Origin of the sequence: Marinobacter maroccanus, assembly GCF_002933275.1 — a bacterium.
Taxonomy (GTDB): Bacteria; Pseudomonadota; Gammaproteobacteria; order Pseudomonadales; family Oleiphilaceae; genus Marinobacter; species Marinobacter maroccanus.
The window spans coordinates 229,957-270,895 of record NZ_PSSX01000005.1 but is presented as its reverse complement, the minus strand read 5'-3'; the positions used below and the strand labels follow the sequence as shown (position 1 = coordinate 270,895).

The window sequence follows — 40,939 nt, the reverse complement described above, 5'->3', positions numbered from 1 at the left end:
GACCATCTCGAGTTCGTGTTGTTGCGGGGACGGCTCTTTGAGCATGGGGCAGCCTCTGAAAAGTCGATGCCCCAATTACAACAAACCCCCGCCTTAATGGCGAGGGTTTGTCAGCAGTCTGAACGCCCCGCAGAGCGGGGCGTTTCACCAACTTTGGTGTTAGGTTACATTAATCGTGACCGTACACAGCCAGTTTGGTATCGGTAACTGCCAAGTTGTCGATGGCAATGGTACCGATGTTCTTTCCACCGATGATGGTCTCACCGATAGCAACGTCCATGTAGACGTTGTTAACGTCAATACGCAGCACGTCAGACGCTGTAGAAGCGCCAAGGCCCGCACCTTTGTAGACATCAAGGTTCACATTGGCAAAACCGGCTAGAACCTGAGCTTCTTGGGAAGCGGGATCAAGACCAAATTCACCATCTGCGTCGGCGCTCATTACAGAACCGTCACCATCGTAATCGAAGTTGGCGCCGGCACCTGAGATAGTCAGGTCACGGATACCAATACCGAGAAATTCTACATCGAAGTCCATATCCTGGACATCAAACGCAGCGACCACATTCAAATGATCCGATGCCGTGTCAACAGAGATATCCAGCTGAGCCAAGTTACCCCAGCCACTCAGGTTGGAGATCAGAGTTGTGCTGTCAGAGCCAGTGCTTCCAGCAAGCAGCTCCATTGAGCCAACAGTCATACCCCAGTCAATCGGATTGCTATCGAGTGTGCCAACATGAATGATCGCATCACCATCGTCGGCTACGTCGATATCGATCTTCAATTGGTCCAGCAGGTCGTTGTAGCCAGCAGTTGAGCCTGCAGCGGTTACGCCCGCACCACCGAGAACGATATCGTTTACTGCGAAGGAACCTTCATCAGTGTACTTGAACTGACCGATACTGACTTTAGTTTCCAGCTCAATGGTCACACCGGCCTGACCGGTGACGTTACCCATCGCACTGTCGTCGAGTGCTTTGAGGTCTGCATTGGCTGCAAACGGAACAGCGGCAACCGCAGTTGCCAGAGCAATTTTTTTCAGGCCTTTCATTCTTATCTCCTTATAAACTCTCTTGTTCTTATCTGAGTTTTTAATTTGGTCGTGGAATCACTGACTCCACAATTCCATTTAAGATTGTTTTACAGTCCTAGTCCGTGACTATTGTCACAGTTCTTAACCCTTTGCTTACACGTTGAAACAAACCGCGAATACTTCTCACCCTAGCTTTGGCCATTAGATTCTGCTTCTTCGTCGTAAAATATTTGGTAAGGCTTTTTACGCGTAACCGGGTCACTGTATTTAACTTTTCCATCCTCCACCTCAAACGGAATCACTTTATTACCAGAAATCCCCAGCCTATGCTCATGCTCAATGACCAGCGCCTCTGAGGAGCCGGTATCATCCAACTTACCCGTGTATAGAATGGCAGCCGCATTGATCTTGCCCCGGCGAGCAATGGACTTCAGCGCTGCGCGATAAACAAGAATTCTCACTTGTGCGGGAGAACCTTCTATCTGACCGTCCAGGTTTACGCGCTTCACTGTGTCACCATCGTCCATCAACATCCACGCAGCAGGCAGGTTAGGTGTCGTACCTTCTATCAACGCAGAATACTGATCCGTTGCTTTCTTAATCAGGTGCACCAGTTGACGCTGGCCGACCACAGCGTACTTTGCCAACTCTTTCTTTGTTAGCTTTCCGTCAGCAATTGCGCTGTCCTCGGGTATCTCAACAGCTACCTGTTCCTGAGAGTGGACAGTTGAAGCGAAAACCAGCGCTCCAACCAGCAATGCATTTGAGAAAGTCTTTTTGAGATCTGACATCTGGCCATTCCTTTTATTTTTGATTGATTTACCCGACGAAATGCAGCTGGTTCAGTTAAAATAGTTACCGCTAAACCACAAAGACTGCTCAGAATCGCCAAGCTTTTATTAGAGCAGCGAGACTCACGAGCCAACAACGCCCGTTTTGTGTGCTGTTTATCATTTCTCGAACATTCCGGAGGGACCTTGAACCCGGCAACCATGCGTGAACTCAATCAGGAGAGCTATCATCGCCTGCTAAGCCAAGCCTGCCGGGAAGCGGATTTCGCCTATATCGGGAGTGTCGGTCACGGCCCCGCCCGAGGAGTCTTCAGCGGCTTTTCTGCTAGAGCTCTTGCCACCGAAGTACTCCAATACCCTGTGCCTCCGGATTTCTGCTCCGATCAGCTTGCCCAGAGCATGGAAAGCCTCGTCCGTCAGTTCCAGATCGATCAGGAACCCAGCCCGGAATGCCTATCCGGAGGGTGGATTGGTTTCCTGAGCTATGAACTGGGGTATGTCAGGGAAAGCCGTCTCAATGCGCTGTGCCCACCTGTGGATGCCCCCCTCATGTCTGCAGGTTTCTACCTTTGGACTGCCAGTCACAATCGCAAGACAGACCAATATTGGCTATGGATTCATCCGGAGTGCCCTGGTGAGACACGGAATTTACTGGAGCAGTGGCTGGGCTCGGACGAACGAGCGGCCACTACCGGATGGTCTATGGTTTCGCGATTTCAGCCCAGGCAAACACCGGATGCCTTCAGGGCAAGCGTGGTAAGGATTCGCCAATACATTGAAGCCGGTGATTGCTACCAGGCGAATCTCTCACAGGAATTCTCAGGTCATTTCATGGGGGATCCCTGGCAAGCATTCCAGGCGCTTTCAGATGCCAACCCTACGCCCTACAGTGGGTTCATTCGCGCTGGCGAGGCATCCATCCTGTCGGTTTCCCCCGAGCGATTTTTAGAGATACACGACCGAACCGTCACCACCAGCCCCATCAAGGGCACCCGGCCGAGGGGCGGCACTCCTGAGAGTGATTCCGCCTATGCCACTGAACTGGAAGGCTCCGAAAAGGACCTGGCCGAAAACCTGATGATCGTCGACTTACTTCGCAACGATCTGAGCCTGAACGCAAAGCCAGGCAGCGTGAAAGTCGACAAACTGTTTGCACTGGAGTCCTACCGCAACGTCCACCATCTCGTCAGCCACATCCGCGCCGAGCTGGCCGAGGGTGTCACGCCCATGAAGGCATTGTTTGATGCCTTCCCGGGTGGCTCGATCACTGGCGCGCCCAAGATCAGGGCGATGGAGATTATTCGGGAGCTCGAGCCCCATTGGCGTGGCCCCTACTGCGGCTCGATATTCTATCGCGGACTGGACGGCACGCTGGACAGCAATATTGCGATTCGAACCATGCTTTGTGATGGCCAGGGCACCATTCGTTGCTGGGGTGGTGGCGGTATTGTTGCGGATTCAGATCCCGAAGCTGAGTATCAGGAGACGCTCGCGAAAGTCGGGCCTTTGATGCGGTTTCTGGAAGATTTGGTGATTGAGTGAAATGAGTTCATGTGAACATGGGGTCAGAAGAACGCTTTCTTCTGACCCCATGTTCAGTATTCCAATCAGGCGTTGTGAATAGCACTCGCCTTTAGAAACTCCTGCTTGAGATCATCGAAGTTATGTACCGCCGGGAATTGCGGAAACTCGTCGATCACGTTCTGCGGAGCATGGAACAGGATGCCAGCTTCGGCCTGCCCCAGCATGGTGGTGTCGTTATATGAATCACCGGCAGCAATCACGCGGTAATTCAACAGCTGGAATGCCCTTACCGACTGGCGCTTGGGGTCGCGTTGGCGCAGCAGGTAATTGGTAATCTGGCCGTCGTCTGCGACTTCCAACTTATGACAAAGCAGGGCCGGGTAGCCCAGTTTCTTCACCAGGGGCATGGCGAATTCGTAGAAGGTGTCGGACAGAATCACTACCTGGAAACGCTCGCGCAGCCAATCCAGAAACTCCCGGGCGCCGGGCAGCGGGTCCAGCTCCCCGATCACTTCCTGGATCTGGGGCAACCCGTAGCCGTGCTGGTCCAGCAGCTTCAGCCGCTGCTTCATCAGCACGTCGTAATCCGGAATATCGCGGGTGGTTGCCTTGAGCTCTTCAATGCCGGTCTTTTCGGCGAACGCGATCCAGATTTCCGGGATCAATACTCCTTCAAGGTCAAGGCATGCCAGTTCCACAACGATCTCCTGCTTCAATTGGTTAAGGGCAACGTCGGTTTGTCCGTGTGCCGCTATTCGGAGCGTATGATAAGAAAAACCGGGCGTGATTGCATCGTAGAAGTGTAAACCCGGGTTCTTGAGCGCGGAATAACCATATAGATTGTCATTCCTTCAGGGTATGAGGCATTTAATGGTAGCCTTTTCGATCAGTTAGATCCTCTTGCACTCTCAGATAAGGCAATGCCGGGCCATGACCGATATTCAGACCCTGCGGGAAGAGCTCGAAGACCAGAGCCCCCGCTCGATTCTCAAAGCCGCCCTCAAACAGTACGACAACATAGCCATCTCCTTCAGTGGCGCGGAGGATGTAGTGCTGATTGAAATGGCACACAAACTGACCGACAACCTGAAGGTTTTTACCCTGGACACAGCCCGTCTTCACCCGGAAACCTACGAGTTTGTAGAGCGGGTGCGCAAGCATTACGGCATCGAGATCGAGGTTCTGTTTCCGGATGCTCAGGAAGTTCAGGGTCTGGTGAACAAGAAAGGCCTGTTCAGCTTCTACGAGGATGGACACAGTGAATGCTGCGGCATTCGCAAGGTCAACCCCCTGCGCCGCAAGCTTGCAACCGTTGACGCCTGGATTACCGGGCAGCGCAAGGATCAGAGCCCGGGCACACGCAACGATGTGCCAGTTGTTCAGGAGGACACTGCCTTCTCAACCGATGATAAGACACTGATTAAGTTCAATCCTCTGGCGAACTGGACGTCAAAAGAGGTGTGGGATTACATCCGGATGTCCGAGGCGCCCTATAACGAGCTGCACGAGAAAGGCTTCGTAAGCATCGGCTGCCAGCCCTGCACCCGTCCTGTGCTGCCCGGGCAGCACGAGCGGGAGGGACGCTGGTGGTGGGAAGAAGCTACCCAGAAAGAATGCGGCCTGCACGCCGGCAATCTGATCGCCCGGGACTAACCCGGGCGCATACACCCGCTCACCTTCTAGTGAGTGGGTAGCTCGACATCCCTGAACAGTTCCTCGATTTCAGACCGGCTGCCTTGGTGAGACACGGCCTCGTCCACCTTTTCCTTGGTGAGATGGGGCGCGAACCGATGAATGAAGTCATACATATACCCCCTCAGGAACGTGCCCTTCCGGAAACCGATTCGCGTGACGCTGGGACGGAACAGTTTGCGGGCATCGAGGGCGATCAGATCCGTGTCGGTTTTGGGATCGAATGCCATACTGGCGACAATTCCGACGCCAAGACCCAGCCTTACGTAGGTCTTGATGACGTCCGCATCCGCTGCAGTGAATACCACCTTTGGTGTGAGCCCCTGGGACTGGAACGCCTCATCGAGCTTGGACCGGCCGGTGAAACCGAACACATAGGTCACCAGTGGGTACTCTGCCAGCTCTGGTAGCGTCAATTCCGGTAATTTGGCCAGAGGATGATCCTTAGGCACGATGACGCTCCGGTTCCATTTGTAACAGGGCATCATGATCAGATCGTTAAACAGCTCCATGCCTTCGGTCGCGATAGCAAAGTCCACCGCTCCGCTGGCCGCCATCTCGGAGATCTGCATGGGCGTACCCTGGTGCATATGCAGGGATACGTCCGGGTATTCTTCAATGAAACCGCTGATAATCGGTGGCAACGCATACCGCGCCTGAGTATGAGTCGTGGCGATACTCAGATCGCCCTTGCGCTGGTTGCTGAATTCCTGGGCGATTTTCTTGATGCCCTCAACCCGCCGCAGGATCTCTCCCGCCTCCCGGATAATGATTTCACCGCCCGGTGTAATGCGGGTGAGATGCTTGCCGCTGCGGGCAAACACTTCCAGCCCCAGTTCGTCCTCCAACAGGCGGATCTGTTTGGAGATACCGGGCTGGGAGGTAAACAGGCTTTGAGCGGTTGCTGACACATTCAGATCGTGATGCGCAACTTCCCAGATATAGCGCAACTGTTGTAGTTTCATTGAATCTGCTGCTCCCTGGAGATCGAAGGACCTTGTCGAAGAATACGCATAAAAATACAGATTTTCATTCTTTTTTAATATAGGCAACTACTTTCACACAGTTTAGACCAAAATTGCATTTACGCAGCCTCTGATAAAACCCTGGCGTGATTAAAGTGGCTTCATGGCCCTTGACTTGGTGATTACAAAGGACACAATCCTTTATGCCCTGTCTGGGCAATTCAACACTCCAGTTTTCAGGGAATCCATGCTGCTTACCACCAAGTTTCTCAGGCCAACGTCAGACTCGCGCGCGGTCAAGCGTGACCGGTTGAGCGCCCTGCTTGAGCCCCAAAGCCCCAAACGGCTGAATCTGGTGATTGCGCCGGCCGGCTTTGGAAAGACTACACTGGTGGCCCAGTGGTGCTCGCGGGTTTCCTCACCTACCGCCTGGCTTTCCCTGGATGAACACGATAATGAACCCCGGCGATTCTGGCAGTACGTCATCGGCGCCTTCGAACAGGCCGGGCTGACCGATGCGGCCGAGTTGCGTAAACAACTGGCCCACCAATCCGATGAAACCTTTACCGAGGCCATTACCGGCCTGATCAATCTCCTGGCTCAGGACGGCAGTGCGTGGGCCCTGGTCCTGGACGACTTCCACTTTATTGGAAACCCGGCCATCCACAGGCAGTTCGGCTATTTCATCGACTATTTGCCGCCGGAAATCCTGATTACCCTGGCGTCCCGAACGGAGCCACCATTGCCACTGGCACGCTGGCGCGTTCGCCGCTGGATCCAGGACATACACCCTGGCCTGTTGGCCTTTTCTGAAGACGAATGCCGGCAGTTTTTCCGCGACACCATGGGGCTTGATATCAGTGACGAGGATGTCCATGCCATTGTCCGCAAAACCGAAGGCTGGGTGGCCGCCATGCAGCTATCCGCGCTTTCTTCGACATTTTCCGGGAAGGACGCAGCCAAATCCGGAAATCAGTTAAATCTGGATGAGCGCTATATAAGCGATTATGTCCTGAGCGAAGTGCTGGAACAGCAACCCCGGGATATTGCGGATTTCCTGCTTGAAACCGCCTGCTGTCCTCGGCTCTGTGCGTCCCTTTGTGACTCAATTCGTGAGTCGGACGACAGCCAGGAGATGCTCGAAAAGCTCCTGAGCCAGAACCTGTTCCTGATTCCGCTGGATACCCGGAACGAGTGGTTTCGCTACCACGATCTGTTTCGGGATGCGCTGTTGCTCAGGATCAGTCACACAGAACCGGAGAAGGCAGCGCGCCTCTGGCAAGGCACTGTGGAATGGTTATTGGCCCACGGTCATGTTCAGGAGGCCATTGCCCAGATTGTCCGTCAGGAGGACTGGCCTTGGCTCGCCCGTGTGCTGGCGGAACACGGCAACAATCTGATCCATGGTGGCTATCACCTGCCCGTGCTGGACTGGCTCGAGGCCCTGCCACAGGATCTGGTAACCGATCATCCGCAACTCCAGATGCTACGGATCTGGGGGTTATTTTTTGCCAATCGGGTGGACGCGCTGGAACCACTGCTATCAGCACTCGAGGATCTGCTGGACCGGCAGGTGGCTGATTCACATCCGGATGCCGAAGGGGCTCTGGGGTTGCAAAGCGAGATCTCGCTGATGCGCTCGTATTTAGCCCGAACCCGGAGTGACGACAAAAGCGCCGCCGACCTCACCCGACAGGTGCTCAGGGAGATAGACCACACCCGCATCCCGTTAAAATCCGTGACCTATTACGGGCTGGGTCTTGATTACTACGGTAAGGGTGAACTTACCGAGGCCGAGGACGCGCTCCAGTCGGCCGTTCGTTACGGACAGGTAGAGCATAAACCCAGCACCGTGTTATCCAGTGGCGGCCTGTTGGCGTGGATACAATACAATCGGGGTGATATCGATCTGGCGCTGGAAACCTGCACCGACATCCGGCAATGGGTAGACCGACACTACTCAGACCCCAGCCAACCAAGGCTCATCTCCTGCTGGCAGAACAGCACCCTGTGTGAAATCCACCGGGAGCGAAATCACCCCCAGCTCGCCGCCACGCACCTCCAGCCTCTTCTTGAGCATGTTGAACGGGGCACGGAGCCGGGGCAGCACGTGATCATTCAGTACGTTCGCGGTCACCTTGCCTTCAGCGAGGGCAGGCTTCAGGACGCGATTGAGGCCCTGGAAGACGCTTCCCAGACAGGCCGGAAGCGCCGCGAGCAGATTGTTTTCGAGCCGCCTGCCAGCACCGCCCTTCTTGCCCGGTGCTATCTTGCCGCCGGTCACCCGGAAAAAGCCCGTGCCAGCCTGGACTCCCGAGCCGATGCCGAGTTCACCAACCCGCTTCATCTTGAGCAGAGCCGAATCAGCGAAGCCCGTGTGCTGGTGGCACTGAATCAACCAGAGCGTGCCCAGGAAATACTCAGCGCCTTACTGAATCCGGCTGAACGCAATGCCCACAACCGTCACCTGGTGGAGATACTGTTGGTCTACGGCGAGGCCCTGGCACAGCAGGAGCGGAAAGACGAATCGGAACAGATGCTGACCCGTGCAGTAAACCTGGCTTCCGAGGCCGGGTTCATGCGGCTGTTTGCCGAAGAGAGTCCGGAGCTTCGTAACCTGCTTCTGTATTTGCCCGCGCTGAATGCCCCTGGCAGCTGGAACGCCAGCGTCAGAAAAATGCTTGTTGATCAGAGAGAATCGGGGCAGATACACCCCAAAAGTAGCCCAAGCTCAGGGTACAGTGAGCCTGATCGTCCGGCACTTAATCCGGAAGCATTACCGGAACCACTCAGCCAGCGAGAGCTGGAAGTGCTGGAGTTGATTCACGAGGGGCATGCCAATAAGGAAATTGCCTTTAAAATGAAGGTCGCGCCGGCTACCGTGAAAGCTCATATTCGCAACCTCTACGGCAAACTGGGCGTCGGCCGCAGAACCGAGGCACTGGCCCGGGCCCGGGATTTGGGGCTGCTGGAAGGCTGACATCCGGGCACGCACAAATGTGATGGGCGTCACATTTTGCTTCAACTATCTAAGCCCGCTACGCCCTTTGGACGATCCGTCTACGCCCTCTAATCCTCTATTATTATTCCAACGGTGAGGGAAACCTCACCAGGAATTCTGAAACTTCAGGCCTTCAGATTTCTTGTTCCGCGTTGTTTCGACGCCCGGGTTCGAAAGAACCCTTTTGATGAGAGCCAACCCTTACGGGCTGGCTCTTTTTTTATGACTGAATGGTTTGTCGATGAGATCTAGCGTTCGATAATTCGACGGAACGGCGGCAAGGCATCCAGCAGCAGCTGACCATACCGCCGGGCGATGATCCGACGATCCAGAATGGTCACCCTACCGGTATCCTGCTCGGTCCGAAGTAGCCGCCCCACCGCCTGAACCAGTTTGATCGAAGCATCCGGAACGGTGATTTCCATAAAGGGATTACCGCCCCGTTGGGTTACCCACTCGGCCAGGCTCGCCTCGATGGGGTCATCGGGGACTGAAAACGGTAGACGGGTAATCACAACGTGGTGCAGGTACTTGCCCGGCAAATCGATGCCCTCTGCAAAACTGGCAACGCCAAACAGAACACTGGGCCGTCCCTCATCCACCCTGCTGCAATGCTGGCGAAGCACCTCACCCTTGGCCATATCGTCCTGGGTGATGATCAGCTCCGGGTAATCAGGGGCAAGAGCGTCCCGAACCTGCTGCATCTGGCGCCGGGAAGTGAACAATACCAACGTCGCTTTCTCGCCGGCCCACAGGTCCGGCAGTCGTTTAACAAGCTCATCAGCAAAGCCGTCATCCGTGGGCATGGCGGACATCGCCGGCACCTCTACCGTCGCCATCTCGCCATAGCGAAAAGAACTGGGAACAACCAGGAAGCGACTACCCTGGGGCAACCCTGCCCGGGCGTTCAGGCGATCAAATCGTCCAAGTGCAGTCAGGGTGGCACTGGTGAGAACGGCCCCGTAGGCCCGGGACCAGAGCCTTGAGTACAACAGGTTGTCCGCCAATACCGGTGAACTGTAAAGGGTAATGTCTTCGGCGTGATCCCAGCGCTGGCGCACTGCCCAACGGGCTGGCGGCGGGCTTTTCTGCACTGGCGGTCTGGCTTCCTTCTCTTCACCCGCTTCAGAATCCGTTTCTGACTCGCTGGCGGGTTTTGCATTGCCCTGCTCGCACCAGGCGGTCCAGAGTCTCAACTGGTCCTCGGCCCTTGCGTGGAAAGAGCCAATCACTGGGTACCATGCTTCTGCGGTTTCCCGGTCAATCTCATGTTCCTTGCGCTCGTCGAATGCTCCCTGCAGTTCGTCTGCAAGAACGCCAAGCTGGCGGACCATATTGGCGGTGGCAATGCGGCTCTCGGCTGATAGCTCTGCCATGGCTTCCGGCAGTTCACCCTCCGGATAACGCCATTGGGCCGTCCGGCGCTCCTCGTTGAACTCCCACCCGGTATTCTGCTCGGCTTCCTCGTAAACCCGGTTCAGCACGAGATCCACTTCCCTTGAGGCAGAACTGATGCGATCCAGGGACTTGGCGGCCTGGGTGCCGGCTGCCAGATAAGGCTGCATTTTAACAAGCGCCTGGGAAAGCTGTTTCAGCCATTGCCGGGTGGCGTTAAGCGGGAGCGACGCCGCAAAGTGGTTCAGTGCTTTGTCCGGAAGATGATGAGCCTCATCAAAGATATACAGGGCATTCTCCGGCTCCGGCAGAATGGCCCCGCCGCCCAAGGCCAGATCGGCCAGCACCAGGTCGTGGTTGGCTACCACAATATCGGCATCATCAAGGTCTTTACGGGCATCGAAAAACGCGCAGCTGTCAAAGTAGCTGCAATGGCGGTTGGTGCACTGGCGGTGGTCCGTAGTTACCTGTCGCCAGACCTCGTCGGGGATCTGCTCCGGCCAATGGTCCCGGTCACCGTCCCACTCCCGTGATCCATAACTTGCCAGCATCTCTTCAAAGAACGCCCGGGTACCAGGTTCTTCGTTTTTGGGGCCATCCAGCAGGAACAGGGGCATGGTATCGCTGTCGGTATTACCCTCATCGTGCAAGCGTGCTTCCAGTCGAGACATGCACAGGTAGCGACCCCGGCCTTTGGCGAGCGTCCAGTTGAAATCCATCTTGCTGTGCTTCTTCAGGTCCGGGAGGTCCTTGAGCACAATCTGATCCTGTAGGGCGACGGTCGCGGTGGATATAACCAGGGTTTTGCCCAGGGCTTTAGCAACCGGAATGGCGGCGATCAGGTAAGCAAGGGTCTTGCCGGTACCTGTGCCCGCCTCCACAACACAGGCCGCAGCCGGAGAGGTTCTCTGGCCATCGTTCTCTGTGATATCGCCCATGTATTTGGCAATTTCGGCAATCATCAGACGCTGACCATAGCGCGCCCGAATGTCCTTGCCGGCAAGCACATCGCGATAGCCTTGCTGGATGGATTGCTTGATGTCGTCGGTGAGTGCCATCAGCGGGGGCTCACCCAGTCCCGCACCACACCAACCCGGAAGCGGCGGCCGTCACGGCTCAGAACCACACCCTCTTCGGTGATATCGTCCACCCGCAGGCCCTCAAAGGTATCGCCCACTGTCAAGTAGGTGTTGTTGATCATCACCCGGCTCGATGCAGGCGAGGAAGAGTAGATATGGCTGTTAAAGGTCAAATCGGGAACGCTCTTCTGGAATGAAAGCGGCAACTCTACCAGATGAGGCACTCGGCCCGCCTGCTCCTGTTCCACCATCGGCACCGCGGTTTCGGATATTGCGGATGATGGCACGATAACCGTCGCCCGCTCCCTGCTCTCCGCCACTGGAGGTTCCGACGGGATCGGCGACGGCGTTCCCTCAAAAGGATCGGGCTCCGGGATTGCCCCCGTCTCCGCGACGGGATCTTCTGATGTCGGTTCTGCCTCGGTCACGGTCGGTACCGGCACAGGTTCAGGGACCGTCGCTCTCTCCGGGGCTGCTGGAGCCTCTGATTGTGACTCAACAACCCAGGGCAACGGCGTTCCCGGCCAGAACACAAAGGCCAGGACTGCGGCGTTCAGCAACAGTGCCAGCGACACCCAGAGAGCTGGTGACACCCTCTTTTTCTTCGGCCGGTGAATCAACTGCACCTGTTGGCCGAGGTCCGGAACGCGCCCCTGCCGCCGCTCGGTTTCGGATTTTCGCAATGCGTCAAGAATGTAAGACATGACTACTCTCGACCTTCCGGCTTCAGGTGCTTCAGGCGAGGGATGGAGGCTTCCAGATCATTATTGATCTGGATGATGGTCATGGCGCCGGCAATGCCATCCACAGTGAGCCCGCGTAGTGCCTGATACCAGCGAACCTGCTCTTCCGCGTTCATACGTTTAACGCGGTCGCTCTCTGCACGGGATTTACTGTGCCGGTCTGCCAGATCCATCATTCGGGCGCCAATCCAGAGTTGTTCGCCACCACCATTGCTGTAAAAACCGTCCCCTGTAAGGTATTCCGGCAAGCGCCAAAATACCCGATATTCTCCGAACCAGTATCGCTCGATACTGGCAAAGGACACGGTCTGAATGCCAGACGGCATGGCAACCTCTGCCTTATTACCATTGAGGTGGCGGAGCACGACAAAACCCGTGTTGCCTGACTCATCCTGAAGCTGAAGCATTGCCGGACGATCAAGAAACTCTAGGCTCCGGCGGCTGCCCTGGCGATTAAGGCAACCCAGCCCATTTTCCCTGGCCCAGTCGCAGGCCACGGGCGCTTCCGTCGGCTGATAGTTCCGCCCCCAGATCCCGAAAAGCACCTGGAACGCCGAAACCGAATCCAGAAGTTGGTCCGGAACGGCCAGTTCATCGGGCCCCGACGGCTCTTCCGGCACGATTTCTGGCGCTTCCGCCACTTGCTCCCGTTCCTGTTCCTGCTCCTCCACCCGTTCAACCTCCCCTTTCAGAGGCTCGGCAGACGAGCGGTTCGCAGAAGCTGAACTGTCGGGGGGCCACCGCTCAAGCAGCCAGGCGGTTCCGATAATCGCCACCAGAATCGAAGCGGCAACAATCAGGTACTGGGACCTGTCCGGCGACCGGCCTGATCGTGAAGGCGCGGGCCCCATCGAATGTCCGCGCACTTCCTTTGCCGCGTGGCGGATATGATCAGCCGTGATTTCATGCTCGCCTTCCGCGTACGCTCCCAACAGGGCCCGGTCACTGATCAGGTTGATAAGGCGGGGAATGCCCTGGCTTTCACGGTAAAGACGGTTCACCGCCCGCTGCGAGAAAATATCGCCCCGCATGCCCGCCACGTTGAGCCGGTAACGCAGATAGGCCGGCAGCTCTTCCCGGCCGATGGCATCCAGGTGGTAGCGCGCGGTCACCCGCTGGTTCAGCTGGCGCAACTCCGGAAGTGCCAGCATTTCCTGCAGTTCGGGCTGCCCGAGCAGGACAATCTGAAGGAGCTTCTTCTCTGCCGTCTCCAGGTTGGTCAGAAGCCGCAGCTGTTCCAGTACCTCGGCCGAAAGGTTCTGGGCCTCATCGATCATCAGAACCTTGTGTCGCCCGGCCGCATGGGCCTTGAGCAAGTCCTGGTTAATCAGATCCACCAGTTCCTTGATGGTGGCACTGATCTCATGGGGTATTTCCAGCTCATCGCAGATGGAGGACAGCAATTCCCGCGCAGAGAGCCTTGGGTTGAGGATCAGCGCGATATCCACATTATCCGGAACGTTCTCGATAAAGCAGCGGGAAACCGTTGTTTTCCCGGTTCCCACTTCACCGGTGATCACGATGAAGCCGCCCTGCCCCTGAACCCCATACATCAGGTGCGCCAGCGCCTCCTTGTGGCGATCGCTCAGATACAGGTAACGAGGGTCTGGAGCAATGGAAAACGGCGGTTCGCGAAAGCCGAAAAAGTCGTAATACATATCAGGACGTACCGGAGTCCGCGTTACTGATCAGCCTGAGCTCGGCGGTGCGCCGGTTCTGTTGCTTGAGCCGTCGGACACACCGCTCCAGGGTTTTCGAGATACGGGCATGGGAACGGATCATGGAGATCTTCGGCCAGGTGGCCCGTTCGCCGGCCAGAATCATCTGCCGCACGTAGGCCGGATCGGGATTTGCCAGCATCCTGCTGTAATCCTTGAACGAATATGAGGGCGCAATGGTAACGTCTCCCGAATAGCGCTGGGCCATAATGGTGTACAACTGACCGGACATCTGCCGAAGAAGTTCCGGCCTGAGGCGTTTACGCAGGTAGTCGAACACCCCCTGGCCATGAAACTGGATTTCGGATTGCAGTAAATGCATGGGCAGGTTGCCAAGGGACAACTTTTCATCCCGCCCCCGCTGGCTCAGGAACGGCACCACGTGGGGATTGGTCTGGCTCACGATGGTGTAATTCACGTCGTACAGGTGCATCAAACGTTCAATGGGCAGGTCGCTGACAACCGAGCCATCCACAAACTTCAGGCGCGGCATATAGGGTAGCGTATTGCCCTGAATGTCCTTTTTCATCAGGGTAACCGGCGGGAAAATACCGGGAACCGCGGCGCTGGCCAACACCGCACTCCAGACCATCAGGTAAGGCGAGGTGTATCCGCACAGCAGGCGAGCCTTCTGGTGGGCCTGAACCGGTGAGACACTCACATTGATCGATCGGCCAGTACGCTGGTAAGCCTCTTCAAAGGTGTATTCACCGATATTGCCACGCAGGCAGTTGCGAAGCTCTTCCTGATCCATGAGCCCGTCTCCGCGCACCGCACTGAGCAGGCCCCGCCACTTCCAGGCTTTCAGATTATGGTTTTCCGGCACCAGCATCTCCGGAATTTCCGCATCCGTGTGCACACCAAGAATACCCGCGATAATGGCGCCGATACTTGAACCGGCGATGACCTGGGGCAGAAGCCCCTTTTCCCAGAGGGCCTTGATTACCCCGAAGTGGAACACACCCAGGGTCGCACCGCCACTGAGCAAAAGCGCCGGGCGGCCAAAGCTGGTAAGGGTATCCCGGAAGAACTGAAGTTTGTCGGCAACGGGAAAACCGGGCACCGGTTGATCACAGAGATAATCCAGCGCTTCGCAAACCTGGGTGATGTATTCTTCGATCAGGTGTTTGGTGCCAACCCGTGACCGCGTGTAGAGCAACGGGTTGCCCATATTCCCCAGATCGTGGTGCAGTCCTTCCCGCAAGGCCCGTTTCAGGCGTTCCACATCATTCTGCTGGCGATACTGTTTGAGGTTGCTCAGGCGGTCGTAAATCAGTTCATAGTGGTAGAGATCAGAGGCGAAATCCTCTTTCCACTCGGCGTTCCCTTCCAGAAAGTCCAACTCCAGGGCCGCAGCCTTCCAGACTTCGTAGTTCGGCGCCTCGGCCAGCATTTTCCGGAATTTGGCTATTCTTGGATCCTTTAGCACCGCTGACCTCCTATCAATCCGGATGACGCTCAGAAATCATCGAGCATCAGATCCTCATCATCACCGCTGGCAAACGGATCGTTGACCACTTTCCCATCATTGATCAGGAATTCCCGACGCTGCAGGAAGGCGTTTCGGACAAATACATAGCTGTCGCCGGAGATAAAGCTTTCCGCGGGAATCAAATCCGCGCGCTTATCAACTACCTGCAGGGCCCGGGCATAATAAACTTCCGGACTGTCCACAGCATCCCAAGCTGATGGCAGCGCAAAGCCGTCAGTTGCAAACCCGGTAAAGTGCCTGGGCGTGGATGGTCCGAGAAACGGCAGCATGAGGTAGGGCCCGGATCCGGCACCCCAGTATCCAAGGGTCTGGCCAAAGTCCTCGGGCCGTTCCGGCAGATCAAAGGCAGTTGCCACATCAATCAGACCGCCCAGGCCGAAGGTGGTGTTGTAGGTAAAGCGGCCGACAGCCACCACCGCAGATTCCCCTTTCAACTGCAGCACACTGTTCGTGAAGTTCCTGAGCTCAGTCAGGTTATTGAAAAAGTTGGTAATACCTCGGTCAACAATCTGTGGGGTAAACGTCCTGTAGGCCTGCGCTACCGGCTTCAGGAACCACCGGTCGATGGTCTCGTTAAAGGTGTACACCTTGCGGTTCCAGTTTTCCCAGGGGTCTTTGGGATCAACCGGAACAGAGCCCTCGGGCGCGGGTTCCTGCATATTCTGGGCGACAGCGTGACCCGCCGGAAGGAATACAACCAGGGACACCAACATGGTAAGCGTAAACAGCCGGCGCCGGATAAAAATGTGTATCATCATCTGCTCTTGGGTTGTTTAATTCGTTTCAATTCGTCGAAAATACCGGCGCTACTTTTTTTATTATTTAACCATTGTTCCGGAGAAACCGATGTCAGTACCGGGAAATCTTGTAAACACGATTACCATGCCACTCCGCTGGGGAGACATGGACGCATACGGCCATGCCAATAATACAGTCTACTTCCGATTCTTTGAGGAAGCGCGCATTGTCTGGCTGGCCTCACTGGAGCTGGGCGGCCCCGAAGAGCCGACCGGCCCGGTTATTATAAAGACCAGTGCCACCTTTCTAAAGGAATTGAACCACCCGGCAACGGTTGAGGTGAAAACATACGCCGACAAGGCGGGTAACACCAGCCTCGACACCTATCATTTACTGACAGATGTCGACACCGGCGCTGTTTATGCGGAAGGCTATGCGAAAATCGTGTGGTTCGACCGGGAAACACGCTCCTCGGCCCCGCTGCCAGACACCCTGCGGGCGCTGGCAACGTCTTGAACCAGAAAACGTCTAGCGGCGGCGTACCACCACGCTGCCGATAGAATAACCTGCCCCGAACGAACAGATTACCCCCAGATCACCACTGACAAAGTCATCCTTGTTCTTGTGGAAGGCGATGATCGAACCGGCGGAGCTGGTGTTGGCGTACTCGTCCAGAATGACCGGCGCCTCTTCCTCAGTGGCATCGCGACCCAGCACCTTGCGGGCAATCAGCTGGTTCATATTCAGGTTAGCCTGGTGCAACCACATGCGACGAAGATCATCCGGCGCCAGAGACAGACTTTGCAGCTGGTTCTGAATGGTCTCCGCAACCAGGGGAGACACCTCCTTGAACACCTTGCGGCCCTGCTGCACGAAAAGCTTATCCGGTTTGCCGACACCGGAATCGTCGGCGCGGTTCAGAAACCCGAAATTGTTCCGGATATTGTTCGAAAACTTGGTTTTCAGGCTGGTACCGAGAATCTCGAATCCCTGCCCCTCACGGGTATCTTCTTCGCGCTCAACCAGAATGGCTGTGCAGGCGTCACCAAAGATGAAGTGACTGTCCCGGTCCCGGAAATTCAGATGGCCGGAACAGATTTCCGGGCTGACCACCAGAACAGAACGGGCAGTGCCATTCTCGACGGAATTGACGGCCGCCTGAAGGCCGAACGTAGCGGAGCTGCACGCCACGTTCATATCGTAGGCAAAGCCGTCGATACCCAGGGCTTCCTGAACCTCAATAGAGACGGCGGGATAGGCACGCTGAAGGTTGGAACAGGCAACGATCACGGCATCGACATCCTGTGCCGACTTACCCGCCTGCTCGAGGGCCTCACGGCAAGCAGTCACAGCCATTTCGCATTGCACCGAGGGCTCCTCGTTGCTGCGATCGGGAATATAGGGCTTCATGCGTTTTGGATCGAGAATGCCGTCCTTGTTGATAACATGGCGGCGCTTGATGCCGGAGGCTTTCTCGATAAACGAGGAGGACGATGGCTGCAGCGGCGTCACATCGCCACTGGCGATGCCATCTGCGTTCTCTGCGTTGAACAGTTCAACGTACTGGTTGAAGGCTTCGACCAGTTCGTCATTATCAATGGTTGCTGGCGGTGTGTAGAGACCGGTCCCGCTAATAACGGCTTTAATCACGCTAACCCCACGTCATGATTGTGAAAACGGGATGACTGGCGTCCCGTCTGATTCGTTCATTGACCTACTGCCAGAAATACTAACACAGTATCGGGGTTTTGCCCGTCGGCTATCAGTCAGCGGCACCGGTTTGGTGCAGCCCGCCTTCCTCAAACTCTGGTTTTTTCCCACTGCCGGTCCAGGCGTTTCACCGATACGGTCATCACCGTGCCCAATTGCTGGGCAAAGAAAGACACCCGGAACTCCTCGAGCATCCAACGGTAAAACACCAATTCAGGATCCCGGATCCCCTGCCGTTGTTGTTCATCCCGCTTCACCGCGTAGCGGGACCAGAGCGGCTCAATGGCGTGAAGAAACTCCCGCTCCCGGCCCATTTCCCGAGGCATCTTTTCAAGACGAATCAGCGCCGCCTCAAAATAACGCCGGAACTCCGCTAGCCACTCAGGCGGTGTTTCCACCAGAAATCCGGGATAGACCAGGTTCTGTAGCTGAAATTTAAGATCGGCCATGCTGTTGGCGAGGGCCAGATTGATTTTGCCTTTCAACTGCTTCGCCACTTTCTGATAACCGGACATCGCCTGATACAACCGCTCGTCTGCCTGCTCCAGAGCCGGGATGAAGTCACCCCGGTGAGCGTCAAACATACGGTCGAAGTCCTCTGCTGTTCTCCGAACACCCTCCGGGAGAAAGTGCTGCATGGCCGTTGCCAGCAACAGATCATCCAGCAAGACTTTCGACTGGCCTACAGGAGCAAACATCAAAGCAGACTGCTTGAAACGCGGAAGTTTCCGCTCCAGGTCATCGAGCGTCCTGCCGAACCGGTTCAGAATCAGGCGGGCGATTGCCTTCCGGGTGGTATCTTCAGCAGTCAGCCGGTCCAGACAGCGTATCTGGCGCACTTGCTTGCCCAGATCCTCCAGCGCGGGATAGACGGTCACCTGCATGCCGCCCTTTTCCGTCTGGACCTGTTCGGGCAATGCTCCGAACCGCCATTCGGTGTACTCGCCGCTCGGCTCCGCCGCCGAGTCATCTTTTGTCGCCGACTCAAGCGCCTGCTCGGCCTGACCCTCAAGTTGATGCTGCAAGTCAGACGTGTCGCGACTCTCGGCGATGGTGCGCCCCCCGTCGCCCATGACCCGCAGGTTCATCCGCAGGTGCTTTGGCAACTCCGATTCCGACCAGGCCTCTGGATCAATCTGTACGCCAGTCATGCGGCGCAACTGCTCGCCCAGTTGAAGCGTTAGCGGTTCGTTGGAAGGCTGCAGGTTCTCAAGGGCCGCGTCCACAAAATCAGGCACAGGCACGAAATTACGCCGCAACGCCTTGGGCAGGGACTTTACCAGGGCAATGCATTTCTCTCTCAACAACCCCGGCACCAGCCATTCCAGACGACGGGACGGGATCTGTTTGAGGGCCATCAGAGGGACCTGCAGCGTGACGCCATCTTTTTCACTGGTGGGCTCAAACTCGTAACTCAGCGGGTAACGAACGCCCTGCCACTCCAGATAATCGGGATACAGATTCGCGGCCTGGGCATCCACTGGCCGCTGAAGAATATCGGCTTCGGTGAGCTCCAGCTCTTTCAGTTGCTCCGCTGAAAGCCCCTTCCACCAGGTCTCGAAATGCCGGCCACTGATGATGTCCGAAGGCAGGCGCTCATCGTAGAAGGCCACCAGCACTTCATCGTCAACGAGCAGGTCACGCCGCCGGGTCTTTTTCTCAAGATTCTCAACCGTGTCCAGCATCTCCCAGTTACGGGCGATAAACGGCGCCTTTGACCGGTAGTCGCCCTCCACCAGCGCTCGCCGGATAAACAGATTTCGGCATTCCGCCGGATCCACTTTGGCGTAAGGAATGCGGCGCTTGGCGACAATATCCAGGCCGTAAAGGGTGACCTTTTCGTAGCCCATCACCTGGGCCCGCTTCTGCTCCCAGTGAGGTTCAAAATAATGGTGTTTGACGATATGGCCGGCCAGGGGCTCGATCCATTCCGGTTGAATGGCGGCCACCACCCGGGCAAATACCCGACTGGTCTCCACAATTTCGGTGGCAACAATCCACTTCGGACCGGTCTTCGATACCTTGGAGCCGGGAAAGATCAGCACTTTCCGGTTACGCGTTGCCAGATATTCCTTCTTCTCCACTTTCACCGCGACCTGACCCAGAAGACCGGCCAGGATCGCCTTATGCAGGGCCTCGTAACTGGCGGCATCCTTATTGACCGCCAGCTTCTGCTCACGACAGATCAGCGTCAGCTGGCGATGGATATCCCGCCATTCCCGCATTCGCATCCAACTGAGGAAACTCTTCTGGCAAACCTTTTTGAGCTGATTCTGGGACAATTCCTGGCGTTGTTCTTCATAAAAGTTCCAGACGTTCAGCAGGGTTACAAAATCCGATTCCTTGTCATTGAACGGCGCGTGGGCCTGATCCGCCGCCTGCTGTTTGTCCTGGGGTCGCTCCCGGGGGTCCTGAATACTCAGCCCGGCAATGATCACCAGTGTTTCCGCCAGACTGCCAAGTTCGGCCGCGGTGACCAGCATCCTGGCCAGGCGCGGATCCAGGGGCAGCCTCGACATGGTTCGACCAAGCCGGGTAACGCGGCGCTTGTCATCCACCGCCCCCAATTCTTCAAGGAGCTTATAGCCGTCGTTGACCTGACGCTTATCCGGCGCCTCCAGGAACGGAAACTGCCGAATTTCCCCAAGCCCCGACGTTGCCATCTGCAGAATGACCGACGCCAGGTTGGTGCGCAGTATTTCCGGATCGGTGTATTCCGGCCGATTGATGAAATCCGTCTCATCGTACAGCCGGAAACAGATACCCGGGGCCACCCGGCCACAACGTCCTGCCCGCTGGTTGGCGCTGGCCTGGGAAATCGGTTCCACCGGTAAGCGCTGGATCTTCGAGCGCACACTGTAGCGGCTGATCCGGGCAACGCCCGTATCGATCACGTAACGGATGCCCGGCACCGTCAAAGAGGTCTCCGCCACGTTCGTGGAAAGCACTATCCGACGCCCCTTGTGGGACTGGAACACTCGGTTCTGCTCGGCATTGCTCAATCGGGAATAGAGCGGTAGCACTTCGGTGTGCCGCAGGTCCACATGGCGCAGAACCTTGCTGAGACTGCGGATCTCACGCTCTCCGGGCAGAAACACCAGCACATCCCCCGGTGGTTGCTTTTCGCTGCGTTCGTGCTGCTCGATCTCATCGAGGGCGCCCAGAACGCCGTCCGTCCAGCCCTGGTCCCGATCGTCTTCATCCCCGATCAGCGGCCGGTAACGCACATCCACCGGATAGGTGCGGCCACTCACCTCAATCACCGGCGCCTTGTCGAAGAATTCGCTGAATCGTTCAACCTCAATGGTGGCCGAGGTAATGATGACTTTCAGATCCGGGCGTTTGGGCAGGAGCTGCCGGAGATAGCCGAGCAGGAAATCGATGTTGAGACTGCGCTCGTGGGCTTCGTCGATGATGATCGTATCGTAGCGATCCAGAAACCGGTCGTGCTGAACCTCGGCCAGCAGGATACCGTCGGTCATCACCTTCACCCGGGACTGCTCGGAGGTGTTGTCGGTAAAACGGACCTGATAGCCGATCTGCTGGCCGGTCTGCTCCCCGATTTCCTCGGCAATGCGGGCGGCCACGCTGCGGGCAGCAATCCGCCGGGGCTGGGTGTGACCAATCAGGCCCCGAATACCCCGGCCACTGTTCATGCAGATCTTCGGGATCTGGGTGGTTTTACCGGAACCGGTTTCCCCGGCAATGATCACCACCTGATGGTTTTCGATTGCCTCACGGATATCGTCAACCCGTTCGGAAACCGGCAAGCCCTCCGGAAAGCTGGCCGGCTTGTGCAGGGCGTGGCGCTGCTGAACTCTTTCCAGCCCACGTTCCAGCCACCTGGCCATTTTCTCCAGGTCTTTCTGGCCCGGCTTTCCCTTGGTACGGGCAACCGTTTTCACTATGCGGGCAGCTTCCTGCTGATTGCAGGCATCCAGCTGCTCCATCATCGCTTTGACGGACGCTTCGCCATCGGGTTTGGGTGTCGGTGTGCTCGGAGTTTCGGAACGGGTGTCTGTCATTGAATTGCCGGAATAGCGCTCACTCGGATTCGATTGGGCGACAGTCTATCGGGAAAGTCGGTTTCTTAAAAACGGAAAAACCCCGCCGAAGCAGGGTTTTCCTTGATCAACTGCCAGACAGGCTTATTTGTTGTTCGCCTCGTCCCGCAGTTCACGGCGGAGAATCTTGCCCACGTTGGTCTTGGGCAGTTCATCCCGGAACTCAAACTGCTTGGGTACCTTGTAGGCGGTCAGCCGCTCGCGACAGAATTCCTTGAGCTCGTTCTCAGTCACGCCTTCAGCTGTCGGCACCAGGTAAACCTTCACCGCTTCGCCGCTCTTGGCATCGGGTACGCCAACGGCGGCACACTCAACCACCTTCGGATGGCTGCTGACCACATCTTCAATCTCGTTCGGGAATACGTTGAAGCCCGAAACAATGATCATGTCTTTCTTCCGATCGACAATGCGGATGTAGCCGTCTTCCTGGATCAGGGCGATATCACCGGTACGCAGGTAGCCGTCCTCGGTGAAAGATTTCTGGGTATCTTCCGGACGCTGCCAGTAACCGCGCATAACCTGCGGGCCTTTCACGCACAGCTCGCCGGGCTCGCCGAGAGGCGTCTCGTTGCCTTCTTCGTCCAGAGTTTTAACCACTGTCGACGGAATAGGAAGGCCGATGGTACCGATCTGAATAGCGCTGTGCGGATTAAAGGTGACCACCGGTGAGGTTTCGGTCATCCCGAAGCCTTCGCAAATCTCACAACCGGTGACCCGCTCCCACATTTTGGCGGTGTCGCTGGTCAGCGCCATACCGCCGGACGAGGTCAGCTTCAGACTGCTGAAGTCCAGATCCTGGAATTCTTCGTTGTTGCAAAGCGCAACAAACAGGGTGTTCAGGCCGAGGAAGGCGGTGAACTTGTGGTTCTTCAGTTCTTTCACAAAACCCGGGATATCCCGCGGATTCGGAATCAATACGTTGTGGGCACCGGCCTCAAGCATGATGCCGCAGTTCAGGGTAAAGGAATAAATGTGGTACAGCGGCAGGGGCGCAATCACCACTTCCTGACCCTCAACCACCATGTCTTCCATCATCGGGCGGGTCTGCAGCAGGTTGGCCACCAGGTTACCGTGGGTCAGCATTGCGCCTTTCGCCACACCGGTGGTGCCACCGGTGTACTGAAGCACGGCGATGTCGTCCTGCTTGCACTCTACGGGGGTGAATTTCTCACGGGCGCCGGCACTAAGGACCGCCGGAAGCTTGTGCGCCTGGGGAATATTGAACGGCGGCACCATCTTCTTGACGTGCTTGACTACGGCATTCATCAGAGTGCGCTTGATCGGCGAGTGCATGTCCGCGATTTCGGTAACAATCACGTGCTCGATGCCAGTATGTGGCAGTACTTTTTCGGCGTTTTCGGCCATGTTGGCCAGAACCACCAGCGCCTTGGCACCGGAATCGTTGAACTGGTGTTCCATCTCCCGCGTGGTATACAGCGGGTTGGTATTCACCACAATCAGGCCAGCCCGCATAGCGCCAAACACAACAACCGGGTACTGACTGACGTTAGGCATTTGCACAGCGATACGGTCGCCAGGCTTAAGATCTGTCTTGTTCTGGAGCCAGGCCGCAAAGTTACGGCTCTGGGTGTCGAGGTCACGGTAAGTGAGAGTTGCGCCAACAGCAGTGAATGCGGGACGGTCGGCAAACTTTTTGACCGACTGCTCGAACACATCCACCATGCTTTTGTACTTGTTCAGGTCCACCTCGCGGGGCACGCCGGCGGGGTATTTATCCTGATAGAACTGCTCAAAATCCATCACCATCTCCTGTTTGGCGCTTTTGATTGTAATGATTTACCGATGTCAGGTTGTTCAAAAAATCAACCCTACAAAAGTATCAGCCTCAAAAAAGTGGGGAGAGAATAGCAGTTTTGTAACCGATGAGGTAGTTTTCGAGACTCTTACCCGAACACCTGTACTCAAATGACAAATGTGCGGAGCACGCGATGAGCGATACCCTTGATACCCTGGAAAATATTACCTACGACGAGCTGAACGAGGGTGACACCGCCACCTTTACGCGCACCCTCACCGACGACGAACTGGTGCTGTTTGCAGCGGTCTCCGGTGATGTAAACCCGGTACACCTGGACTCCGAATTTGCAGCCGGCTCCATGTTCAAGGAGCGGATTGCCCATGGTATGTGGAGCGGCTCCCTGATCTCGGCGGCGCTGGCAACGGTCATGCCTGGCCCTGGCACCATCTACCTGGATCAGACCCTCTCCTTCAAGCGCCCGGTGAAACTGGACGACACACTCACCGTGAAGCTGAAAGTCCTGCGCAAGGAACCGAAAGGCCGGGTCGTGGTCGAGTGCGACGTGCGTAATCAGAACGATCAGAAAGTGGTCATTGGGGAAGCGAAGGTCATCGCGCCATCGGAGAAAGTGTCCCTGCACAAACCCCGGCTGCCGAAAATCACCATCGAAAACTAGGCTCTCCGAATCGGGCAGTCCCTCACTGGCTGCCCGATTGCCTTATCAGCCGGGCAGGAAGTCAATCGGAAATCTGACCTTCCGGACCTCAACATTGTCAGCCCCGAAATTGAACAGCCGCACCCGCATGGCAATCCGCTGTTCCAGCGTAGGGTGCTCGAGCTCTGAGCTGACCACCTCACAGGCGGACACCGAGCCATTCGGTTCGATTACCAGCTCCAACAACACCTTGCCCTCGAGGGTCGGATCCTGCCGCAGCTCCCGCCGGTACATGGAATAAAGAGCCGTTTTCTGGGCATCGAATACTTGCCGGATATTACTCATTGCCCGCTCGCCAACCGATGGCTCGGCCTTTGCCGGCCTGGCGGCCACTTTTCGGGATTCTTCCTCGGGAGCATCAACCGTTTTGACCTCATGCTCAGCCACAGCAACAGTGGTTTCCGGCGCCGGAGCGTCCTCAACACCACCGCTTCCGCTGAGGACCTGCTTAGAATCCTCGGGCGATTTTGTTACTTCGGGTGCCTCCGGCTGTGTATTGACCGCAAACTCGCGGGTTGGTGTGGGTTCAGGCGACCTGAGTGAGGCTAGCTTGTCTCTCATAGCCAGCAGCCCGGAACGGGACGCTTTCTCCCTGGCTTGCTCGGTGGTCTGCTTGGGCTTCGGCTCCGATATGGCCTTGGGTTCGGATTCTGGTTTCGGGGCAGGCTCAGGGTCGGGTTCAACCCTGGCAACTTTCGGTTCCGGCTGCTTTGGTTGTTCTTCCTTCGCTTCCTTCACTTCCGGTTCTTGCTCGGGCTCAGGTTCTGGCTCGGGCTGAACTGGCTCCGGTGGCACAATCGGTTTCGGCTTCTCTACCAGGCGCGCCAGCCGGGGAGGAACCTTCTCGGCCTCGCTGCGCTCAACCTCCGGCACCTCCAACATTGGGATCAGGAACGCCGGTGGCAAAAACAGCGCGAGCATCAACAATACAATACCCGTAAATCTTCGACTCTCGCCGAGATCACGACTCCATGGCAGCCCCGAACGCGCTGTTGGGGAATATCCGTTATCAGCCATTGCGGACCTCCCCTTCCACAGCAAGGCGCACCTGTCGATATTGTTCATCAACGCAGGTCTGCATAACCTTGCGAAGCAGGCGGTAATCGGTATCCCGGCCCGCCATAATGGTTACCTCAAGCCCCTCCTCGGGAATTTCAGACCAGCGGTTGCGCCGCCAGGAAAGTTCTTCCGAGAGACCGGCGATATAGGTGTCACTGGTCTCGATGCCATCCAGTCTTGCCACTTCGCTGCCCTGGACCAAAATGGCATTGCCCGTTACCTGAACGGTCAGGCTCTCAACAGCCTCCTGTTGAGCCGTGGACTTCGGCAAAGGCACGTCTGAGGTGTTCTGCATCACTTTCACATCCGACGAATTCACCATCAGGAAAAAGACCAGGATGGTGAAGATGTCCATCAGCGACACCAGGTTCAGGCCCCCGGGCTTGTGCATCCGGCCGTAATGCCGACGAATTCTTTTCGCCTTTCGGGACGTTCTCATGCGCCCTCCCCTGATTCGGCACTGGCGTTTGCGGCAAGCTGTCTGTCCTCAGGCGCATCCATCAGCGAAACATCGGGAAATAGCTCCCCCTCAACCACGCTGGCCGCAACTACCGCCGGATAAGAGCGGACGGTATCCATGGCCGTAACCAGCGTCTGGTAATCGATGTCCGGTCCGACTTCCAACACCACGTCGGTTTTATCCGGCACACGGGTTTTTATCTGCCGCAGTACCTGACGAAGGTTCGCGAAATCCTGCCCTTCCTGGCCCACGGGCAGCACCCGGATCTGACCTCGATCACTGTCGGCGATCTCGATACCTTGCGGAATCAAAGTAACCACAAGCCGGAATTCCTCAGGCTCCGGCGCCTGCCCGGCCTCCATACCCGGAAAGTTCAGCTCGATCATCCGGACCTGGCTGAACACCATGCCAAGCAGCAGGACGGGTACCAGCACAATCATGAGATTGAGAAAGGCGGTGATATCCAGCTCAGGCGAAGCGTTTAACCTGCGGTGACGGCGTCTCATGGTTCAGAAACAATGTTCAGCAACTTCACCCCGGCCATTTCGAAACTGTCGACAATCTCGTTGGTGCGGGTCTGCAGTACCGCATGGAACATAAGCAACGGGATCGCCGACATCAGGCCAAAGGCCGTCGTGTTCATGGCCACAGAAATACTTTCTGACAGCAGGGTTGCCTTCTGGGAGGGATCTGCCGCCGCCACAGCGGTAAACGCCGCAATAAGACCAATAATTGTTCCCAAAAGGCCCAGCAGCGTGGCGATATTGGCCAGCGTCGCCAGGTACTGGGTGCGTTTCTCCAGGCGCGGCAGCACTTCCATCAGGCCTTCTTCCATGGCGTACTCGATGTCCTCTCGCCGGCTGTTGCTGAGCAACCGGCCAATACCGGCCCCCATGATCGAGGCAATAGCGCTGTCGGAGTTGGTGGCAGCTTTCATGGCCCGCTGATAATCCCGTTTTCTCAGCAGCGGCAGGATGCCTCGCTCAAAGGCAACCCGGTTACGCCGCCGCACCGCCGAGAGATAGAAGAACCGCTCAAGAGTAATGGCCAACCCCAACGCAAGTACGATGGCAATGGGGTACATGAAGGGCCCGCCTTCCTGGAAAAAACGTACGATGGTGTCCAGCATGCTTGTTCTCCCGTTATTACTGCGCAGTCACTGCTGAGTCTCTGAGGGGACTCAGGATCAGAGGGTTGAGGTTTTCGCGAAACAGACGGTGCCGCTCCAGGGCGACCGGATCAGCCGGACGGACCAGTTCCGGCGCCTCGTCATTCAGATCTGCCCTTGGTCGTCTTGGCAGGCTCGGCGCCTGCCAGGGCAATATGTAAAGTACCCGGGGCTCGTCTTCGCCAAGACTTGCAGACAGGCCCTCAACACTGAGCCTGACAGTGTCATCCTGATCCGCCTTCGCCTGGTTGAGGAACAGCACCTGAAGGCCGGCCAACAGCAGCGCAGTAAAGAGGTTTTTAGAGGTTTTCCGGCTACCAACCATTTATTCCAGCCTCCTTTCCAGGTCCGCAATCCACCCGGCCACCTCCTGGTCGTCTGCTTTCGTCAGTTCCCGGTACCGGTTGTAGTGCGTGAGGGCTGTTTTCAGATCCAGCAGATAGAGTTCGGCAATCACCGCCAGATTGAAATGCAGCTCCGCCACATCCGGCGAATGGGCAATGCCTGTTTCCAGCAATTTGACGGCTTCGGCGAACCGGTACTGATCCTTCAGGACCAGCGCCAGATTGTTCACGGTCACCGCATTGGTGGGGTCCAATTCCACGGCTTTCTGCCAGGCGTCCACGGCCGCACCTTTGCGACCTTCCTCGAAGGCCTTGCGCCCTTTCTTTTCAAAGCTTGCCGCCATTTCCGGATCGGCTTTGACGGGCTCCTCTGGCTGCCGGACTTCCTGACCGGCACAACCGGCGAGAAACACCAGCAGCAGGAATGCCCAACGCAGCCCTGCCTTACGCAACGGATTACACCCCATCGTTAGACTCCATGTTCCAGCTGAGCCACTTGACACTCCGCTCGTAACGTCCCGGGTGAAGTTCCGCAAGAACGCCAAGGCTGCGACCTATCCAGGCGTCATAGCCCTCTGATGTAATCCGGCGGTGGTTTTCAGTGTGCAGTTGAATGGCCTTCTCTTCGAAGGGATACGCCTCTTCTTCAAGCAGTATCTGGTACTGCATGGCCTCAAGCTCATTCAGGTCCGAAGGTACTGCGGATGTCATCAGGTCTTTGGCCAGGCCCCGGTAGAGCTCTGCGCGGCGGAACAACGACTCAGACAGAACGCGCTCCCCGCCGAGAGCTTCGGCATCCAGGAATCGCTGTCGAGCAGTTTCCAATGCCTTCTGCTTGCGCGCGAGAGAGTGCTCCAGAGGCTGACTCAGGCTGATGCTGGTAAACGCGGCAGCCGCACGGGCGCCAAGCACCAGAGAAGACCGGGATGCCCACCCAAGGGTGTCGGCACTGTGCCAGGCGCTGTCCAGCTCTGACTGGACCAGTGCTTCCCGCCAGTAATCCGGATCGTCACCGGTTTCCACCAGGCGATAACGAAAGGTCTGGAGCCGCTCATGTTCCGATCCGTCGCCAGCCTTCGGACCGGTCGCAAGGTAGTCCCGGTACAGGGCATTCCGTTCCGCTACATTTCCGGCTTCATTCAGCAATTCCGCGGCCCGCAGCCGCAATTGCCAGGGGTTGGCATGATTTTCAGCGGCCTGCAGCAATTCGGATGCTGCCTGGGTTGGTTTATCGGACTGAATCCAGGCGTGTACCAGCTTTTCACTGATACCCGCAGCCAGCTCATGTTGCGGGTGGTCGTTACGGAACTCCTGCAGGTCGACAACAGCGGCTGTCCAGTCTGATGCCTTGAGCAAGGTATTCGCGGCGTCGTAACGGGCCCGGATGGCTATTTCCGAGCCGGGCAACACTGAATCAACCCGCCGGAAATGACCCACAGCCTCTCCGAGCCGGCCCTGGGAAGCAGCCACTTCCCCCTGGCGATAAACAGCCGTCGCCAGTTGCCTGCGAATGGCCGCCAACTGGTCGCCGGTCACATCCTTGAGCTGATCGCTCTCGGCAAGATCCAGCGCCTGATTCCAGGCCCGTTCCGCCAGTCCATAGTCGCCCTCTTTCTGGCGGATCCGGGCCGTCACCTGCCAGGTCGCGTATCGCTCTGCCGGCGATGCCCCTAGGGCGGTAAGAACCAGCGAAGCATAGTGTAATCCCCGCTCATGGTTGCCGGCAGCAAGCCAGCGGGCAGCCAGATCCGCCATCAGGCCGGAACCCCGGTTATCACCCGCGAATCGCTCGTTAAAACGATTGGCTTCGTCTGAAAGATCCTCCAGACCGGGTCTGAATGCGGCAGCCTCGTACTGCTGGTCGACGCCGTCTCTCAACAGGGTGACGGCGGCCCAGGCAGCATCAGCCGCCTCACTGTAACCGGGTGCTTCGTAGGCAGCCTTGCGAAAGTTATCCAGCGCTCTCGGAAAATGCCCCGCCTGCAGTCGGGCATCCCCGGCAAGTCGCAAGACCTCGCCGCTCTGGCCCACCCGGGGCGCCAGTCCTTCATAGTAAGTGGCGGCCTGTGCAAAGGCAGACTCAGAGTTTGCGACCTGCCACTGTTCCGCCGAGCGGGCACCCAAATCATAGTGATAGTCCGCCAGCCGTCTGCTGTAGCTCCGCCACTTGTCCTGCTGGCCCCCTTTCAGCTCGGCGAAGGCGGAATTCACGCTATAGCTCTCCACGAATCGGGCCCGGGCCATGCGAACCTGCTCAGGGTCACCCGCCGCTTGCCAGACATCCACCACCTGCAACCGGAAGGCGGGAACGGAATGGTGATTGGGGGAATACTCGATGAACGCCCGGTTAGCGGCAACACTGGCGCTGGTCTCTCCCTGGATGGCGTAGTAGTCCGCGAGCCGGTCGAACAACAGGTGTTCCCAGGGGCGCGGCTGTGCCTTATCCAGCCACGCAATGAGGGTGTCCGGCCCACCCTTTCGGGCCGCCATCAAGGCAAGAACCCGAAAGGTGTCGTCTATGGTATCAACACTGGATTCACTGACCGACTCAAGGCTTTGTTCCTGCGGCAGAAACTCGTCCAGAACCTCGACAAAGGTGGCTGCAGCCCGGTTCCATGCAGACGGCCCCTGTTTGAACTGGCTCCAGCCAAGCATGTATCTGGCTTTGGTGCTGAACTCTTCGCTGTCGTCGGATTCAATCAATTGCCGGTAGCCGCTTTCTGCCTCAGCGTAATGGCCAGCAGCAAAGGCGGATTCCGCCAATCGGAACCGGGCCTCCGGTACCAGAGGCGAATCAGGGTACAACCCGACCAGTTGTTTCAACCTCTGGATAGACGCATCCTGCTGTCCTGTCAGGGCATGGGCCTTGGCCATCTGGTAAAGCAGTTCATCCAGCCGCCCACCATAGGAGCCGCGCGCCAGAATGGACTCGTAGCTGCTGATCGCTTCACTGTAGACCCTTTCCTCTTCAGCCGGAGAGAACCCTATATCTTCACCTGAACGGTCCCGGATATTGCTCAGGCGGTTTAGGGCATCAATCCGGACCTCTGGTTCGTCCGAGGTCCGGAACAGGCGATGGTAACGGCGGGCAACTTCCGAAGGCGAGATCGCCGGCATCGGCCGGCTTTCAAAGGTCAGGAACACCGGACGCATATCCCCGATGGTCTCGCCGTCCCGGCCCAGTTCCACACGAAAAGATTCCTGGGCCACAGCCGGCGCTGCCAGCAGTAAGGAAAGGCAGAGGCTCTGAAACGGCCGGATCATAGTTGGGTCTCCTCCAGGTTCTGAAGGGCGAGATATTCATAAAGGTGAGCAATCTGCTGTTCGGTTTTGTCCAGAGCGAAGGCCATCTGCTGGTCCCTGGCTTCGACATAGTCGAGAGCCAGTTCGTCCAACGCCGTTTCAGATGTTTCAAGCAACTGACGAACAGACAACAACAGCATTTCGTTGCGCTCTGTCAGCGCAGCGGCAGAGCGACGTAACCGTTCCAGGATTTCCGGTTGCCCCGATGCCTTGCTCCTGACCTGGCTCAACCGGCTCTGGGCGTCCGACAGGGTTTTCCGGAGAGCCTCGATGCGGGCTTGCTGGCCAGGACCTGCGTCATCCGAAAGGCGCTGCAATCGTGTACCAAGCTCTTCCCCCTGAACGGAAAGATCGGTGGTGCTTTGCCTGGTATCCTCCTGATGAATGCCGACCAGCTGTTCTGTCAGAGCTTCCTGAAACACGTCCAGATCGTGACCGTAGCGTTCAAGTTTTGCCGACATTGAGCGCAGCGCTGCGACCCTCCCCGCCGCTTTCTGGACACTTGCGTCTTCCATGAAACCCAGAAGGTAGGCCATCCGCGGCTGGGTCAGTGTGCGGCTGTCGGCCAGAAACCAGTCGACCCCGGTTTCCCGGGCATCTTCCACCAGGGTTTTATAGGCACCCTGTTCCCGAATCTTTCCCGCCAGTTTGCGAAGGGTCACGCGTTCACTCTCGAACGCAGCGTTAGCGGCAAGGTAGGCTTCTCCGGCCTGACCGAGATAGCCGGAAAGATCGTAGCCACGCCCCATGCCAATCCAGGCATCGGCAACCCCGGGGTATGCCAACGGATATTTCCTGGCCCGATGCCAGCTCTGCATGGCGGCCCGGTGATTGCCCTTTTCTGCCAGGGCCAGGCCATGGAGGTAAAGGGCACGCGGCGTGTTGAAACTATCGAGATCGACCTTCTCGAGAAAGCTGATCGCTTTATCGAACTCGCCGTGCTGGTAAGCAAGGTAGCCCGCGCGGACCAGCAGATTATTCTTCAGATGTTGGCTACGCCCGGAATCGGCGTCACCGTCGGACATGGCTAACGCCACCCGCAGCGCAACCAGCGCCCTGGCCGGGTTAAGATCGGTTTTCGCGTAATCGCTGGCAAGATTGAGGTAACCCAGAGCTGCCCAGTAGCCTTCTTTCATACCGGCCAGGATTCGCCCGGCCTCATCAGTGCGGTCCGCGGTTCGTGCCGTCTCAGCATCATCATAGAGTGCTTGCTGTCGCCCATCCCCAAGATCCACGCCGACTTCTCCGGATTGCCGGAATTGCTTGAGACCAGAAAGGACGTCGTCTGGCATTGCCGGGGTGGCCGCCACGGAAAAACCGGAAACAGTGAGAGGCAACACAAACAGCAGGACCCGGAACATCATGGCGCCCTACTCCCACTCCATGAAAGAAACCCGAGGTTCGTAATCGGGCGCCCGGGCCTCCAGGCTCATCTGCATACGGAGCACGCCTGGGCGTTTTCTGAACCGATGGGTGGATTCCCGACGCACGAAATCATCATCGGCAGAGCGGGCGGTAATCACCGTTTTCAACTCATGCTCGCCGTTTTCCAGGTTCCCGGTGAACAACTGCTGGATGCCACCGCGTTCAAGCGATGCCCGCTCTCTATCAGAATACAGGTGGGAAGCCACAGGCTTGCCATTAACGAACAGCTCGACGGAATCAAGATCGAGGGCATCCCGGCTCTGAAGTGTCAGAAAAACTGCCAGCCGGGTATTGGCTGGATGAAGGACCTTCTGTTCGAGGGCGAATACCCGCTCGGAATGACTGGCGACCTCGGCGCTCAGGCGCTCGAGCTCGTCGTCAAGCCCGGCCGCAGCCGTCACTGGAGCAAACAGCAATGCCAGAACCACTGACCCGATGGCGAATACCTTTTGGTCTGCTATCCGGCGTCTTTGTGTTTGTTGTGTGCCGAACATAAGCCTCCTGCCCTTGTAGCCTCTGTAACTAATGCAAACTTCTGTAACAGATCGGCAGAAATCGTAACACTTGGTAACCGCCAAGAACGGTATCCAGATCACCAAATGAAAAACGCGAGTCAGGCAATTAAAGATTGGGGAAAGTGTCGAGTTATTTGACGGTATTCAGGATGGGAAGGAATGTCAGGGCGAGGGATTCGCACAACTGGATTTTTAAACGACTGTTTTAACAGCTTTTAATCCAACTGGCCCTGTATTTGCTCTCTGGAAAGCGGCGGGAGTGCCTTCAGGCAAACCCGCTTGATATGCCGAGCTTTGCCGATGCTCTCAACCGCATCGGCTTTTTTTTATTTACTCAGTTGCTTCATGGCCGATTCGAGGCCTTCAACGGTCAACGGGTACATGTGATCGTTAACGAGTTGCTTGGTCATGCCCAACGAACCGCCATTACCCCAGTAACTCTCGGGGAGTGGATTGATCCACACAACCTTGCGGAAGTGCTCGGTGACGCGCTGGAACCAGGTGGCTCCCGCTTCTTCGTTCCAGTGTTCGATTGAGCCACCGGGATGGGAAATCTCATAGGGTGCCATGGTCGCGTCGCCGACAAAGATCACTTTGTAGTCGGGCGTGTACTTGTGAAGAATGTCCCAGGTGCTGGTGGTTTCGTTCATCCGGCGGATATTGTTCTTCCAGACACTCTCATAGATGAAATTGTGGAAGTAAAAATATTCCATGTGTTTGAACTCAAGCCGTGCGGCCGAGAACAGCTCCTCGCACACACGAACGTGAGGGTCCATGGACCCGCCCACATCGAAGAAGATCAGCACTTTCACAGCGTTATGCCGCTCAGGCACCATCTTCAGGTCCAGATAGCCGGCATTGCGAGCCGTGGAGCGGATCGTATCGTCCATGTCCAGCTGATCTGCTGCTCCCTGTCGGGCGAACTTACGCAGCCGCCTCAGTGCCACCTTGATGTTGCGGATGCCGAGGGTCACGCTATCGTCCAGATCCTTGAACTCGCGCTTTTCCCAGACTTTCACGGCCCTGCCGTGGCGGCCATTCTTCTGGCCGATCCGGAAGCCTTCCGGGTTGTACCCGTTGGCCCCGAATGGCGAGGTGCCGCCGGTACCGATCCATTTGTTGCCGCCGGCGTGGCGCTCCTCCTGCTCTTCCATCCGTTTCTTGAAGGTTTCGATCAGCTCCTCTAGGCCGCCCAGAGAATCGATCTTCGCCTTCTCTTCCTCCGACAGGTGCTTCTCGAACTCGGCCCTCAACCAGTCGTCGGGAATCAGGGCTTCCAGCAGGTCGTCGAGATTCTCGATACCTTCAAAATAGGCCTGGAAAGCACGGTCAAACTTGTCGAAGTGGCGCTCGTCCTTGACCAGGCAAAGACGGGACAGGTAATAGAACTCCTCCATATCCGCAAAGGCGAGCCGCTTCTGCAGGGCTTCCAAAAGGTCCAGAAACTCCCTCAGACTGGCAGGCACCCTTGCGCGCCGGACTTCAAGAAAAAATTCAATCAACATAAAACGTGACTCTTGCCAATGATCTTGCCGAGAATCAGCTGCGGCGACGGGCCATGAAGGCGAGCTTCTGCAACAGGTGCACATCCTGCTCGTTCTTTACCAGGGCACCGTACAGAGGTGGCAACGCCGAACTGGTATCTTTCTCCTGCAACATTTTCGCCGACAGCTCATCAGCCATCAGCAGTTTCAGCCAGTCAATCAGCTCCGAGGTGGACGGCTTCTTCTTCAGGCCCGGGACCTTGCGCACATCAAAGAAGACTTCCAGGGCATCGCGCACGATTTCCTGCTGCAAGCCCGGGAAATGCACATCCACGATATTCTGCATGGTGTCATGGTCCGGGAAGCTGATGTAGTGGAAGAAGCAACGGCGCAGGAACGCATCCGGCAGTTCTTTCTCGTTGTTACTGGTGATCACCACGATCGGGCGTTTCTTTGCCTTAACCAGTTTCTGAGTCTCATAGACAAAGAACTCCATCCGGTCGAGTTCCAACAAAAGGTCATTGGGGAACTCGATATCCGCCTTGTCGATCTCATCGATCAGCAGGACCACCTGCTCGTCCGCCTCGAAGGCCTCCCAGAGCTTGCCCTTTACGATGTAGTTGCTGATGTCCTTGACCTTTTCATCACCCAACTGGGAGTCCCGAAGACGGGAAACCGCATCGTATTCGTAAAGCCCCTGCTGGGCCTTGGTGGTCGATTTGATATGCCACGGAATCAGCCTCATACCCAGACCAGCGGCCATTTCCTCCGCCAGAAGGGTTTTCCCGGTGCCCGGCTCGCCTTTGATCAACAGCGGGCGCTGAAGCGCAATTGCTGCGTTGACGGCCATTTGCAGGTCATCGGTGGCTACGTACTTCTCGGTACCGGTAAACTTCATGCTCTGGTTCCTGTTGGTTACTTTTTCTGGTCTTTTTGATCAGGCTTCTTTTTCGGATCGTCTTCGGGTAATCCGGACTCATCCTGATCATAATCGGGCAAATCGTCGAACTCGGACAGATCGAAATCCTCAAGCCCGAACTCTTCGTCGTCATCGTCTTCCGGCGCATCAGCGTCGGAGGGATCGGCGACATCCTCCAGCTCCGGGATATCCTCGTCCATATCCGCAGGCTCTTCCTCCACCGGCGTATCGGCCACCGGAATATCCTCGTCCAGCTCATCCGCCGATTCCACCTCAGGTTCCGAAAGCGCTTCATCTTCCGCCTTCAGAGTGGCCTCATGCTCATCGATCACGGCTTCCAGTTCGGACATATCGTCCTCTGGCGCTTCCTCGGTAACCTCCGGAATCTCCTCAGCTTCGGCATCCTCTTCCGGCTGAAGGCTTTCTTCGGGCTGAAGGCTCTCCTCCGCATCGACGCTCGCCTCCGGTTCCGGCTCAGTTGCCTGCTCAGGCGCCGGTTCGGACTCCTCGTGCAAATCCTCAAGCGTTTCGCGCTCGGCGGCCGCCTCAGCCTGCTCCCGCTGGCGTTGCTTCCGCTGGCGAATGGCAAACCACACCAGGCCGCCAATCAACACCAGACCACCGCCCGCTGCACCGATCATCCACAAAGGTACGGCAAAGGCGGTTTCAGCTTCTTCCTGTTCCTCCGGTCCCGGTGCGGGCTCTTCGGCAATCGGCTCCGGCTCCTCGGCCTGGCTCACGTCGATGGGCGATGCAATCGCTGGTTCAGGCTCGGATTGCTCCGGTTCGGATACTGGCGACTCCGGCTCAGACTGCTCGGTGGCGGGCGCTGGTTCTGACACCTCAGGCTCCACCTGTTCAACTGGCTGATCGGCAGGCTCTGCACCTTCAGGCACCGTGAACCCGACGGTAGCACTGAACTTGCGGCTGAAGGTCTGGCCGTCGGCGACCACATCAAAAGTGTAGAGGCCCGCAGCTGGCAATCGACTCACGGTATCCCGATAGGTGCCGTCTTCCGGCGGCTGCTCACCGCTTAATACCTTGGTTCCGCTTCTGCCATCTTCCGAAGTGATACTGAGACTGACTTCAATCACACCCAGAAAATCTGGATTGGTGATTTTCTCCCCCTCTTCGAAAAAGCCAACCCGGATGTTGAGTGGGTCCTCCGCGGTAAACACCGGTGGAAGTGGATTAACCACCATCCTGAGGTCGCTGACCACCGTTACCCGGCTACCCTCGCCCAACTCGCCTTTAATACGCCAGTGCCCGGCCAACGGCTCATTAACCGTGATCAGGTCATAGCCGGCTTCCCTTGCCCACCGGACATTATCGGGGAATTCGGAGAGATTCACGGTCTGTTCGTCCGGGCGAACCACTGCAAGCTCCCGCGTTGCCGAGGTTTCCGACTCTCCCCAGAAAATCAGGGCGGTAAATTCACGAACGCCTTCATCCACGGTGAAACCGTTGCCCTCAATCGGAATCTGCTCCTGGGGCACCGCCGTGTTCAGGGCCTGCAGGAACGCCAGGTTCAGTGCATCCGCTGTATCGGCCACCTGGAAACGGCCGCCGGATTCCGTCGCCAGGGCTTTCAGAAAGTCGGTTTCGGCTGCCTCTGACAGAGCGACCGGGTGGAACGTGGCGCCCCGCTCAATGAGGTCCGCAACAATTGTGTCCAATATCCGGTTTTCCTCTGCCGTATTGGCTGCCGGATCGTCGGAGATATCGACCTTGCCATCAGTCAGCAGGATAAAGTGGGTCCGACTGAGATCGCCGTCAGTGAAATAGTCATCGCTTGCCGTCTCAATAGCCGCTCCAAGGTTAGTCCTGAGGGCGACCGAATTGATCTGCGCCGAGCGCTGAATGGCCATGTCGCGCCACGCGTCGGTCACTTCCCGATGCGGCACCAGCATGTTGACGTATTGGCCAAAGGTCCAGACGCCGGCGGTGGCACCTTCCGGCAACAGCCGAGCGAGAAGTCGAACGGCAGGCTGGCGGAGGTTTTCCGGGTCGGTGTCTTTCATGGAACCCGAGATATCGACAATGATTCGCACGTCCGACTGCGCTGGCAGTTGAACGTCATCACTTTCCTGGGCGTTAAGCCCGGCAGGCAGGCTGAGCGCCAGGGAAAACGCGAACAGGCCAAACCATCTCGATGTCATCTCTCTCAAGGCATCCATCCTTTTCTTCTTTTATTTTTCTGCGTTACTTGCGAACAAGACGGTAGCGAACCAGATCCAGTACCCAGACCAGCAGCATCACCAATCCGGCCAGACCAAGATTGAACAGGGCCCGGCCTGAAGCGTCGGCGTCGCCAAGAATCATTTCGTAACCGCCAAACAGCCAGGCCGGAATCCACCAACCGGCCAGATCCGGCGATTCAACCGGGGTAAGCAGCAAAGCCACCAGGGCTGCAAGAATCAGCGTCCGCACTCCGTAAAATGGGAGGAAACGGACCAGGCTCTTCATCATGTAAAAGAACACGACAAAGGCGATGGCGTAGGCGGCCCAGAAAATTCCGTAGGCCAGTTGTGCATCAGTATCAATCATTACAGGATCCAGTGAATGATGTGTTCTTCCCAGTCTTCTTCCGGCACGCGGTCCTCTGACATCACCTTGTGACGGATCGAAACGCCGGCCTCGTGAACCGAATCCGGATCCCCACTTCGAAGAGGATGCCACTCGGCCAGTGGCCGGTCTTCAGCCAACGTCCGGTAGGCGCAGGTATACGGCAACCAATGGTAGTCGCTGACGGTATCCGGTGTCAGCACTGTGCAGCCCGGCACTTTCTGCAGCCGATCTTCATAAACGGTGCATTGGCAGGTTTCCTCGTCCATGTAACGACACACCAGGTCGGTGTGGTAAACCTCACCAGTGTCTTCGTCTTCCAGTTTGTTCAGGCAACATTTACCGCAACCGTCGCAGAGAGACTCCCACTCCTGGGGCGTCATCTCGTGCAGACGCTTACGCTGCCAGAACGGCACCTGGGCAATCATGGATTGCGCTGATCCAGCTTGCGTTTGAAGTCCACCACGTAGCCATCCTGCTCTTCCGGCATCTGCAGAAAGAAGTCTTTCTCGCCGATCGCTTCCAGAACCTGCTTGCCAGTGGTTCTTGCCAGCTTGCGGTCCGGCGTCAGCACCAGATCCATGGAATGAACCGGCTGCCCGAAGATACCCCGCAGGTTCTCTGGAAGCTCTTCCCACTTCTGTCCGCGGCGAACAAAAAGATAGGTGTCATTCTTTTTGCTACTCCGGAAAACAGAGACAAATTCACGCTCTTTCATGACTTCAGTAATTCCTCGATATCAGCGCGAACCGGCGCGAGAATCTGCGCCCGCCAACCCTGAAAAAATTCGTGTTGCGCCAGATCGGGGTGCTGCACAACCTTCTCAAGACGCTTTCTGGGCGCCAGCAATTCCATTGGAATATCATAATCTTCCGCCGCTTTTCTGAAAAGGCGCTTTAACTGCTTGAAGAACCCCTGCTGATCCCGGGACAAGGGTGGCGCGATCCTCTCAAGGGACGAATTATCCGCGGTCGATCCCCGGCTAACAAGTTCAATAAGGACATCACCATACCGACGGACTGCGCCGGAGGGTACACCCTGAATATTGGAGAGCTCCTTCAGGGAGCCTGGCAGCCTTTCCGCAATGGCAATCAATAACGCATCCGACAACACCCGGTTCCTGGGCCGGTCCCGCCGCTGACATTCCAGTTCACGCCAGCGAACCAGTTCCCTGAGTGCTCCTTGTTGCTGAGCCGAAAGCGTCCAGCCACCTCGCAGTTTCAGGTAGTGGTTATCCGGATCTTCCTGCCCCGCCAACTCATCGGCAAAGCGAGCCGATTCCTCAACCAGGGCCGCCTCCAGTCCGCGATCACGCAATAATCCGCTGACCCACTGGTACATCGGCTCCAGAAAACGGATATCTTCAATGGCGTAGCGTTGCTGGGCATCGCTTAACGGTCTCGCCAGCCAGTCAGAACGGGTGGCGGACTTGTCCAGGGTCTCGCCGAACAGGGTCTCCACCAGCCTCGCGTAGCCCAGGGAAAACCCGGCGCCAGCCATCGCGGCACCGATTTGAAGATCAATCACACCGGCAGGCTCAATGTTGAGCCACTGGCGAAACAGTTCCAGGTCTTCGCTCATGGCGTACAGGAGCTTTGGGGTATTGGGATCCGCAAGCATTTCCCGGAAACGTCGGGATTGTTCGGCAACGGAAGGATCCACCAGGCAGAACTCGCCGTCGAGACCCAGCTGAACCAGACCCGGTATGGGATAAAAGGTGTTAACCCGCTCGAATTCCGTGTCCAGCGCCAGAGGCTTGCCCGGTGCGCGGTCCAGCCATTGGTCCAGCGCCTCCGGCTCCCGGACCCAATGGATGTTGGCCGGAGCCGGGGGAACGTCAACAGCCGCAGCGGCCTGGGCAGAAATATCCATAAACGTGCCTGGTAGGGTTATTCGGTCTGGTTCAATCGGAGAGCGGCTTGCGGCCGCGGAATGCGTGAGTCAGGGTAAACCCGTCAACATAGCCCAGCTCGCCACCAACCGGAATGCCATGGGCCAGACGAGTAATCAGGATCTCTTGGCCATCAAGACGGTCGGCGATGTAGTGGGCGGTAGCCTCGCCTTCCACGGTCGGGTTGGTCGCCAGGATCAGCTCCGTAACACCTTCGTCGCGGATCCGCTTCAGCAGGCGTTCGATGCCAATTTCTTCCGGCCCCACGCCATCAATGGGTGACAGATGCCCCATCAAGACGAAATAACCGCCCCGGTAGTCACCAGCCTGCTCAATGGCCAGAAGATCCGAGGGACTTTCCACCACACACAGGGTACCGGTGCGCCTCTGGGGATTGTCACAGATGCCGCAGATTTCGGTGTCGGCGAAGTTCTGGCAGCTTTCGCAGCGCCGGACACCGTTCATGGCCTGGCTTAATGCGTCGGAAAGACGGGTGCCGCCTGAACGGCCACGCTCCAGCAAGTGGAAGGCCATGCGCTGGGCGGTTTTCTGGCCAACACCAGGCAGGCAACGAAGGGATTCTACAAGCTCATCAACCAGGGGGCTGAACGCCATGAAAGGTCCTCAAACGACTGCGGGATGAAATTCAGAACGGCATCTTGAAACCGGGCGGCAGACCCATGCCCGACATCATACCGGACATCTTCTCCTTCTGATTTTCCTCAACACGCCGAACGGCATCGTTTACCGCAGCGGCCAGAAGGTCTTCCAGGATGTCCTTTTCCTCAGACATCAGAGATGAGTCGATGTCCACTTTACGAACGTCGTGGCGGCCATTCATGGTGACTTTGACCAGCCCGGCACCGGCTTCGCCAGTCACTTCTGCCTTGGCGATTTCTTCCTGGGCCTTCTGCATCTCTTCCTGCATTTTCTGGGCTTTTTTCATCATGTCGCCCATATTGTTCATCATAACTTATCTCCTGCTTGTCTCTGGCCTTGTCTCGGCCGGCCGGATACTGTCTTCGACTACCCGTGCCTCGAATCGTTCAACGATAGACTTTACGACCGAATCCTGGTGAATGGACGCCTCCGCGGCTTTCTGGCGCGCCTTTCGCTGGCGTTCCTCATAAGCCGCCGGGGTATGAGGCCCCGGATTGCCCTGTTCTGTACGTAACTGAATGGAGTCGCCAAAACGGTTTCTCAAGGCAGCGAGAATCTTTTCCTCGTGCCGGCTGTTCAACAGCCTGGCGTAGCCCTCATCAATGGTCAGCGTAATCAGATCGCCGTCCCGCGACATGGCGCCGTGACTCGCGAGGTTGCCGGGCATACCAATAATGCCGAGACTCCGGAAATCCCGGTGCCAAACGAACTCCCCCTCAGCTTCAGG

At 57.1% G+C, this 40,939-nt stretch carries 36 protein-coding genes (1 of these 36 cut by a window edge); 5 read left to right on the top strand and 31 right to left on the bottom strand.

The window, feature by feature from the left end; translation table 11 throughout:
• Positions 1-169 precede the first annotated feature (169 nt).
• Entirely contained in the window at positions 170-1,051 is an 882-nt protein-coding gene (locus tag KEHDKFFH_RS08695) for a DUF6160 family protein (RefSeq protein ID WP_104321546.1), read from the bottom strand.
• Positions 1,052-1,221: 170 nt separating this feature from the next.
• Positions 1,222-1,824: a hypothetical protein gene (locus KEHDKFFH_RS08690; RefSeq protein WP_104321545.1), complete on the bottom strand. Its 603-nt coding sequence runs from the start codon at positions 1,822-1,824 to the stop codon at positions 1,222-1,224.
• A gap of 201 nt (positions 1,825-2,025) precedes the next feature.
• On the opposite strand from KEHDKFFH_RS08690, the gene pabB reads away from it, so the two are divergent.
• Positions 2,026-3,366, top strand: a complete 1,341-nt coding sequence (gene pabB / locus KEHDKFFH_RS08685) for an aminodeoxychorismate synthase component I (RefSeq protein ID WP_104321563.1) — start codon at positions 2,026-2,028, stop codon at positions 3,364-3,366.
• A gap of 65 nt (positions 3,367-3,431) precedes the next feature.
• Here the strand turns inward: pabB and thrH are convergent, their stop codons facing one another.
• Positions 3,432-4,046 (bottom strand): bifunctional phosphoserine phosphatase/homoserine phosphotransferase ThrH, encoded by a 615-nt coding sequence (gene thrH / locus KEHDKFFH_RS08680; protein WP_104321544.1) that lies wholly within the window; start codon positions 4,044-4,046, stop codon positions 3,432-3,434.
• Between the two features lie 214 nt (positions 4,047-4,260).
• Between thrH and KEHDKFFH_RS08675 the strand changes: the two genes are divergently transcribed.
• Positions 4,261-5,001, top strand: a complete 741-nt coding sequence (locus tag KEHDKFFH_RS08675; RefSeq protein ID WP_277872176.1) for a phosphoadenylyl-sulfate reductase — start codon at positions 4,261-4,263, stop codon at positions 4,999-5,001.
• A gap of 26 nt (positions 5,002-5,027) precedes the next feature.
• On the opposite strand, the gene cysB is transcribed toward KEHDKFFH_RS08675, so the two are convergent.
• Positions 5,028-6,005, bottom strand: coding sequence for an HTH-type transcriptional regulator CysB (gene cysB / locus KEHDKFFH_RS08670; protein WP_104321542.1), 978 nt, complete (start codon positions 6,003-6,005; stop codon positions 5,028-5,030).
• Between the two features lie 247 nt (positions 6,006-6,252).
• Here cysB and KEHDKFFH_RS08665 point away from each other — a divergent pair, with 247 nt between their 5' ends.
• A complete protein-coding gene (locus tag KEHDKFFH_RS08665; RefSeq protein WP_104321562.1) occupies positions 6,253-8,985 on the top strand; it encodes a winged helix-turn-helix domain-containing protein in 2,733 nt (910 codons plus the stop codon).
• A gap of 269 nt (positions 8,986-9,254) precedes the next feature.
• On the opposite strand, the gene dinG is transcribed toward KEHDKFFH_RS08665, so the two are convergent.
• The 5 genes from dinG to KEHDKFFH_RS08640 are packed head-to-tail and all read right to left on the bottom strand — an operon-like array spanning position 9,255 to position 16,188.
• A complete protein-coding gene (gene dinG / locus KEHDKFFH_RS08660; RefSeq protein WP_104321541.1) occupies positions 9,255-11,459 on the bottom strand; it encodes an ATP-dependent DNA helicase DinG in 2,205 nt (734 codons plus the stop codon).
• On the bottom strand, positions 11,459-12,184 hold the full coding sequence (locus tag KEHDKFFH_RS08655; protein WP_104321540.1) for a general secretion pathway protein GspB: 726 nt from the start codon (positions 12,182-12,184) through the stop codon (positions 11,459-11,461). Before KEHDKFFH_RS08655 ends, dinG begins: the two co-directional genes overlap by 1 nt.
• Before the next feature lie 2 nt (positions 12,185-12,186).
• Complete coding sequence (locus KEHDKFFH_RS08650; RefSeq protein WP_104321539.1) at positions 12,187-13,881, bottom strand: ExeA family protein; 1,695 nt, start codon at positions 13,879-13,881, stop codon at positions 12,187-12,189.
• Between the two features lies 1 nt (position 13,882).
• Positions 13,883-15,370, bottom strand: a complete 1,488-nt coding sequence (locus tag KEHDKFFH_RS08645; protein WP_104321538.1) for a DUF3336 domain-containing protein — start codon at positions 15,368-15,370, stop codon at positions 13,883-13,885.
• Positions 15,371-15,399: 29 nt separating this feature from the next.
• Positions 15,400-16,188, bottom strand: a complete 789-nt coding sequence (locus KEHDKFFH_RS08640; protein WP_104321537.1) for an MlaA family lipoprotein — start codon at positions 16,186-16,188, stop codon at positions 15,400-15,402.
• A gap of 91 nt (positions 16,189-16,279) precedes the next feature.
• On the opposite strand from KEHDKFFH_RS08640, the gene KEHDKFFH_RS08635 reads away from it, so the two are divergent.
• Positions 16,280-16,687 (top strand): acyl-CoA thioesterase, encoded by a 408-nt coding sequence (locus KEHDKFFH_RS08635; RefSeq protein ID WP_104321536.1) that lies wholly within the window; start codon positions 16,280-16,282, stop codon positions 16,685-16,687.
• A gap of 12 nt (positions 16,688-16,699) precedes the next feature.
• Here the strand turns inward: KEHDKFFH_RS08635 and KEHDKFFH_RS08630 are convergent, their stop codons facing one another.
• The 3 genes from KEHDKFFH_RS08630 to KEHDKFFH_RS08620 all read right to left on the bottom strand — a co-directional run bounded on the left by KEHDKFFH_RS08630 (position 16,700) and on the right by KEHDKFFH_RS08620 (position 23,706).
• The gene (locus KEHDKFFH_RS08630; protein WP_104321535.1) at positions 16,700-17,821 is read right to left on the bottom strand and encodes a beta-ketoacyl-ACP synthase III; all 1,122 of its coding nucleotides are present in this window, start codon (positions 17,819-17,821) and stop codon (positions 16,700-16,702) included.
• 149 nt (positions 17,822-17,970) lie between these two features.
• Positions 17,971-21,906: an ATP-dependent RNA helicase HrpA gene (hrpA, locus tag KEHDKFFH_RS08625; RefSeq protein WP_192875761.1), complete on the bottom strand. Its 3,936-nt coding sequence runs from the start codon at positions 21,904-21,906 to the stop codon at positions 17,971-17,973.
• Positions 21,907-22,029: 123 nt separating this feature from the next.
• Positions 22,030-23,706 carry a long-chain fatty acid--CoA ligase gene (locus KEHDKFFH_RS08620; RefSeq protein WP_104321534.1) on the bottom strand — a complete coding sequence of 559 codons (1,677 nt, stop codon included), beginning with the start codon at positions 23,704-23,706 and terminating at the stop codon, positions 22,030-22,032.
• Between the two features lie 188 nt (positions 23,707-23,894).
• Between KEHDKFFH_RS08620 and KEHDKFFH_RS08615 the strand changes: the two genes are divergently transcribed.
• The gene (locus tag KEHDKFFH_RS08615) at positions 23,895-24,380 is read left to right on the top strand and encodes a MaoC/PaaZ C-terminal domain-containing protein (RefSeq protein WP_104321533.1); all 486 of its coding nucleotides are present in this window, start codon (positions 23,895-23,897) and stop codon (positions 24,378-24,380) included.
• A gap of 45 nt (positions 24,381-24,425) precedes the next feature.
• Here the strand turns inward: KEHDKFFH_RS08615 and KEHDKFFH_RS08610 are convergent, their stop codons facing one another.
• From KEHDKFFH_RS08610 to dnaX, 19 genes are all read right to left on the bottom strand, one after another.
• Positions 24,426-25,436 carry an AgmX/PglI C-terminal domain-containing protein gene (locus tag KEHDKFFH_RS08610; RefSeq protein ID WP_241956466.1) on the bottom strand — a complete coding sequence of 337 codons (1,011 nt, stop codon included), beginning with the start codon at positions 25,434-25,436 and terminating at the stop codon, positions 24,426-24,428.
• Positions 25,429-25,917, bottom strand: coding sequence for an ExbD/TolR family protein (locus KEHDKFFH_RS08605; protein ID WP_104321531.1), 489 nt, complete (start codon positions 25,915-25,917; stop codon positions 25,429-25,431). The genes KEHDKFFH_RS08610 and KEHDKFFH_RS08605 overlap by 8 nt, the downstream gene beginning before the upstream one ends.
• Positions 25,914-26,444: an ExbD/TolR family protein gene (locus tag KEHDKFFH_RS08600; RefSeq protein ID WP_104321530.1), complete on the bottom strand. Its 531-nt coding sequence runs from the start codon at positions 26,442-26,444 to the stop codon at positions 25,914-25,916. The genes KEHDKFFH_RS08605 and KEHDKFFH_RS08600 overlap by 4 nt, the downstream gene beginning before the upstream one ends.
• Complete coding sequence (locus KEHDKFFH_RS08595; RefSeq protein WP_053115389.1) at positions 26,441-27,067, bottom strand: MotA/TolQ/ExbB proton channel family protein; 627 nt, start codon at positions 27,065-27,067, stop codon at positions 26,441-26,443. Before KEHDKFFH_RS08595 ends, KEHDKFFH_RS08600 begins: the two co-directional genes overlap by 4 nt.
• Before the next feature lie 16 nt (positions 27,068-27,083).
• Complete coding sequence (locus KEHDKFFH_RS08590; RefSeq protein ID WP_104321529.1) at positions 27,084-27,431, bottom strand: hypothetical protein; 348 nt, start codon at positions 27,429-27,431, stop codon at positions 27,084-27,086.
• The gene (locus tag KEHDKFFH_RS08585; protein WP_104321528.1) at positions 27,432-27,917 is read right to left on the bottom strand and encodes a tetratricopeptide repeat protein; all 486 of its coding nucleotides are present in this window, start codon (positions 27,915-27,917) and stop codon (positions 27,432-27,434) included.
• Positions 27,907-30,714, bottom strand: coding sequence for a tetratricopeptide repeat protein (locus KEHDKFFH_RS08580; protein ID WP_104321527.1), 2,808 nt, complete (start codon positions 30,712-30,714; stop codon positions 27,907-27,909). The genes KEHDKFFH_RS08585 and KEHDKFFH_RS08580 overlap by 11 nt, the downstream gene beginning before the upstream one ends.
• A complete protein-coding gene (locus KEHDKFFH_RS08575) occupies positions 30,711-32,117 on the bottom strand; it encodes a tetratricopeptide repeat protein (protein WP_104321526.1) in 1,407 nt (468 codons plus the stop codon). The genes KEHDKFFH_RS08580 and KEHDKFFH_RS08575 overlap by 4 nt, the downstream gene beginning before the upstream one ends.
• A 6-nt stretch (positions 32,118-32,123) precedes the next feature.
• Complete coding sequence (locus KEHDKFFH_RS08570) at positions 32,124-32,672, bottom strand: AraC family transcriptional regulator (protein ID WP_241956465.1); 549 nt, start codon at positions 32,670-32,672, stop codon at positions 32,124-32,126.
• Between the two features lie 347 nt (positions 32,673-33,019).
• Entirely contained in the window at positions 33,020-34,198 is a 1,179-nt protein-coding gene (locus KEHDKFFH_RS08565; RefSeq protein WP_104321525.1) for a vWA domain-containing protein, read from the bottom strand.
• 34 nt (positions 34,199-34,232) lie between these two features.
• Positions 34,233-35,075 (bottom strand): AAA family ATPase, encoded by an 843-nt coding sequence (locus KEHDKFFH_RS08560; protein WP_104321524.1) that lies wholly within the window; start codon positions 35,073-35,075, stop codon positions 34,233-34,235.
• 17 nt (positions 35,076-35,092) lie between these two features.
• Positions 35,093-37,255, bottom strand: a complete 2,163-nt coding sequence (locus KEHDKFFH_RS08555) for a VWA domain-containing protein (protein WP_241956464.1) — start codon at positions 37,253-37,255, stop codon at positions 35,093-35,095.
• Between the two features lie 43 nt (positions 37,256-37,298).
• Positions 37,299-37,643: a hypothetical protein gene (locus KEHDKFFH_RS08550; RefSeq protein WP_064226965.1), complete on the bottom strand. Its 345-nt coding sequence runs from the start codon at positions 37,641-37,643 to the stop codon at positions 37,299-37,301.
• The gene (locus KEHDKFFH_RS08545) at positions 37,643-38,089 is read right to left on the bottom strand and encodes a YcgN family cysteine cluster protein (RefSeq protein WP_104321522.1); all 447 of its coding nucleotides are present in this window, start codon (positions 38,087-38,089) and stop codon (positions 37,643-37,645) included. Before KEHDKFFH_RS08545 ends, KEHDKFFH_RS08550 begins: the two co-directional genes overlap by 1 nt.
• Entirely contained in the window at positions 38,086-38,379 is a 294-nt protein-coding gene (locus tag KEHDKFFH_RS08540; protein ID WP_104321521.1) for a YcgL domain-containing protein, read from the bottom strand. Before KEHDKFFH_RS08540 ends, KEHDKFFH_RS08545 begins: the two co-directional genes overlap by 4 nt.
• Positions 38,376-39,533 carry a ribonuclease D gene (locus tag KEHDKFFH_RS08535; RefSeq protein WP_104321520.1) on the bottom strand — a complete coding sequence of 386 codons (1,158 nt, stop codon included), beginning with the start codon at positions 39,531-39,533 and terminating at the stop codon, positions 38,376-38,378. Before KEHDKFFH_RS08535 ends, KEHDKFFH_RS08540 begins: the two co-directional genes overlap by 4 nt.
• Before the next feature lie 31 nt (positions 39,534-39,564).
• The gene (gene recR / locus KEHDKFFH_RS08530) at positions 39,565-40,167 is read right to left on the bottom strand and encodes a recombination mediator RecR (RefSeq protein ID WP_104321519.1); all 603 of its coding nucleotides are present in this window, start codon (positions 40,165-40,167) and stop codon (positions 39,565-39,567) included.
• Positions 40,168-40,198: 31 nt separating this feature from the next.
• Positions 40,199-40,522: a YbaB/EbfC family nucleoid-associated protein gene (locus tag KEHDKFFH_RS08525; protein WP_053115401.1), complete on the bottom strand. Its 324-nt coding sequence runs from the start codon at positions 40,520-40,522 to the stop codon at positions 40,199-40,201.
• Between the two features lie 3 nt (positions 40,523-40,525).
• A protein-coding gene (gene dnaX / locus KEHDKFFH_RS08520) for a DNA polymerase III subunit gamma/tau (RefSeq protein WP_104321518.1) crosses the window boundary here: on the bottom strand, positions 40,526-40,939 show its end. 1,548 nt of this gene lie beyond the right edge of the window; 414 of the gene's 1,962 nt are visible here — the last part of the coding sequence; its start codon lies beyond the right edge, outside the window; it ends in the stop codon at positions 40,526-40,528.

Coding starts and splice junctions, on each gene's coding strand:
- KEHDKFFH_RS08600 (WP_104321530.1), bottom strand. CDS start 26,444: ATGAGACGCCGTCACCGCAGGTTAAACGCTTCGCCTGAGCTGGATATC.
- KEHDKFFH_RS08525 (WP_053115401.1), bottom strand. CDS start 40,522: ATGATGAACAATATGGGCGACATGATGAAAAAAGCCCAGAAAATGCAG.
- KEHDKFFH_RS08590 (WP_104321529.1), bottom strand. CDS start 27,431: ATGGTTGGTAGCCGGAAAACCTCTAAAAACCTCTTTACTGCGCTGCTG.
- KEHDKFFH_RS08540 (WP_104321521.1), bottom strand. CDS start 38,379: ATGAAAGAGCGTGAATTTGTCTCTGTTTTCCGGAGTAGCAAAAAGAAT.
- cysB (WP_104321542.1), bottom strand. CDS start 6,005: ATGAAACTACAACAGTTGCGCTATATCTGGGAAGTTGCGCATCACGAT.
- KEHDKFFH_RS08550 (WP_064226965.1), bottom strand. CDS start 37,643: ATGATTGATACTGATGCACAACTGGCCTACGGAATTTTCTGGGCCGCC.
- KEHDKFFH_RS08690 (WP_104321545.1), bottom strand. CDS start 1,824: ATGTCAGATCTCAAAAAGACTTTCTCAAATGCATTGCTGGTTGGAGCG.
- KEHDKFFH_RS08585 (WP_104321528.1), bottom strand. CDS start 27,917: ATGGGGTGTAATCCGTTGCGTAAGGCAGGGCTGCGTTGGGCATTCCTG.
- pabB (WP_104321563.1), top strand. CDS start 2,026: ATGCGTGAACTCAATCAGGAGAGCTATCATCGCCTGCTAAGCCAAGCC.
- KEHDKFFH_RS08570 (WP_241956465.1), bottom strand. CDS start 32,672: ATGTTCGGCACACAACAAACACAAAGACGCCGGATAGCAGACCAAAAG.
- dinG (WP_104321541.1), bottom strand. CDS start 11,459: ATGGCACTCACCGACGACATCAAGCAATCCATCCAGCAAGGCTATCGC.
- KEHDKFFH_RS08580 (WP_104321527.1), bottom strand. CDS start 30,714: ATGATCCGGCCGTTTCAGAGCCTCTGCCTTTCCTTACTGCTGGCAGCG.
- KEHDKFFH_RS08615 (WP_104321533.1), top strand. CDS start 23,895: ATGAGCGATACCCTTGATACCCTGGAAAATATTACCTACGACGAGCTG.
- KEHDKFFH_RS08575 (WP_104321526.1), bottom strand. CDS start 32,117: ATGATGTTCCGGGTCCTGCTGTTTGTGTTGCCTCTCACTGTTTCCGGT.
- KEHDKFFH_RS08695 (WP_104321546.1), bottom strand. CDS start 1,051: ATGAAAGGCCTGAAAAAAATTGCTCTGGCAACTGCGGTTGCCGCTGTT.
- KEHDKFFH_RS08650 (WP_104321539.1), bottom strand. CDS start 13,881: ATGTATTACGACTTTTTCGGCTTTCGCGAACCGCCGTTTTCCATTGCT.
- KEHDKFFH_RS08595 (WP_053115389.1), bottom strand. CDS start 27,067: ATGCTGGACACCATCGTACGTTTTTTCCAGGAAGGCGGGCCCTTCATG.
- KEHDKFFH_RS08620 (WP_104321534.1), bottom strand. CDS start 23,706: ATGGATTTTGAGCAGTTCTATCAGGATAAATACCCCGCCGGCGTGCCC.
- KEHDKFFH_RS08555 (WP_241956464.1), bottom strand. CDS start 37,255: ATGACATCGAGATGGTTTGGCCTGTTCGCGTTTTCCCTGGCGCTCAGC.
- KEHDKFFH_RS08545 (WP_104321522.1), bottom strand. CDS start 38,089: ATGATTGCCCAGGTGCCGTTCTGGCAGCGTAAGCGTCTGCACGAGATG.
- KEHDKFFH_RS08610 (WP_241956466.1), bottom strand. CDS start 25,436: ATGGCTGATAACGGATATTCCCCAACAGCGCGTTCGGGGCTGCCATGG.
- recR (WP_104321519.1), bottom strand. CDS start 40,167: ATGGCGTTCAGCCCCCTGGTTGATGAGCTTGTAGAATCCCTTCGTTGC.
- KEHDKFFH_RS08565 (WP_104321525.1), bottom strand. CDS start 34,198: ATGTTGATTGAATTTTTTCTTGAAGTCCGGCGCGCAAGGGTGCCTGCC.
- KEHDKFFH_RS08655 (WP_104321540.1), bottom strand. CDS start 12,184: ATGTCTTACATTCTTGACGCATTGCGAAAATCCGAAACCGAGCGGCGG.
- hrpA (WP_192875761.1), bottom strand. CDS start 21,906: ATGACAGACACCCGTTCCGAAACTCCGAGCACACCGACACCCAAACCC.
- KEHDKFFH_RS08535 (WP_104321520.1), bottom strand. CDS start 39,533: ATGGATATTTCTGCCCAGGCCGCTGCGGCTGTTGACGTTCCCCCGGCT.
- KEHDKFFH_RS08665 (WP_104321562.1), top strand. CDS start 6,253: ATGCTGCTTACCACCAAGTTTCTCAGGCCAACGTCAGACTCGCGCGCG.
- KEHDKFFH_RS08640 (WP_104321537.1), bottom strand. CDS start 16,188: ATGATACACATTTTTATCCGGCGCCGGCTGTTTACGCTTACCATGTTG.
- KEHDKFFH_RS08560 (WP_104321524.1), bottom strand. CDS start 35,075: ATGAAGTTTACCGGTACCGAGAAGTACGTAGCCACCGATGACCTGCAA.
- KEHDKFFH_RS08605 (WP_104321531.1), bottom strand. CDS start 25,917: ATGAGAACGTCCCGAAAGGCGAAAAGAATTCGTCGGCATTACGGCCGG.
- KEHDKFFH_RS08635 (WP_104321536.1), top strand. CDS start 16,280: ATGTCAGTACCGGGAAATCTTGTAAACACGATTACCATGCCACTCCGC.